This is a genomic window from Iningainema tapete BLCC-T55 (assembly GCF_014698965.1).
In the GTDB taxonomy this organism is placed as follows: domain Bacteria; phylum Cyanobacteriota; class Cyanobacteriia; order Cyanobacteriales; family Nostocaceae; genus Iningainema; species Iningainema tapete.
In genome coordinates this window covers 57,672-115,342 of the sequence record NZ_JACXAE010000027.1, presented here as the reverse complement: position 1 = coordinate 115,342, position 57,671 = coordinate 57,672, and the positions used below count along the sequence as shown (strand labels likewise).

Here is a 57,671-nt window from a genome sequence, read left to right as displayed (position 1 = left end):
ATCTCACTGCACCAGTATTATTCGCGATGGAAGAAAAACCATATCTAGAAGTGCTGATTGAAAGAGAGTTTGCACAAGTTGGTGATTTAGAGCAGGCGTTAGCGTTAATTCACGATAGCCAAGGAATAGGGCGAGCGCGCGAATTAGCAGCAAATCATGCAAAACAAGCCGTGGAGCAGATTATGAACCTTTCGCCTTCTCAAGAACGTTCCTGTTTGATTCAATTGACTGATTATGTACTGAGTAGGCTTTATTAGCGGGGTAGGGGGTAGGGAGTAGGGGTGTAGGGGAGTAGGGGTGCAGGGGAGAATAAGAGTTTATGTTCTCCCAAATTCCCTCACTCACAAACTCACAAACTCACAAAATCTCCCACTCCCTATACCTTTAAGCTATATCGTTTGGTACTTGCTGCCGTGGTAAGCTTTGTTGTAGCAGATTTTGGATTTGGGTGCGAGTGACTTCAACTGCATTAGTAGTTTTGCCAGGTGACTCAAAAAAAACTATACTATCTACTGGATCTAATGCCAGCAGTTGAAACAAAATATGGGTCACAGGTATGGGGGCTGTAATTACTTGAGGGTCAAGCCCAGCAGACGAAATTAGCCCAACATCCTGTATTGTAGGGAAAGCATAAACCACGCGCTTTTCAACTTGTGGATTTGCACGGTGGCTCAATGTAGTTAAAACCCAACCATGCTCCTTGTGTTGGAGAATATAGTACTGGGGATAGCGTAATTTTTGAGCGATCGCGACAAGACCAGGGGCGACTGCTGCGACAATTTGTGGTGTAATACCATCTTGAGGTGCACTGTCAACCAGCAATTGGATTTGTGCTTGTATATCCATAAATAACCTTTTCACGACTAACGGGTATTGGCTGTAACATCAATGAGGGAAGATCTTCTCCAAATTTGGGAATAGTAAATTAAGCAAAATCCACTCGTCATAACTAAATGTTCATGCGTCTAGCTTATACGCAAAACCCACAAATCCAATCACCCAAAGTCTGACAGGTTGTATCTAAGTATGTTAGGGTCTTTTTAAAACTGCACTATGAATTCAGCCGCAACCACAACTATTCAGGGAGTTAATTCTATCGGCGTGGAGGCGATATATCAACTCCTCTTTAAGGAGCTTCATTCCTCAACCAAAGCTTCAAAGCAAAATTGCCACGATGTGGCAACACGAATTGCCGCCGAAGTTTACCGGATCTGCAATGAAAGTAAACGTATTCAAGCCGCCGGTACAGTAGAAAACTCAGCAATCACCTTAGCCAGACATCGGCTGCAACAATGTTTGAAGTACTACGAATTAGGGTCAAATCGGGGCAGGGTAGAATTACATAGTACTCTTAGCGCGATCATCTATCGCTACATCAATCCTCCGCAAAGACAACTGAGCTATCAAGGGCGACTAGTCGTCATCGAAGATTTTCTGCAAAGTTTTTATCTAGAAGCATTAAACGCTTTCCGACGGGAAAACCAACTGGGTGCTAGTTATAGCCCCAAAACACTTTTAGAACTGGCGGAGTATATGGCATTTACCGAACGCTACGCCAAGCGACGGATTCCCCTCCCAGGACGGCAACAGCAGTTGATTATCCTGCGGGCGCAAACTTTTTCCCAACAACAACCCCCAGAAACATGTGTAGATATCGAACAAGCAGCAGAGGGAAGTGGTAATGAAGCAGATGGTTCATGGGAAGACCCAGCAGTACAGCAACTGCGTAGTGCGATGGCGATGCAACCAGAACCAGAACCGCAAGAAGACACATTGCGATCTGTAGTTGTGACTGAATTAATGAGTTACTTAGAAGAACGGCAACAATCAGATTGTGCCGATTACTTCGCTCTACGTCTCCAAGATTTATCAGCACAAGAGATTGAGTCCATTCTCAATTTGACCCCTCGGCAGCGAGATTACTTACAACAGCGGTTTAAATACCATCTAATTCGATTTGCCTTGTTGCACCGTTGGGAATTAGTTCACGAGTGGTTAGAAGCCGATTTGCACATGAATTTGGGCTTGACACCCCAGCAGTGGCAAACTTACACAGAGCAACTTGACGATAAACAGCGATCTTTACTGGAGTTGAAGCAACAGGGGCAACCAGACGAAAAAATTGCCAAAACTTTAGGTCTGTCAATGGCACAATTACAAAAAAGGTGGTTTAAAATTTTGGAACAAGCTTGGGAAATTCGTAACTCCCTAATGTCCGGATCAAGTGCTTCTACTCATGAATAGTGACTCAGAATCCAAGACAAACAATTTACTCATACAGTTTTTAGCAACAAAAGCTAAAGTTTGTGAGCATAAATTGGTAAAGTGTATGGATATTGACGGGGTAAAAAATTCTCTGTGCTAAACCGCTGTTTACAGTGGTGCAGGAGGATTACCCCAAACATCTCTACTGGGAGAAATTCCTACTGTGCAAGAACGTTTCCAAGCCGTCCTTAAACGTCGGCTCAAAGACCACATTCAAACTAAACCACCCTTGTTCCCTTGGGAAACACAATTAGTGGATTATCCCGACTTCGTAGACAACCAGTCAATGACATTGGTTCCAGCTTGGTGTTGGGCAGCACAGCAGTCTCGCCTGCATCTGCCCATACCTCTGCCAGAAAAAATCTTCCAACAATTGTTGGAGAAATGTCAAGCATTGGTGACAACTTCACTGCCTTTAGGGACAAAATTAGTTCAAGTAGTGGAAAACTTTTTCCCTCAAGATTCCCACGCACTGAATGACTTAGCCGGAATGGTGCTAAGAAGTCCCTATCGTTCAGTTGATTCTTTAGAAACAATACCTAATCTTGACGGCAGTTACTCAGATTTACAACCCCATCAACAAATGGCGTTGTCTTTGTTGGCTGCTAAGCAATTGCTAGAAAATTTAACTTTGCCAATTTCCACACTTTACCCAGTGGTAGAAAGGCAATGGTTAACAACTGTAGGTGTTTTAACCCTTTGCGTTGAATATCAGTTTGAGGGTAAATCAAAATTAATAGTCCAGGGTGAGTTACCCACAAAAGGGGTTTTAAAGCTAACGGGAGCAACCTCCCTCGCAATGGCTCAATCTTCAACTCCAGGAAGCTTGAGTGTAGAATTATGCTGCACTCAAAACCAGACATATACCTTGGAAGTTGAGTTACAAGAAATAGACAGTCAACCACTTGTGTTTGTAATTATTCCGACAATGATATAAATAAACATTGTGGTTGTATATGCTACCGCTAGCACTTCTTCATCTATAAACGCCGTTATAAAATGATCATCCTGGTTTTGGCACGTATCCCTCCTTTAATAACAGCGGTTTCGAGGGCGTTTTTAAGAAAGCTGAAATTATCAAAACATTTGCGAGTCAGGTTCACTTGGCTCGCAATGAACTTCTTTGTTGGATACTGCTTTTGAAACGCTTTGAAAAGGCTCAGGGCAGCTATGCAGAGGGCAGCTATGTAACTCCATCAATAAATTGAGTGGAGTTTTCCAGGATAAGTAGGCGTTATCAGTCTACTTGAGTAAAATTACAGACGACAGTATTAGTTTTTGTCGTCTGTACTCAAAATGGAAGATTACTTTGCGGGTGCAGGTGCTAGCGTTGATTAGTGTGAGAAGAGTGACAAATGTGGCGACGGTAACTTGTTGAGACTGGTTTCACGCGAGAGTGTGATTGGAGTTACTACCGTCGCTACAGACAAAATTTCGCCCCGTTACCATGCAGAGCATGGTAATATGTTACGGGGAACTAATCCATCTTCAGCAGAATTTAGTAGCAAAAAAATTTGTTCTTGCCATACATCTTTAGATATATTTTTAGAAAATTTACTATTGAAATAGCTAAAGCAAGCAATTCCAGATAAAACTAGAAAATGCGTCAATTTTAGCATTGTAACTCCAATTCTTTGTAGATAACATGGAAATTAGTTTGTTATAAGCTTCTTAAACTGCATTTGGCGTCAGTTTTTTATGGATATTCAGTTAATCAACATCGGTTTTGGCAACATCGTGTCTGCCAACCGAGTAGTTGCCATTGTCAGTCCAGAGTCGGCTCCGATCAAGAGGATTATCACCGATGCTCGGGATCGAGGTCAACTGGTTGATGCAACTTATGGTCGCCGTACTAGAGCTGTAATTATCACTGATTCTAGTCATGTCATTCTTTCGGCAATTCAACCAGAAACGGTGGCAAACCGCTTTGTCATCTCTCGCGATCATCAAGTTGTGGATAACTGACGGTAAACAAGCAAGCGTACTCCATTTACAAATAATTTATTGCCAAATCCGTTTTTTCATATGAATTAAATAAAATTTCTGTTAATATTGCCACAATCTTTGTTGGTCAGTAGTCGTATAGACACATAAAAGACTAATGGCTAATTGATGACGTCTATTGATTCACGTATTTAAGGATGATGCAAGTTTTATCTACCAAAAATGGTGCTACTACCATAAAAGAACCCTCAGTGGGCAGACTAATTATTTTAACCGGTCCCAGTGGAGTCGGGAAAGGCACTTTAATGCGATCGCTCCTACAGCGTCATCCAGAACTTTACTATTCTATCTCAGTGACAACTCGTCCTCAACGCCCAGGCGAAATTGACGGCAAGGATTATTACTTTATCAGCCGCAGCAAGTTTGAGCAAATGGTAGACCGGGGTGAATTATTAGAGTGGGCAGAATTTGCCGGCAACTACTATGGCACTCCCCGCGAAGCTGTACTCAAGCAAATTAGTTCAGGCAGAACAGTTGTGCTAGAAATTGAACTAAAAGGGGCAAGACAGATTCGTGCCTCATATCCTTGCGCCATCAGCATCTTTATTCTGCCTCCTTCCTTAAATGAATTGGAAAGACGTATCCGTAATCGCGCCCAAGACTCCATGGAAGCAATTACCCGTCGTCTGCGTTGCGCTGGTGAAGAAATCAATGCTGCCCATGAATTTGATCTTCAAATCGTTAATGACGACTTTGAAACAGCTTTAAATTCAATTGAAGCAGCTTTGTTTACTTAATTGTGTAGGGACGAACTACTGTTCATCCCTACCTTTAGGAGCAATTTTCGTAGAGACGTTCCGGCGGAACATCTCTACTGTACAGACGTTCCGCCGGAACGTCTCTACCATGACTACTTCCCAAATACACCCAGAATTAACCCAAGATTGCTAGCGATGAAGTAAGCAACTACTGCACCACCAAGCCCACCAATTAAGAAAGCACTAGCAAAGTTGTTCCAACCTTCACTAGATTTAAAAGAATCGGGAGGATTGGGTACAGTAACAGTAGCAACTGGCTGGTTAGGGTTGCTATTGGCATATAGGGACAATGTGCCTGTGAGAATCACAATCAAACCCAAAGTTGCTAGTAATCCAGCAAAGTTGGCATCAGCTGTATCACGCAGGGGACCAAGTTTTGCAAAAGGACCAAATATCCAGTAACCATGTGCCATGCCTATTTCTATTCCTCTGCGGAAAGTCGTTATTCCTGGACGGTAAGCAGGCAAATTATTAATGTACCACTTGGTTAATCCAGAAGCATTAATTGGCGTTTCTAAGTTACCTCGTTGTGGATTGCGCCATTCAGGAAAAACAACTTCCTGATTTCTTGGATCACTTGAACGGTTTTTTGATGCATCTACTGCTTGTGCTATATCTGCCATATCTTATGTTTCCTCTAAATAAAATGGTGGCATTTTCATATTAATAATAATTGGCGCTATATATTATTTTTACTTGTGAAATTTAAAAAAATTAATTTATTAAAATATGAATAATAAATTATGAATTATGAAATTCTTAAGCTTCATAATTCATAATTCATCCTGCTTAATACTTATGGTAGTGGATGGAAAAGTAGGTCAGGGAAGAAGTAGTTAAATACAATCAACAGCACAGCAGTGAGAATCAAGTTGACAAACAATAAAACTGGTGCCAAGGAAAGGTATCTAAGCAAATAATTTTGCGACGAGTTTTGCGCCATGAATCATTCTCTCCAATCAAATTTATTTTGGTATTACTTCCCGTTGGGAAACATTCTAACGAGGTGAAATGGGAATTTCTTCATCCTTAGCGGTTAATTCCCCAGACAGAAGTTCTTTCACAGCAGCAAGGGGCCAAGTGAAGCCAGAAAGTATAATTGGCAGTGCTTTTGGCAGTTCAATTACCACTTCCTTGATTTCTACATCGCCGCCTTCCTTCTTAATTGCTTGTAGATAAGAGCGACCTACCCAACCAATCCAACCTGCAATATACAGGAACAGAATGCTAGGAATTAAGAAGTCACCAGCACGATCCAGACGACCATCTACAATTAAATGAGGTAGACCTTCCGGACCACAAAGTGCTTGAGAGTAACGTTCAAATCTCTTAATTCCTGATTCAGGGTCAAAGTTAGTATTACGGGCAGTTTCTACTCTTTCCAAAAAGGCAGGAGAATCACTGCACCGTACTAGTCCAGCCCCTTCTGCGGAGGCAGGAGAGGCAAAGTTAAACACTAAACAAATTGCTAAAATCAGAGCAAACAAGCATCGCATGGAATTGTTCCCTTTTATGACGAAACAAAAAATCTCTTGTACAAAACGAAGCGGCTTGTACAACCTTGATTAGTTAAATTCACGATTAAATCAGGTTAAACCAGGATTTTGCCAGGTGTCAATCTGGCAGAATTGCTGATATTTCCTGTGATTTGGTCGTATATGCAAGCATATGGAAATCATACTCTTGGTTGTGTACCGGGTAAAGTTTAAGTCAATAAAAGTTAAAATTTCTCAAACAAGTCCTTATTTGGTGGAACAAGCGCAATGTCAACAGTTTTAGCGATCGAAACTAGTTGTGATGAAACTGCTGTAGCAATTGTTAAAAATCGTCAAGTTTTAAGTAGTATTATTAATTCACAAATTCCAGTTCATCAGCAGTACGGTGGGGTAGTACCAGAAGTAGCATCCCGTCAGCATCTAGAAACAATCAATCAAGCGATCGCCGAAGCATTAGAACAAGCAGAACTAGACTGGGGACAAATTGACGGAATCGCCGCCACCTGTGCGCCTGGACTAGTAGGGGCATTATTAGTAGGGCTAACCGCAGCCAAAACCCTATCAATGGTACATAACAAACCATTCATCGGCGTTCATCACCTCGAAGGTCACATTTACGCGACCTACTTAAGCGAACCAACCCTAGAACCTCCTTTTCTCAGTTTGCTAGTTTCTGGCGGACACACAAGCTTAATTTATGTTAAAGATTGTGGTGTCTACGAAACACTGGGCGAAACTCGAGATGATGCAGCAGGTGAAGCCTTCGATAAAGTGGCACGCTTATTGCATTTAGGATATCCTGGTGGACCAGTAATTGATCGATTAGCACAACAAGGAAATCCACAAGCTTTTACCTTACCATCTGGAAAAGTGTCTCTACCCAACGGCGGATATCATCCCTATGATGCTAGTTTTAGTGGATTAAAAACAGCAGTGTTACGATTAGTGCAGCAGTTAGAGAAAAATGGCTCATCTTTACCTTTGGCAGATCTAGCTGCTAGCTTTCAAGAAACTGTAGTGCAAAGTCTGACAACTAGAGCAATTAGATGCGCCCTTGACTATGGTTTAAACACCATAGCAGTTGGTGGAGGTGTAGCAGCTAACAGTGGACTCAGAAAAAATCTCCAAGCTGCAGCGGCAGAACATCACTTGCAGGTGCTATTTCCCCCCCTGAAATACTGCACTGACAACGCGGCAATGATTGGTTGTGCAGCTTGCGATCATCTCAATCGTGGTCATACATCCTCCCTTACCTTAAGCGTTCAGTCCCGGTTAGGACTAACCCACGTCATGGAGCTTTATCGGTGTTGAGCAATTATGGAGCGGATATGACTAGCAACGGCATCTGGTTGTTCTAACATAGCCAGATGTCCACAATCAGGAATTTCAATGACATTATCACCGCAATATTGAAACAATGGGTGAAACGACGCTAGGTGACGAACATACTTAGGTTCCATCACCTTATCCTCTGCACCAGTCAAGAAATAAACTGGTTGCTGAAGTTGAGAAACTAGCTGAGGTAAACGGTTGATTTCTTCTTCAGTGGTAGAGTCTAATAGTGACCCCAAAGCAGCTTCTGGATCGGCAACCACAAAATCAATCACCCGTTGACGCGCCCAATAACGGTCTAGAGGACGTGCTACACTATCTCGAGTAAATAGCAAATCAATTAAAGGTAGTTGAGACAGCCAGCGTGGACGGACTTGTAAATAGCGCTGACCCTCCGAGCGAAATTGCTCAAAGGCTTCTTTAAGATATATACCACCACCTGAGTTGATACAAATAACACCAGCTACGCGCTCTGGCATCTGGGCGGCTGCCCATAGAGCGATCGTACCGCCCAAGAAATGACCAATTACCCAAGCACTATTAATATTGAGCTGTTGCAGGAGGGCTGTTAAATCCTGAGCATAGGCAGATGGTGTGTAAAGGGAATCAAAAGGATTAGTAAAACTATTACTATAGGAGGATGCCAAATTTACTGGAAGTTGTTCTCGACTATAATCGGTTTTTGCTGCTACTTGAGACTTGCCAAAACCCCTTAAATCGTAAGACAAACACTGGAAATCAACAGATAGGCGAGAAATCACAGGTTGCCAGTATCCACGGCTGTTGAGCCAGCCATGAACAAAGACCAAAGCATGGGGGTAGGAAGTAGGAGCTGTGAGTTCGTATGCGTGTGGAACGCCTAAGATTTCGATGATTGCCATACTTACTATCCTACCCTATGACAATCATCTCCCTAGCAACCTAGTTCCCACTCCTTCAGCAATTTTATGACCCAGATATTCAGGAATTAAACTTTCATTTGGTCCGAGCAAGTAAAGTATGAGGCGTGTACGTCCGCGCCATACCAACAAATTAGCATTGACGACCAAAAGGTCTTCTTGCCAGATGGCGTACATCACTTTATAAAATAATCCGGGTTGGTTATCGGCTTCTACAACCAAAGCTGGAAGATGGAAGACTGGATCGACGTAGAACTCGGTTTGTACTTGCTCTAAGCCAGTATCAAGATTAAATTCTACTGCCAGCATCTCTTCTACCTCAAATCTCCCCGCTAAAGCCTCTCGAATAGCGCGACAGACGTTCTCGGCAGTTTTTTCCGTTAGTGCTTTACTACCGCGAGAAACTAGCAGTTTAATAAACACCAACATCGGTGGTTGAATTTGACCGTATAAACTTATACCATGTATTGTTAGACCATAAGCAGCCAGCACACCAAAAATGTCGCTCAACAAAAAAGACTGGTTACGGTAAGCAAAATGCAAAGCACTCTTGCTACCTTCACCTTTAAGTTCAATTACAGCGTGTCTAGTTTTATAAAGACGGTAAGCCAGTCGCAAATTTTGCAGTTGAATTTCACTACTGACAAATTGCTCATAAAATTGGGGAAACGCTCGATTAAAGCGTTTAAGCAGTTCCAATGTCGAAGATTTTAAACCTGAAGCCATAATTTGGAATTGGGAATGGAGGATTTGGTTAATTTCTACTAGGCTCCACAACAAAATGCTAAAGTTGAAATTGATTGATGTAAGACTAGCGCTTACTGATACATCCTACTGAAGATCCTCATCTCACTCAAAAATCAATGAGTATATGGTGTATCACGATGGATAAGTCAGTAAAATGCTAATCGTCACTCTTTCAGTAAAAACTAACACTGTTACACTACCCGAACCACGTTGGCATGGGTTTTTGGAAAACTTGGTTCAGTACATCTGAAGCCGCAGCGACAAATAGGTCAACCTATGAAGACGAAATGAACGTAGATGCTGCCGCACATTCCAGCAACAGCAGCGATCGGATCATTTTTAGTACGGAACGCGATCTCGACTTGTATGAGTTAGAAGAACTTTGTGATGCAGTCGGTTGGTCACGCCGTCCTCTGAGAAAAGTCAAAAAAGCCCTTGAACACAGTTTTCTCGTAGCTTCCATGTGGCAAGTACGCGGAAACAAAAGACGACTCATTGGTTTTGCTCGTGCTACGTCAGATCACGCTTTTAATGCCACGATCTGGGATGTAGTAGTTCACCCAGAGTTTCAAGGTCAAGGATTGGGCAAGGCATTAATGAAATATGTACTTAAAAAACTTAGGAGTGAAGAAATTAGCAACGTCACTCTTTTTGCCGACCCTCATGTGGTAGACTTTTACCGCACTTTAGGGTTTATGTCCGACCCGGAGGGTATCAAGGGTATGTTTTGGTATCCTCAATAAAAGTAAAAAGTTAAAAGTTAAAAGTAAAAAGAAAGATTTCTGGAGAAGGTTGATCAATGTGAGGTTAAAGGTGTAGTTAAAATAAATTTGTCATTCTTAGCAAGATGTGATAATATATTGAGGTGAGTGGAAAAAAAATCAACCACTCATCAAGAGATATAACGGGATGTAGCGCAGCTTGGTAGCGCGCCTGCTTTGGGAGCAGGATGCCGCAGGTTCAAATCCTGTCATCCCGATTTGGTATGATTATTGTAGAGACGCTCGGGCGGAGCGTCTCTACTGTTGTGTGTTTTTGGCGATCGGCTTGATCCCCCCAACCCCCCTTCCTACGTGGGGTTGGGGGATATTCGTGGGCTATAAATTATAACCGAGAAGCATTGGTAAACATTTTATATAAGAAAATATAGAGTTATTTACTTTTTAAATATAAAAATTAAAACTATATTGTGCTTAAATTATCCCTCGATTAAGGGTTTTATAGGTTAGTAGATGTGCATTTTAATTGCTGATTCTTCCGTATAGAAAAATTTGTACTATCTTCCTGTCATAGCTGCTTTAACGGGTTATCAGACAAATTGAACCATCAGCAGTAGGGGCGAATGGTTGTTCGCATGTAACAAAAAAATAAAAATTAATGTAAATAATAAGACATCTATCTCTAGAGGTATGTGGAACGAATTACAATATGGTGGCGTCATCGAAAGTTAGCAGAGACAATAAAATGTCAGGTGTCACCTTCGTGAAAATAAAATCTTTCATAAGGCAGTTGCAAAAGTTGGAGTAGCGTCTATTTTTTAAACAAGGCGCAACAGCCAAAGTATAGCAACATATACCAGGCATCTACAGTCCCAATCGCTGTTGAAGCGCAAATAGATCATGAAAGCACTGTCAACTAGCGAAGAGGGTAATATAACTAAAACTAGTTAGTTTTGTACAATTCCAACCTTTTACCTGATTTGATTGAAGTATTGATGCTAGGAGCAGTCATGAAATCATTAGTTCGCTGGGGTACAACATTTGGTTTAGTGGGAAGTACTCTGCTGGCAACGGTAATTAGCGGAAACGCCCCAGTGCTAGCATTAACGGAACAACAAATTAAAGAAAAACTCGATTCAGTACCTGTTTATTTAATCACGAATGCTCAAGGTTTACCTCTGAGCCGTCCCCTACAACAACAAGCTAACAACGCGCAACAAAAAGGTGCCGGTTCGGTAACAGGCGTTTACATGAGCCAAAAAGAGGCTCAGGCTTTTATCTCTGAACTGCGCAATGCCAAAGGTCAAGATGCGAAAATGACAGAATTGGTAAAAAGCCTACAAGTGACAGCAGTACCACTAGGTGTAATTTATCAGCAATTACAACAAACCAAAAATCAGCAAAACCGTCTGTTATTTGCCTTCAAACCTGTAGAACAAGAAGTTAAAGGAGCAATGGATTTGCTCAAAGCTAGTGGTCAACAAGTACAGCAATTTAAGAGTGTACCTGTTTTTGCTGTGAGATTTGCACCAGATAAGGGTTACGTACCCATCAAAGCTGGTGCAAGCGAAAAGCAGGAAATGATTCCACTGTTTTTCAGCAAGCAAGATGCTCAAGGTTTATTAACTCAAGTCAAGCAAAAGTTTCCCAAGGCTGATATTCAGGTAGTAGACGTAGACGGAGTGATCAAAACATTACAGGATAAAAACGATAAGTGGCTGGAACAAGTTGTCTTAGTGCCATCCCCAGAATCAAGACAATATATTCAGACACTACCAAAAACAGAGGGAAATAACGCACCCAAGCCAAATGCTCCCGCCCAAAAGAAATAACCTTTCTCAAATATGGCGGATATACAGCCGATCGCAGGACAACAAATATGGCAGTGGCGTAATGCAGCAATCCAAGCCGCACTCGCTGCTGATGTCCCACCTGGTGAGGTAGATTGGCTACTCAAAGAGGTAGCTGGGTTAGACAGTTTAGCACTGCGTTTGCAGTCTTTTCGAGACAAGTCTATTCAGCTAACTCTTCCTCTAGAAGAATTAGAGGCACTGTGGCAAAGGCGATTACATGAACGTTTGCCGGTGCAGTATATCACAGGATTTACACACTGGCGACAATTTAAAATTATCGTATCTCCTGCTGTTTTAATTCCCAGACCAGAAACAGAATCCTTGATTGATTTAGCAGTTGCAGCTTCAGTTGAAAGTAAAAACAATCTACAACTGGGACATTGGGCGGATTTAGGCACTGGTAGTGGTGCGATCGCCATCTCCCTAGCCGATGCATTCAAACAAGCGACAATTCACGCAGTTGATTTTAGTCAGCAAGCACTTTTTATTGCCGCCGCCAACGCCCGCAATTGTGGTTTTGCGGAGCGCATTCACTTTTATCAAGGTTCTTGGTGGGAGCCGTTACAATCATACAAAGGTCAGTTTAGTGGTATGGTGTCAAATCCACCTTATATTCCCACTAATACTGTATCTACATTACAACCAGAAGTAGTCAACCATGAACCCCATCTAGCTTTAGATGGTGGTGCTGATGGATTAAATTGCATTCGCCATTTAATCGCCACTTCCCTAGACTATTTACGCCCTGGTGGTATATGGCTAATTGAAATGATGGCAGGGCAAGCTCCAGCAGTGCAAGAACTGTTAGTACAAGGTGGCTACTGCAATATTCAAATTCATGCTGATTTAGCTGGTATTGAGCGCTTTGCTGTGGCTTATAGGAGATAGGAATTGTAGAGATGTTCCGCCGAAACGTCTGTACAGTCGTCGTAGAGACTTTCCGCCGGAACGTCTGTACAGGAGATAGGAGATTTGTAAATATGATTGTCTCTTTAGATACATTAATAGCTGGCGCACGCGCTGGTAAATTAGTTAGTTTTCCTACCGATACAGTTCCTGCTCTTGCCTCATTGCCCAGTTACGCAAAATTAATTTATACTGCAAAACAGCGTAGTCAGGATAAACCATTAATATTGATGGGAGCTAGTGCAAGTGACCTTTGGTCTTTTGTTACTGGTAGTGAAGAAGAGTATAAGATATGGCAAAAAATAGCTCATAAGTACTGGCCAGGAGCGTTAACGTTAGTATTACCAGCATCGGCACTTGTACCTGATTCAGTACTTTCAATTTCTCAGCAGGATGTAAAAACAATTGGTATCAGAGTACCAAATAGCGCGATCGCTCAAACTATTCTGCAACAAACAGGTCCACTAGCAACAACCAGTGCTAACATATCCGGACAGCCGCCTTTATTAACAATGGCAGAAATTGAGACACAGTTTCCCAATGTTCTCACCCTAGAGGCAGGTGAAGATAAAAACGAAATACCAGCCATAGGTTTACCTTCAACCGTTGCCAAATGGACTGGAAAAAATTGGCAAATTTTGCGACAAGGCGCAGTCAATTTATCGTAAGAGCAAACGTGTATACCAAGATACCCGACTTCTGTTATGAGTCGGGTATCTTGTTTCACTTAGCACCAAGGAACTTCACAATAGGTTTTTATTGTCAATTACAAAGTTGAACGCTGTCTAATTATGAATTGGAGTAACTGGATATATTTAGGAGTAGGGCTAGCACTGGGAATCGGTTTACGCGGATTGTGGGCAAGACAGTCATCTAACTCTTCTCACCTCACGCCTTTGAAGCATGAGAATTTTTCCGATTCACAGCATACGCTGAAGCAAACTCAGCTAGCATACAGAATGGCACATGAAATGAGCCAGTTTAAAGCCGGATTTTTGGCAAGAACTACTCACGTATTGCGATCGCCACTCAATGGTTTGATTGGATTGCATCAGTTGATTTTATCAAATTTATGTGAAAATCCAGAAGAAGAGCGAGAATTTATTGCCCAAGCTCATGAACGAGCGCTGAAGTTACTCAAACTCATTGATGAAATTCTCAACGTTGCCCGGGTCGAACATGGTACAAATAAACTGGATATTCAACCGCGCTCACTTAACGAATTGTTACAGGAAGTTTACGACTTAACGTACATGTTGGCGGAAAACCGTAATTTTCCTTTCAAACTGTTAGCACCTAATCCAGAAACCTATGTTTTGGCAGACTATTACTGGTTAAGGCAAATCCTCGTCAACTTAGTAGAAGTTTCCATTGGGCGGATGGAGGAAGGTAGTATTTATCTCTCTACTAGTGATGATCCCACAACTCATACTACTTTCATCTGGTTGGATGTTCCAACACATGCTGTTTCCAGTAGTGAGCCGATAGATTTAATCAAATCTTCTGATTTAACTAACCATGACATTGCGATCCTTTCATCAGGGATGAAACTACTGCTCAATCAAACTCTGCTAGAAGCAATGAAGGGAAAGCTAGAAATCGTTACTTCTCCTCTCACTAAACCAGCAGAGGCTTTGACAAGACTACAAATATCTATCCCCTTCGTAGTTCCTGAAGCTGGTTTTCTACCGTAGTTGGGATTAAATTAGGTTCATTGTGTAACACCATTGTGGTTGTCGAATTACACTCAAACCCAATTTTTTCGTAAAACCGTTGCTGGTGGGTAGTCATCAGATAAACACGTTCAACCCGATTCACCCGAGGATGACTTAAAACTGTTTCTACCAACTTGCTTCCCAACCCAATACTGCGATACTCTGGGTGAACAACTACATCCCAAATGGTAGCGCGGTAGACACAGTCAGAAGTCGCCCGAGCAAAACCAATCAACCGTTCTCCATCACAGACAGTAATTACCGGATCACTGTTGACTATTGCTGTGCTTAGATCTTCAATACTACGATTTTGCGCCCAAAAAGCAGAGAGGTTAAACAACTGTTGGAGTTGGTAAAGGTCAATTTCCAATTTGCGATCACTAAATTGAAACGGAGTCTGGTTCATTAACTTTCCTACTCTCATAAGTGAATTTTTGTTATCGTTAAGTCATAGCTTACGAAACATTTCTTGTAATAAATCTATATTATTATTTTACAATCTTAACAATCCATCTCCATAATGGATGACTTGGACCTTGTTGGCGTATCCTCATCACCTGTTCTTCCAAACGTTGCTTTTCCTGTTTAGGTATGCCAAATAAGATATTCCGACTTTGCCAAACTAAAACAGCAGCAGTCATCCCAACACAAAAAGATAAACCAAAAGTTGCTAAAGGGTGGTAGTATAAACCGTAACGTACTGCCGCCCAAGTAAAATATTGTCGCAAAAGCCAAATTTCATCACGTAAATTCCATAAGCTGAGCGTTCCTACAGTAAGCCATAAAAAGCAGACAAAAATCCACCTACTCATTACTTGAAACTGATGGAGTCTTTCGACTTGTTGAGCAAAAGATGAGTCAGAGTATTCTATTTGATCCATAGACGGTAGAGAGTAGGGGAGTAGGGGAGTTTGTGAGTAAGGGAGTAACTATTGTTTTGCCTCCTCTGTGTTTACCCCTCTGTGCACCTGTTTACCACTGCGCGTGCGCCACCAAGAGAGTAGGGTGCTAGCGATGAAGATGCTCGAATAAGCTCCCATTGTAAAACCAATAATCAATGCTAGGGAAAAATTGCGTAGTGTTTCTCCCCCAAACAGAAAGATCGCCAATAATGTCAACAACACGGTTAAAGTCGTGTTCAGTGAGCGTGTCAAAGTTTGGTTAACTGCATCATCGACAATATCATTAAAAGAGCGCTCGGCATTACTATTGACTGTTTCGCGAATGCGATCGTAAATCACCACAGTATCGTTAACTGAGAAACCTGTAATGGTAAGCAAGGCAACAATAAAAAGGCTATCTACTTCAGTGCCAAAGAGCAAACCTAAAATTGAGAATGTTCCTACAGTAATTAATACATCGTGAAATAGAGCAATAATCGCAAATACAGCATAGTCTAACTGGAAGCGAAAGCTCATGTAAACAATAATACCAATAAAGGAAACGATTAGAGATGTTAACCCAGATTGGAACAACTCTCGCCCCACAGTAGGACCTACGGTATCAATTTGATTCTTTTGCGGATCAAAGGCACCGATTTTTTCACTGATCGCATCTTGTAACCGAGTACGTTGTTGGGCATCTAAATTTTTAGTCCGAATTAGTACACCATTTTCCTTACCACTTTGCTTATCGGTAATTACTTGGATACTACTATCGCCTAAACCTTGTGCTTTAGCTGCTTCCCGCACAACATTGATATCAATTGGTTGATCACAGTTACCTGGTTTGGTACAATCCCGTTCAAATTGCAAGCGCGTACCACCGACGAAATCGAGGCTGGGGCGCAGGGGTGCGCCGATTTGCTGCCAAGAAATCACCATCGAAATAATGCCAATGATGATGATGGTGGCAGAAATAATCCACCATAGCGATCGCGATTTGTTAATGCTCAGTTTCATTTTGCCACCTCTGCCTTGTTTGAAGCTGGCAAATTACCACAATAAAGCTCTGGCTTCCGTAAAGAAGGAATGGAAATTGCTAAAAACATCAACGTGCGACTACAGGTAATTGCTGTAAACATACTTACTGCCACTCCTAAAGCTAAGGTAAGGGCAAAGCCTTTTACCAAACCAGAACCTAGCCAGAATAGTGCAGCACAAGCAATCCATGTCGTGACGTTACTATCTAAGATACTAGAAAAGGCACGGTAAAAACCCGATTCTACAGAACGATACAAACTTTTGCCTGCACGCAATTCTTCTCTTGTGCGCTCAAAAATTAGTACATTTGCATCAACTGCCATACCGATACTAAGGATAAAACCAGCAATTCCCGGCAGCGTCAAAGTAATGCCTAACAAAGCAAAACTTGCCCAACTCAGAAGAGAATAAATCACTAGTGCCAGATCTGCTATTAGTCCTGGTAGTCTGTAGTAAACCACCATAAATATTAACACTAAAGTTAGACCGCCTACTCCTGCGTAAATGCTACTTTGAACACTGTCTTTACCCAGAGTAGCTCCAACTGTACGGATTTCTCCGATTTCTACAGGTACAGGTAAAGATCCACCGCGTAGTTGTACGCCTAAGTCGTTAGCTTCTTGGGGGGTAAACCTACCTGTGATCACTGCTGCACCACCTGTAATACCATTGGCGGCGAATTCTGGGGGAACAGTAGGAGCACTAATTAGTTCGTTATCGAGAAAAATACCGATACTACGTCCGGTGCCTGCTAGTGTTTTCGTTAGTTGAGCAAAAAGTTCACCACCTTTGTCATCAAAGCGAATCGCCACATTCCAGTTGTTACCTTGAGTGGGTTCGCCGTAGGCATCTTTGAGGTATTTACCTGTGAGTGGTGGATTTGTGCTTTCAAATAATTGCTCGATCGCTTGATTAGTCTTGAGTAGCTCTTGTTGATTTTTCTCAATACCTGCCGCGTCTGATTTTTGTTTCAACTCTTCAAGCTGAGCTTTTAGCTTAAGCTTGGTTGCTTGGTAAGTAAAAACTTGAGTTTCAGTTCCTGGCTTTTGGGTGCGAAACTCTAACTGTGCCGTACCACCTAGCACACGTTCTGCTTGCTGTGGATCGTTCACGCCAGGTAGCTGCACTAAGATTTTATCTGTACCTACTGTTTGGATCACTGGTTCGGAGACACCTAAACCGTTGATTCTACCTTCAACTACTCTTTTAACGGCTTCTAATTCTCTTTCGGTGATTTGCTGAATTTCCGGCGTTGTTTTCACCTGTATTGTCAGTTGTGAACCACCCCGCAAGTCCAGTCCTTGAGGCACGGGAATTTTGACAATCGTGACAATTGCGGCGATTACCAAAACTACAATCAAGATAACAAGCGATCGCTGTCTTTGCATATCATTAAAACTTATGACAAACGCTATGATAGCGCTCTTTTTCTCAGTTAGGAGACAGTTGTCTCCTGTCTCCTAACTGTAACTCTTATACACGCAAAGCCACCATTTTTTCCACCGCTTCAACTATTTGCTCTGGTTGGACAATTGTTAACCTTTCTAAAGAGCCGTTGTATGGTGTGGGGATATCTTGGGAAGAAAGCCGCAGTACTGGGGCATCTAATTCATCAAACAAGCGATCGTTGATTGAGGCGATTAATTCTGCGCCAATGCCGCCAGTTCTCATACACTCTTCCACAATAATAACGCGATGAGTTTTCCGTACTGATGCACCTATAGTATCAAAATCTAGCGGTTTGAGCGAAATCAAGTCTATCACTTCTGGGTCATAACCCGCTTTTTCCAGTGTTTTCACTGCTTGCAGCACATGATGCCGCATCCGAGAATATGTTAAAATTGTCACATCTTTCCCTGGACGCACAACTTCGGCTTTATCCAGTGGTAGTAGATATTCTTTTTCTGGTAAGTCTTCTTTTAAGTTATAAAGCAGGACGTGTTCAAAGAACAATACTGGGTTATCATCCCGAATAGCCGACTTCAGCAATCCTTTAGCATTGTAAGGTGTGGAGCAGGTGACAATTTTCAACCCAGGCACGGCTTGAAAGTAAGCTTCCAGTCGCTGGGAATGTTCTGCGCCTAGCTGTCTTCCTACACCTCCAGGACCACGAATCACCATTGGAATTTTGAAGTTACCACCGCTAGTGTAGCGTAACATACCAGCATTGTTAGCTATTTGGTTGAAGGCAAGGAGCAAAAAGCCCATGTTCATACCTTCCACTATCGGTCTTAACCCAGTCATCGCTGCTCCCACTGCCAAGCCCGTAAAGCTGTTTTCGGCAATGGGGGTGTCTAGTAGTCGGAGTTCGCCGTATTTTTTGTACAAGTCTTTGGTAACTTTGTAGGAACCGCCGTAATGTCCTACATCTTCGCCCAAAACGAATACTGTTGCGTCACGCGCCATTTCTTCATCGACGGCTTCCCGTAAAGCGTTAAAGAATAGTGTTTCTGCCATTAGACCGATCTAGTGGAATTGTTGTTTTAGAATCTTATCGTGCATTTGCTGCTGATATAGTGAGCAAGTACACGCGATCAAGGTAAGTTAAGAACTCTACCCTGCACTCCTACTGAGTTTTGTGTTATTTTTTCAAAACTGCCCTGTTTTCTTCTATCTTAGGTGGTATTTGTTTTGTGTCGAGTACTTTTCACTTTAACAGTACTTGTAGACACTTTTGAATTATTGTCAACTCCAAAAGGAGTGATTTAATTCTAAAGAAATTCTGTAAGTATATCTACTTATATATATTGGTGTGATGTAAAGACTTTAATATGCTTTCCTTTGAACGTTGCCGAATCTTGGTTGTGGACGATTTTCCCGATAATGTATTTCTACTAAAGTCAGCTTTGGAAGAAGAGGGTTACGATGTTGATACTGCTACTAATGGTAATTTAGCATTAACTAAGATTGAGGCATCACCGCCAGATCTAGTGCTGCTAGATGTGATGATGCCGGGAATGAATGGCTATGAAGTGACCCAACGTATCCGCCAAAATGACAAGTTACCCTTTATTCCTATTGTGCTGGTTTCTGCTTGTGAGGAAGCTGGTGTGGAAGAAGGATTCAGTGTGGGAGCCAATGACTTCGTGCGCAAACCCATTAACTTCGACCACTTGTTAGAAAGAATTAAAGTGTTTTGTAACTAAATAGCCAAATAGCTTTAGTTTCCTTCTACTGTTGCATACGGCGTATCAGTTATTTGAGCGATCTGATTGGCAGGATTCACTGGATTATCAGGGGGAAACCTACGTGGTCTTCCTGGTTTGCGTTTATGTCGCTGATTTATTGATTTTTCGCTTGCGGCTGCTAGTTCTTCTGGTGTGCATTTAAACAGCCGCAGTGCGTCTAAATATTTCTTTGGTGTCATTGTTGGTTCAGTGCGGCCTGCTTCCCAATTACGCACACTAGTTTCACTAATTGCAAGCCTGAACGCAACCTCTGCACGGCTAAGCCCCGCACGCTCTCTCAGGACTTGCATATCCATATCCCAATGCTCCCTTTTAAAACTGTGTACGTGTTTCCTAAATCAATTGACGTAAAATCGCCAACTGAGAATAGATACTTAACTATATTATTTTATAATCCATTAATACATATCTGGCAAATAGAGGATATTCCCCAATCAAGTAAAACTTTGCCTCAAGTCCCTACTAAACGATAATCTCACGCCTAGACACTAATTACGACAACAGGTTCAATAACAGATGTAACATGTTTAGGTTTGTGTTACAAAATCTGTAGCCGAAGAAAGCGTCTGTGCGTGAGATTAACCACAAAATCGTCACTGCTAATATTTAGTTTTGTTGATTGTGTCGCTTTGGTAATGAAAAACTACTGTTTAGCGATCCACCGTGCGGCATCTTTAGCATGGTAAGTCAAAATTAAGTCAGCCCCAGCGCGTTTAAAACCAATGAGAGTTTCCATTACCACACGCTGTTCATCAATCCAGCCGTTCAGCGCAGCAGCTTTAACCATAGAATATTCGCCAGAGACATTGTAAGCAGCTACAGGTAAGTTACAAGCTTGCTTTACACGCCAGATAATATCCATGTATGCCAATGCTGGTTTAACCATGAGCATGTCAGCGCCTTCAGCGATATCTAGTTCAATTTCTTTAATCGCTTCAGTGGCGTTACCTGGATCCATTTGGTAAGTGCGGCGATCGCCAAACTGCGGTGCTGAATCTGCGGCATCGCGAAATGGACCGTAGTAAGCCGAGGCATACTTAGCAGCATAAGACAAAATTGGTGTATCTTGGAATCCAGCTTCATCCAAACCGCTCCGAATTGCTTGCACAAATCCATCCATCATCCCTGAAGGCGCGATGATATCCGCACCTGCTTTTGCCTGGGAAACCGCTGTTTTCTTCAGTAATTCCAGAGTAGGATCGTTGAGAACCCTTCCTGTTAAATCACCCACTTGCAAATAACCACAGTGACCGTGACTCGTATACTCACATAAACATGTATCAGCAATCACAATTAAATCTGGTACTGCTTCTTTTACAGCAGTAGCAGCTTTTTGGACAATTCCACAATCATGCCATGCGCCAGTAGCATCTAAATCTTTATCTGCTGGGATGCCAAATAAAATAATTGCTGGAATTCCTAAGTCATAGACTTCTTTTGCTTCTTCAACAATTTTGTCTACCGAAAGTTGAAACACACCCGGCATTGATTTTACCTCATTGGCAATACCCTCTCCTGGTACGCCAAATAGTGGGTAAATTAAATCATTTGCTGTCAAAACCGTTTCACGTACCATGCGGCGTAGTTGTGGGTGAGTACGCAAACGACGAGGACGATGAGTGGGAAACATAAATTTTTGTAACCTAAAATGACATCAACGCAACACAAAACGTCACAAATTAGGAGTAGAAACTCCCGTGGTAGAAACCCGGTTTTTACACTGAGATATTTGGTTGCTAGACCAACAATAGGGTGATAACTTGGTTTCTCTGTGACGCTATGGGGTAATTTTGTATTTTACAGCTATGTTGCCTACGCAGAATCTTAAAAATAAAGGGAATTGCTAATTGCTAATTGTTAATTATTCTTAACCATCAATCATCAACCATTAGCCATTAGCTCTTCCCTGTCAATTAAAAAATCCGGAAAATGAACGGATAACGGAAGGGTTTATCTGGATCGCCCAAAACGCTGAAAATTGCCCAAGCTGTTAATCCCCAATGCAGTAGATAACCTAAACCTGCAAGTGGAACCAATAAACCAAAGCTGATTACCAACAGTACAGCAATAATGATTCCATACAGCCATACATTAAAGTGGAAGTTGATCGCTTCTTTAGCATTTTCCTTCACAACCGGATCGTCAGATGTGAACAAGATGGCAATAGGTAAACCTACAGATACAATCGTAGTACTGAAGAAAATAGCTCCGTGACACAGTGCTGATAATAATTTTCGCTTATCCGTGTCGTACATTATTTTTCCCTCTCGTACAAGTGTGTAATTATATTACGACCCTACCACAAGCATCGTTGCCTTAAGATTAAAACACCCATTCAAATCGGCAAAAGTTAAGTAAAGTTAAGTTAAATTACAAGTAAGTACAGTATGTCAACAGAAATCGAATCTGAATTACAGCAAGCAGTTGTTAGTCGCCGTAACTTTGCGATTATTTCTCACCCTGACGCAGGTAAAACTACTTTAACAGAAAAGTTACTGCTGTACGGAGGGGCAATTCACGAAGCAGGTGCAGTTAAGGCGCGACGGGCGCAGCGCAAAGCTACCTCTGACTGGATGGCAATGGAACAACAAAGAGGTATTTCTATTACTTCTACAGTACTGCAGTTTACGTATAGAAACTGCCAAATTAATTTATTGGATACGCCAGGACACCAAGATTTCAGTGAAGATACTTATAGAACTTTAGCGGCAGCAGATAATGCGGTAATGTTAATTGACGTTGCCAAAGGGTTAGAACCACAAACGCGCAAGTTGTTTGAAGTTTGTAAGCTGCGGGGTATTCCAATTTTTACCTTTGTGAATAAACTTGACCGTCCCGGCAGAGAACCTTTAGAATTATTGGACGAAATTGAGCAAGAATTGGGCTTGCAAACCTTTGCTGTGAATTGGCCTATTGGGATAGGCGATCGCTTTAAAGGTATATTTGATCGCGAACAACAACAAATTCACCTATTTGAACGGAGTGCTCACGGTAGTCGCGCAGCAGCAGATACAGTAGTAGATTTGGGCGATGCCAAAATAGAGGAATTGTTAGAACAAGACCTTTACTACCAACTAAAAAACGATTTAGAACTTTTAGAAGGAGTCGGACCAGAACTAGATTTAGATTTGGTACACTCAGGCAAAATGACGCCTGTTTTCTTTGGCAGTGCGATGACTAACTTTGGTGTAGAACTTTTCTTGCGGTACTTCCTCAACTACGCCCTCAAACCAGGTTCCCATAATAGCACTGTGGGTGATGTTCCTCCCACTTATCCAGATTTTTCTGGTTTTGTCTTCAAACTTCAAGCTAACATGGATCCCAAACATCGCGATCGCGTAGCTTTTGTCCGCGTTTGTACAGGTAAGTTTGAAAAAGACATGACAGTAAGCCATGCACGCACTGGCAAAACTGTTCGTTTATCTCGTCCACAAAAACTTTTTGCCCAAGAACGAGAATCCATTGATGTCGCTTATCCTGGTGATGTAATTGGTTTGAATAATCCTGGGGTTTTTGCTATTGGCGATACAATCTACACTGGGCAAAAGTTGGAATATGAAGGCATCCCCTATTTCTCCCCAGAATTGTTTGCGATCCTCAGAAATCCTAACCCATCTAAATTCAAGCAATTCCAAAAAGGTGTTTCTGAGTTGCGTGAAGAGGGAGCAGTGCAAATCATGTACTCGATAGATGAAGCTAAGCGCGACCCTATCCTGGCTGCTGTAGGTCAACTACAATTTGAGGTAGTACAGTTCCGCTTACAAAATGAGTATGGGGTAGAAACTCTTCTCGAACCAATGCCCTACAGTGTGGCTCGTTGGGTAGAAGGCGGTTGGGAAGCAATTAACAAAATCGGACGTTTGTTTAATACGACAACAGTCAAAGACAGTCTGGGACGTCCGGTGTTACTTTTCCGCAATGAATGGAATTGTCACCAATTGCTCGAAGATCATCCAGAGTTGAAACTGAGTGCGATCGCTCCAGTATTAACTGGACAGCAACTACAAGAAGGTTAAAAAACCCCTCCCTAGCCCTCCCCTTACTAAGGGGAGGGTTGGGTGGGGTTCGCAAACATTTTTGGAATTGTATTAACTGTCAACAAATTTCCAGTTTAAGAGTGAAGCGCTAAGTAAAAACTGAAATCTGGGTACTTTAAACAAGACTGGAGTGCCAAAATTTCTATGCCTTCACATCCCATACCAACATTAAATACAGGTTTAACCGCCCTTAAACAAGGAGACTACCAAACAGCAACAGCAATCCTAGAAGCCGTTGCTCTAGAAACAAGTGGTGCAATTAGGTTACAAGCCCAGATTGGATTAGTTGTGGCTTATGCACGCAGCAAAGATGTCGCAAAGGCTATTACCTTATGTACTCTCCTGTCTCAAAGTGATAGTCCACAAGTGAAACAGTGGGCTGATCAATCTTTGCTGCATCTGACAAAACCTCATAAGACGAAAGTAACAGAATTTGCCCCCTGGGAAAATGAAAATTTAATTACAGATTCTCATCCAGTTAATTTGCGGTGGAGCGAGGAGGGGAATAGCCCCAGGTTGAAACCTGGGGGAGGGGAGCAGGGGAATAATACTAAACCGACAATTCATTGGCGATTGGCAGGGCGAGCTAAGGAGTGGCAACCCCTACAACAACTTAATTTAGTACCTTTATGGCTCTTACAGGCAGGAACTTTCGTTGCTCTATTTTGGGTGATGCGAGAACTGCTGGTTTTGGTGATGAGATTAGTTAACGATATTTTAGTTAAACTACCATTTTTGGAGCCAATACAGCTTTTCTACGCCAATCCTACCAACTTCTTACTCATCGTACTTTTTTTGCTGATGGGTTTGTCGCCTTGGATTCTTGATGGGCTGTTAAAAGCTTTTTACGATCAGCGAAAACTAACGAAGGAAGTATTAAATACACGTAGTCAAGAGGCGGCGCGGGTGATACAACGCTATTGCCAACAGCGCGGCTGGCGACAGCCGAAATTAAAGGTTTTGCCTCTCGCCTCTCCCATCGCATTTACTTATGGTAATTTACCCAGGAATGCTCGGATTGTAGTCAGTCAAGGTCTTTTAGATCAACTGGCAGAGGACGAAATTGCGGCAATATATGCTCACGAACTGGGGCATATAACTAACTGGGATTTTGTGGTGTTGTCTTTAGTGTTGTTGGTGACGATTCCAATTTATCGGCAATACCAGCAATTTTCTCTGTGGGGAGACAAAAGATCACAGTCTCTTGGGCGACGTTTGATGCAATTGTTAGCTAGCTGTGCCTATGGAGTTTGGTGTTTGTTGACTGGTACTGCTTTACCTAACTCTCAACTACGAGTGTACTATTGCGATCGCCGATCTTCCGAAATTACTGGTAATCCCAATGGTCTTGTTCGTGCTATCCTCAAAATTACCATTGGCATTGCTAGTGATATCCAAAAAGAAGAAAAAACTAGCTACCCTCTGGAAAGCTTGAATATTGTTTCACCAGTAAGTTATCAACAGAGTATCTGTGGTGGTAGTATTGCTCGTTATACTACTTTTGAATCGTTCTTGATGTGGGATTGTCTTAATCCCTATCGCTGGTGGTTAACGCTTAATAACAGTCATCCTCTTATAGGCTTACGCCTACAACGTCTCTCATCGATTGCCCGTTACTGGCATATAGAGCCGGAACTAAATTTGCTTTCTTCACAGTCTTTAATCCAAAGGCATCAATCTTTTTTCTTACAAATTGCTCCCTTTGTTGGTATTCCTTTGGGTTTTGTGTTCGCTGTTTTCATTTGGCTGGCTTGGCAATTGGCTTTTCAACTCAAGTTTTTGAACTTGAAGTGGATCTACGACAATTGGTCTTTCATTACAGGTTGTCTATTAATTGGCTTTAGCATCGGCATTTTGATTAGAGTTAATTATTTTTTCCCTCCAATCAAACCTGCCTCTGCGCAAACTGATGAACGCTTACCGGATTTACTAGCTAACCCTACACTTCTCCCGATCGATAGCATTGGTGTGCGCATTGTGGGCAAACTCATCGGTCGCCAAGGTACTGGCAACTGTTTGGGACAAGACCTAATTATACAATCCAACACTAGTTTAGTGAAGTTACATCATATACCATTTCTTTTCCAAAAAGTCAATCCTCAAGATTTGATTGGTCGGCAAGTCATCGTTACTGGCTGGTTACGAAGAGGCGCAACGCCTTGGATCGACATTCAAACTTTACAAACTCAGAGCGGAAAAACTATTCATAGTCCTCATCCCATTTGGTCTACGGTTGTGGCTGTTGCTTGCCTTGCTTGGGGTGCGTATATTTTGCTGAAAGGGTGATGGGAATCTGTACAGACGCTCCGGCGAATCTGTACAGACGCTCCGGCGAATCTGTACGAGTTTGTAAATAAATGTTGCAAAAGTCAAATTTATCTGTTACATTATTTAACATAACTTGTAGAACTAAAATAATCGGCATTTAAACTGATTTGGTGATCTGGCTGCTTGACACTAACCAAGACCCTTATATCCTTCCAACACAGCAGTAAATTAACCAGCCTTTGGCTGGTTTTTATTTACAAAATGTAAATAGAAGAGTATTTTATGTTACGATGCCATTATGTAAATTCGGAAAATGTATGCCTTGAACTAGCTAGGTAGAAGATACCGTGATAATGTAAGAAATGGTATTTTATTTTTCGGAAAAAAGAGTATTGAAGGCATCTGCGGTGGTAAGCACTCTTTCTATAAAATTTAAAATTCTTAGAATAAAGGTGTTATTGGCGTTGTGAGCGCTTTCGTATCAAACAAGCTTGAACCTGGTGAAAAACTGTATTGTATAGGTTAACAGTTTGGAGTAAAAAAATTGGTTAGTGGCATTTTGGGTGAGTAGTATCTATCCAACGCCAAAACCAAGCTACTCTTTTTTGCCTGGTTATAAATCGTTCAACCGTTGGAGGTTTAGTTCATGTCCGTTCGCCTGTACATAGGCAATTTGCCCAAAGAAGAAATAGATCGTCAAGACCTGCAAGCAGTTTTTGCCGCAGAAGGCGATGCTGTTACCACTAAACTGATTAAAGACCGAAAAACTGGTAAGTGCCGTGGGTTTGGTTTTATCACAGTCAACAATGATGAACAAGCAGACCAAATTATTGAAAAATATAATGGTCAGATGTTCAAAGATTCTCCAATTAAAATCGAGAAAGCTTTACCTCGTACTAAAGGTGACGAGGGAGAGGAGCCGCAAAGTTCTACTCCTAAACCTGTGCCTAACACCGCAAACCACGCTGTTCCAAGTCCAAATAAAGAAAGCAATCGTCGCGAGAAAAGCCAGAAGAAGTCTCGTCGAGGTGGTCCTGCGCGTGAAAGTAGCAGCAGCACCGCGAATGACTCAGATGCTATTCGTCCCGATCCACGCTGGGCAACTGAATTGGAAAAGTTGAAGCAAATGCTAACTGCACAAACAACAAACTAGTCAAAGGTGTCAAATTAAAAATTAAAAATCAAATTGCTGTTTGATTTTTAATTTTTAATCTCAAGTTATTGGTGGATTTAGATCAGGGGAATCTGCAGCCATTGTTGTAAATGCGATCGCAACTCTAGAGTAAAGTGCGATCGCCTGCCAAACTTGTCTGTACGAATTGGCTTACGTTCTTGATCGAGCGTCCAGCCATAGTCGCTACTTAGACGCAGTTTGTCTTGCCAATCAGAAAGTGAAACTAAAAGTTGAGGTGCAGGGCTGTTATCTACTCCTTGGACGCGAAAGACGTAGTTAAATGTATTCTGTTGACCAGGAGAAACTGTAGAAGGTTGACCGCATTCTACCAATAGTTTATTGCGCACATGCTCTACTAAACCTGGTGTTTCCACATCTTCTAAAGTCCGAACTGCCAGAGTTAAAGCAAAATAAAACTCTTCCACCGGAATCAATTCTAATTGCATAAGTTTATTTTAGTATTAATAGGGTATTAATCACCCTTATACCTCTTAAGTAGGTTTTTTCGGGTTTTGCGTCAGAATAACAACTACCAGTAGAGGTAGGTGATTAATTAAAAACTGTACATTTTTTTTAATCTTTGTCTTTATATTTCTTAACTAAAACTATTGTTACTCGAATTTTCGTATAGATATCTACACTATTTTTGTCACAAAGCACACGAAAATCGTCTAAAGGGATGATGTAGTATATTTACCCAATCAATAATTTCAGTACATAGTTATTTATTCATTAAAAAATTGAAATTAAAAGACCAAGCCTTGAAAACATTAATATCTGTGTATAAAAAATATACTGTATGAGCAGTTATATAGACAGATAAAAGCAGTATTGGAATTTTAAAGTACAGTTATAAATAAAACTCTATATAAGTAGGATCAACGAAAAGAATTAACTTTAATTATAGATATCATAAGCAAAAAATATAGCAATTTATGTATAAAGAAATTAAATAGAATCACGTAAAGAAAACAATACTTCTGGTAGTAGATGTATAAAATTGTTTGACATATTAAATTAAAATAAATATTACTTAAGATTTCTGCGTGACTGAGGTACAAAAGCATAGCCCCAACCACGGCTAGCTAAAACCTCGTTAATATAAAACACGAACAAACTATGAACTCTAGAACTGAACGACGCATCGCCCTAATTTCAGTCCACGGGGACCCATCGATTGAAATTGGTAAAGAAGAAGCTGGAGGGCAAAATGTTTATGTACGCCAAGTGGGTGAAGCACTGGCGAGACTGGGATGGCAAGTTGATATGTTTACGCGCAAAATAAGTGCAGAGCAAGAAACAATTGTTCAACATAGCGAAAACTGTCGAACCATCCGATTAGAAGCTGGTGCTGTTGAGTTTGTACCGCGAGATAATTTGTTTGGATATCTGCCAGAATTTGTTGATAATTTTTTGGAATTCCAAACACAAAATGGCTATGTATATCCTTTAGTACATACAAACTACTGGCTCTCTAGCTGGGTAGGTATGCAGTTGAAAGAAATTCAAGGGAGCAAGCAGGTTCATACATACCACTCTCTAGGAGCAGTTAAGTACAATACGATTGATGTGATTCCCTTGATTGCAAGTACACGATTAGCAGTAGAGAAACAACTGCTAGAGACAGCAGAACGTGTTGTAGCGACAAGTCCACAAGAGAAAGAACACATGCGTACCCTTGTTTCGACCAAAGGTAACATTGACATCATCCCCTGTGGCACAGATATACGCCGATTTGGCGGAGTTAACAGACAGGCAGGAAGATCTAAGTTAGGCATAGACCCTGATACTAAAGTAGTACTATATGTTGGGCGTTTCGACCCACGTAAAGGAATCGAAACTCTAGTTCGCGCTCTCAGTAAGTCACAATTCCGTAACTCAGGTAATCTCAAACTAATTATCGGTGGTGGTAGTCGTCCTGGTCATAGCGACGGATTGGAGCGCGATCGCATTGAAAGTATAGTTGCTGAATTAGGATTGAGTGACATTACAATCTTCCCCGGACGTTTAAGTCAAGAAATCTTGCCCTATTACTACGCCGCTGCCGATGTTTGTGTTGTTCCTAGTCACTACGAACCTTTCGGACTAGTGGCGATCGAAGCAATGGCGAGTTATACACCAGTGGTAGCTAGCGATGTTGGTGGACTCCAATTTACAGTTGTACCAGAAGAAACTGGTTTATTAGCACCACCACAAGATGAAACTGCCTTTGCTGCGGCAATTGATCGGATTCTTGCTCATCCAGAATGGCGCGATAGTTTGGGTAAGGCTGCGAGAACTCGTGTAGAAACCAAGTTTAGTTGGGATGGTGTAGCAGTTCAGTTAAGTAAACTTTATACTCAATTGCAAGAAACACCTGTAGCAATCACATCTTTAGAAGAAGTAGTTTTGGTAAGTTAGACCGATTCTAGTTAGCCATCGGATTCGATAGTTAATAGTCGAGATAGAAACACATTCACTCTCGACTATCAACTTTTGACTATGTAGATCCCCGACAACTTCTGCGAAGTCGGGGATCTATGCCGTATTTATACTTAATCAATGTAAATTTTTCAACTTAATGAAATTTCTGTAAAAAAGAACACATTTGATCGCCAAGAGCAGAAGTTGTGTTTTAACCTATAAATAAGCAGTCGATGACATTACATCATCGGCAACCCAAGAAAAAATATTCATAAATTAGTGTTTATAGGAAATACCATGATTTCTGTACGCAGATCGATTAATTACAGCAAATCACTAATAGTTTTGGGATTAGCGACAATCTCATTATTTCTCGCACCAACTTCTGCCAAAGCTTTCACCCTAGTCAATAAAACAGGCTTTACCGATACAGATTTTAACCAACTGGTTGATAAAGGAGAATTTAAAGAATTATTTGTCAGCGAAGGTAGGATTGGCGATCGCGGCGGCAGTGCTACCTATGAGTTAAGCATCAACAATGATGTTAAACTAGGAGGCTTACCTGTAGAGCAAAGACAGTTTAATTGGGTTAATGGTCAAGCAGTAGATTTTAGCTTGCAATACACAGGCAGCGTCGTTAATTACATTGTAGGCGGTCAGACTTTGAGCAGTACTGCTTTTAGTGGTCCTGTAAGTGAAATTTTCCTGCGTACCTTTGCCATGAATGATAGCACTGCAACATTAAGTAACTTAGTGTTTGATGGTGTAGGAATCGAAAATTTGTCCTCTTCTGCTACAGGAAGTAACCAAGACGTAGATTATTTCCAAATTAGCAACATATCCACTCCGTTTCTCCTTACAGGTAAAACAACATTAAGCTGGACCGGTGCAACTCCACCTAAAAATTCGCAACTAGCATATCAAATTAAGGTTGGCAATACTCCCAGCCAGAGTGTACCTGAACCTGGAACAGTAGGTGCTATACTCTTGGTAACAATTGCTGGAGTGGTTCGGAGGAAATTAGCCGCAGGCAAAGCGTAACCTAAGTTAAAATACAACGATTGCCAGATCACAGGAACTATCGTTGTGCAACCAGTTGACTTCACAACGCTTACAGCTAGTTGTAGCGAATTGCGTACTTTGATGATACCGTCTCGTTTAGAGCAGGTATATCAGCGCGATCGCCACACTATTGCCATTGCCCTACGCACCATGAAGCAGCGCAGTTGGCTAGAAATTTCATGGCATATCCAAGCAGCCCGGATTTGTATAGGTAATCCACCACCAAGAACCCCAGACACCTTCACCTTTAGCCAACAATTGGTACACCAGTTAGGTGGTTTAGCTCTGGTGGCGATAGAAGCAATCGCTCCGTGGGAACGCGCAATTGATTTGCAATTTGCGCGTCGCCCCGGAGAAAGCGCTTTGTATCACCTGTATGTCGAAATTATGGGCAAGTACAGCAACGTTATTCTTGCCAATGCCAGCAATATAATTATCACAGCCGCTCATCAAGTCAACCAGCAACAAACTAGTGTTCGTCCCATACTCACCGGACAACCTTATGAAAAACCACCCAGTCTCACGGGTGCTATTCCTAGTTTGAGCGAATCTCAACAGCGCTGGCAAGAACGGCTCAGTTTAGTACCAGGAGCAATTAAGCGTCAGGTATTCAAAAGCTATCGCGGCATCTCTTCTTCTTTGATAGAATCAATGCTAATTGCAGCTTCTTTAGATCCAGAAAGCACAACGGATATCACAGCTGAAGATTGGCAAAGATTATTTCAGCGTTGGACGGAATGGCTACAAGCTTTGGAAACTCAAAATTTTCATCCCGGCTGGACAAGTAACGGATATACTGTACTTGGTTGGGGTACTGTTAAACCGGTGCAAAACATTCAAGAATTACTCAACCAGTATTACACAGACCAACTCAATCAACAGGTTTTTGCTCAACTAAGGCATCAGTTGAGTCAGAAACTCAACAATATTTTGGAAAAATTGCGCCAAAAGGCTAATACCTTTCTCACACGCTTACAGCAATCAGATCGAGCCGATGAATATCGGCAAAAAGCTGATTTGCTCATGGCGCACCTGCAACAGTGGCGGGTGGGTATGAAGGAAATTATACTAAATGATTTTGAAACAGGCGCAAATGTGGCGATCGCTTTAGAACCAGATAAAAATGCTGTACAAAATGCCCAAAATCTCTATAAACAAAATCAAAAACTCAAACGCGCTCGCACTGCCGTAGAACCCCTATTAGCATCAGTACAAGCAGAAATTGCTTATTTGGAACAAGTAGAAGCAGCCATAGCGCAAATAGACAGCTATCAGTCAAGCGAAGATTTGCAGACTCTAGAAGAAATTCGTGAAGAACTTGTTCAACAACGATATTTAGAAGATCCTGAATACAAAAGTCGCAGTGCCACCGAAACTAGCAGCAACTTTCATCGTTACCGCACTCCCAGTGGTTTTGAAGTTTTAATCGGGCGCAACAACCGCCAGAACGATCAACTGACGTTTCGTGTTGCTGGGGATTATGACTTGTGGTTTCATGCCCAAGAAATTCCCGGTAGCCATGTACTACTGCGTTTAGAACCAGGGGCTGCACCAGAGTCAGCCGATTTGCAGTATACTGCTAACCTTGCAGCTTACTACAGTCGAGGTCGTCAGAGCGACCAAGTGCCAGTAGTTTACACTCAACCGAAACACGTCTACAAACCCAAAGGTGCTAAACCAGGCATTGCGATTTACAAGCAGGAACGCATTATTTGGGGAAAACCCCATGTGTTGTAGAGACGCCCCGGTGGGGCGTCTTTCGGTGGAATCTGAATTTTTTGCCAAGAAGCAACTTCATGTTGATTAAGGTAACAAGTTTTTTTGATCAAACTTTCTTAAAAATGTGTGTAGGCTGTTACAATATTGTTAAGAAAGATTGCCCTTGCGCTTTGGGAACCGCAATTTGGGTTTAACTCAAACAGAAAAGACAACGTAAAGAGAAATATTTTGCAGACCGGCTTTAACTAGCTGGTCTTTTTTTTAAGATCCCCAACTTCTTAGAGAAGTCGGGGATCTTTGCGTAATTTCCACAGCTATTTTTAACAAGTTTACGCAATCCTTTGTACATTTCATTTTGATTCGATTGGACAAAGTTTGAAGATATTAGACTTTACTCAGGTCTTTTGAAAATTATATATAAAACAGTACTACTTTAATGTTCATAGTACGTGTTTATACTAAATTAACAGAGACAAAAGATATCTTTTCTAAGCTTTTATCCTAAGAATTTGATGTAATTAACTCTGGTTAATTAGTAAAAACAAAGTTTTAGATAAGACTGGCAAAAAAGACTACACAACTACCAGATAAAGATGCGAAGGTAGCAATAGGAAAAAACAAAGGAGAACAAGCGATGTCTACTTTACTAAAAAGCTTATTAACAGGTGCATTATTAACAGTTGTAGCAATTACCAATGCAAGTCAAGCAACAGCCGCGACAATAACAGGTACTCTCACTGCCGACAATCATTACGGACTCTATACAGGTAACAAAGACGGTAGTCTACTCAACTTTATCGGTCGCAACGAGAAAGGACCAAATGGTTCCACTGGTGGATATAATTGGTCTGCTGCGGAAACATGGAAGTTTGATATCAACCCAGGCGACTACATTTACACTGTAGTTTGGGATGATGCAGCGGTAGCAGAATCTTGGATTGGTGAATTTACATTACCAGATGGCAGCAAACTGCTTTCCAATCCCAAAGATTGGGAATACGTCATCTCTAATGGTAAAAATCCAGGTGATTATGGCGATGTTCCCCTGTTGTCAGAATTGCAAACAGAAATCAAGAATGCGAATTGGATTGCATCCACGGCAGTTGGATTCAACGGCATCCAACCTTGGGGTACAATTCAAGGGGTATCTGCTAATGCTCAATTCTTAAACGTCTCTAATCCTAACAGCCAAAATTACACCATTTTCAGAACTCAAGCTCCAGCACTCGCCGCTTCTGTTCCTGAACCTGCTTCTGCTCTTGGTTTACTAGCCTTCGGTGCTATAGCTACTGGATCGGTTATGAAACGCAAATTCAAAACAATACCTTAATTTCTAGCTAAAAAAGCAAAAAACCCGGTAACGCAATTACCGGGTTTTTTAGCTTAGAAACTAAAGGTAGTTCTTAAAGCACCAATCACAACAGCATCGTTGTTCTCATTATGATCTGGTGCTGTGAGCCAGATGACTCCTGGAGTGATGGTGATATTATCTGTAACTTTGTACTGATAAAATGCCTCAACATGATATGAGGTATCCCTGTCTCTACCCAGTGCATTAATGGTTGAACCTGTCACCTTTGGCTCCATGCCCACAATAATACCACCTAAGTTACCTTTTTTACCTAAGTCAGGAAATCCCAAAGTAACTGCCCAGTTCCAAATCTCCGCCTTACCACGGTTAAAAAGTCCTTCCTCTGCAGTTAAATTGCGAGTGTTGGTGTATCCAACCCAACCACCTAAAACAAAATTATCACTGATACCAATTGATGCTTGTAGACCGTAAGAATTACTGATGGTAGCAACGTCCGATTCGTCTTCAACTGTGCCAGGATCTTCTAATTGTTGAGCAGCAATAGAGCGCAGCGATGAACCTAAGTTTGCTCGATTGCTCCCAGTGCCTAATACCTGTTTGTAGGCATTGATGTATGTAAAACCGAAAGTTATGCGATCGCTTGGTTTAAAGGTAAGCTGTGCTAAGGCACCATAGGGACCATTAAACAAACCCGAACCTAGTGACGGATCATTATTAGAACTTGCCAAATACCCCAATGACAGTGCCAATTTATCACCAAACTCTTGGGTGATTCCCAATCCCGCACCATCCATTTGGTAATAAATTGGGTTGCGCGTACCGAAAGTGGAGATTGCACCAAATGAGCCGTCTCCATCAAAGATATTTACTGTATCAGTAAGATCGTCGGCTGCACCTGCATTGGCAATAGCAATCACCTGTGTACTTTTGGTCAAGGGGAATTCGTAATATAGCGCATCAATAGCAGCATTAGTGATACCATCATCACCAGCAAAGAACAAGTTACCCTCGGTCGTGTTGATGTTAGGGCTAAGAATATTATTAGCTTGGATTCTTGTAAATAGAGTATCTTTTCCTGTGAAGCTGGTGACAAACTCTACACGCGCTCTTGCACCAAAAGTTGTATTCTTTTCTTGAATTTCCTCATCGTTGACTATGTCACCCGCCAATACATCGCTAAAGACTGCGACTATTTCCCCTTGAAACTTAGTTGTGGTTGAAAATTGGTTCGCTTGCAATTCAGCAGCTTTTGCTTCTACTACATCTACACGTTGTCGCACTACCGCTAATTCAGAGGCAAATTGTTCTTGTAATCTTTGTAATGTGTCTAAATCTTCTTTTCTCACCAAATCACTTGTGGCTGTGGCTATTAATTCATTGACACGATCGAGACAAGCATTCACACCAGCCGCAAACTCATATCTTGTCAATGCCCGATTACCTCGGTAAGTACCGTTTGGGTAGCCAGCGATACAGCCATAGCGCTCTACCAGTGACTGCAACGCTTGAAATGCCCAATCTGTTGGTTGCACGTCTGATAATTGAGACACTGAGTTCACTTGCGCCATTGGCTGATGAGTATTATTGTCAACATTATCTATTTGACTCAATTGCAGCAATGGTTCAGTCATTTCTGGTGCGGGAGTTTCTCCTGCAACCGCAGCAGCACTGACGACTAGCATTGTGCCGAAAATTACTGGGCTAGCCACCCAAGTTTGCCAAAGTGTATTCATCTTTCTTTCCTCACACTCATAATTGTCCGCACCCACACTGTGCTTGTATAAAAGAAACTTTATTAAAAAGTATTCTCAGTTAATTTATCAGGACTAAGCAAATTATTCCAGAAAAATTTCATAACTCAGTAACGAGAATGAGAATAATTATTATATTGGAGGTAATATAGTTACTATTGTCAAGCTATATGATTTTACATTACTAGGAGGAACAAGAACTGTGAGTACTACTCACACAGAAAGTAGAACAGGCAAAAGAACGACCTTCTTGCCTCTAATCGCTTTACTACTGTTATCAATTGGTACTGGATGTAACGAATCTAATACTGAACGAATAACAACAGAACAATCACCAAAAGCACAGGAAGCGGCTTCTACTCCATCTTCCCAGCCAAGAAAAACCAAAGTGGTAGCAACGTTTTTACCGATATATTGGTTTACGAAAGCGGTAACAGGCGATACAGCAAATGTAGAAATTTTAGTACCACCAGGAACGGAGGTACATGAGTATCAGGCTAAACCAGAGAATGTGAAGGCGATCGCTACTGCTAATGTGGTAGTGAAAAATGGTTTGGGTTTAGAAGAGTTTCTCGAAGACACTGTAAAAAATGCTCAAAATTCTAAGTTGATTGAAATAGATGCCAGCAAGGGTATTCAAACTGTCAAAGAAATTTCACCTGTAGAGAAAGCAGGGAAAAAAGACGAAGAACACGATCACGAACATGGAGAGGGGAATCCTCACATTTGGTTAGATCCGGTTTTAGCAAAACAGCAAGTTACGAATATTCGTGATGGATTGGTAGCAGCATATCCGGCAAATAAAGCTACATATGAAGCAAACGCGGCGGCTTATATCAAGCAATTGGAAAGTTTAGACAGTGAATTTCGGCAAACTTTAGAGAAAACTCCTAACTGTACCTTTGTTACCTTTCATGATGCTTATCCGTATTTAGCTCAGCGGTACAAATTGAAGCAGGTTGCTGTAGTGGAAATACCAGAAGATCAACTTGCACCAGCAGATGTACAAAATGCAGTCAAAGCAGTGAAGAAGTACAAGGTTAAAGCTTTGTTTGGTGAACCAGGAGTAGATAACAAATTGTTGACAAGTCTTTCGTCTGATTTGAAACTAACTTTGCGTACTCTCGATTCTTTGGAAACTGGTGATACCAATCCACAACAATATTTTAAAGCTATGAGAGCTAATTTGCAAACCTTATCATCAGCTTGTAAGTAGCTCATGGCTAATAGCTAATGTTTCAAGCACAATTAGCAGTTAGCAATTAGTTTAAGTACAGACTATTAACTCCTATCAATGACTAATAAAATTCCTGTTTTAAAAGTAGACGGATTGACTGTATACCAAGGCAGTTATCTTGCAGTTCGAGATGTTTCGTTTGAATTGTTTCCGGGAACAAATGTAGCTATAGTTGGTCCTAATGGTGCGGGAAAAAGTACGCTAGTACTAGCAATTTTAGATTTAATTCCGCACAATATAGGAAAGGTGGAAATATTTGGTCGTCCCATCAAACGTTTGGGGCATTTACGTCAACAAATCGGGTACATGCCACAAAATTTTATCTTTGATCGCAGTTTTCCCATTTGTGTTAGTGAACTAGTCGGGTTGGGATGGGTTACCCCCCAAGCTCCCCTTATGAAGAGGGGTTTGGGGGGTGGGGGTGATCACAAGGAAAAGTCAGCCGCTATAGCGAAAGCTTTGCAGCGAACCGATGCCTACCATCTGCGACATCAAGCGATTGGAACTCTTAGTGGTGGTCAACTGAAGCGGGTTTTGCTGGCATACTGTTTGGTAATGCCAAGAAAACTTTTAGTACTAGATGAAGCGTTTGCTGGAGTTGATGTGCAAGGTATGGCAGATTTTTATACCTTGCTCAATCAACTTAAACAGGAGGAGGGTTGGACAGTTTTGCAAGTCTCCCATGATATTGATATGGTGAGCCGCCATTGCGATCGCGTCATTTGTCTCAACCAAACCATAGTTTGCACAGGAGTTCCAGAATTTGCCCTTTCACCGCAAAACCTTCTAGCCACCTATGGTCCTAGCTTCAGTCGCTATCAACACCACCATTAGGGGATGTATGAATTTTCTCCCCCACTCCCAAACTCCTCCACTCCCAAACTCCCCTACTCCCTTTCTTCCCGACTCCCCTACTCCCCCTCTTCTTCCAAATGTTCAGCTACAGCTTGGTAAAGATGCAAAACATGGCTATCATGAAGGCTATAGAAGACATTACGCCCTTGCTTGCGGTAACTTACCAAGCGCATTGCCCGTAAGTTTCGTAGCTGATGGGAAACAGCAGATTCACTCATTTCGAGCACTGCTGCCAAATCGCCGACACAAAGTTCTTTTTTGGCTAAAAGGGAGAGAATACGCAGGCGATTAGCGTCTCCTAAGAAGCTAAAAAATTCTGCCATGCGTTGGGCTTTATCGCTGTTGATGACGTTTTCTAAAAGGGATTGCACTTGGACTTCATTTATATCATGTTCATAATTATACTGATTAATTTTAGTTTTGTGACTAGATTGAGTTATATTACAAGCAACACTATTTTCAATTGACATATTATTTTGTGGACTTTGCTGTTATTACAAAACGAGAGCGAAAACTTATATATTCCAAGTATACTTTAAACAACTATATTAAAAATGACACTTAATCTCAGTAATGATTACCAAGTTATCAGGTTGGCTGTCACAACGGCTAATGACTTGGTGACGTTGCTACAGTTTCCTTTTATGCAACGTGCGCTCCTTGGTGCTTTGTTAATGGGGGTGCTTGGTGGTTTACTCGGCAGCTTTGTTACTTTGAGATCGCTATCATTTTTCAGTCATGCTGTTGGTCATGCAGCATTGGTGGGAGTAGCATTAGGTGTGCTGCTGCAAGTGAATCCGACTTGGATGTTGTTGCCTTTTACTTTAGTTTTTGGTTTGGTTGTCCTTTACTTAATCGATCAAACAGATTTAGCCAGTGATAGTGTTCTAAGCATCGTCCTATCAGGGGCGCTAGCGGTAGGTGTAATTCTTAGTAGCCTAATTCAAGGATATCGCGGTAACTTGATGGGCGTATTGTTTGGCGATATTCTCGCTATTGACCAAACTGATTTGATTTTAACACTGGCTTTGCTGGTGGGCAGCAGCATATTTTTATTGTCAACTATGCGGCAGCAAATTTTGTTAACCCTTAACCCGGCTGTGGCACAAGTTCAAGGTATTCCAGTACAGTTGTATCGCTACAGTTTTGTGGTGTTACTGTCACTTGCCGTTGCTGTGGCAATTAAAGCTGTTGGCGTTTTACTAGTCAACGCCTTTTTGGTGATACCTGCCTCAACAGCCAAATTGATGAGCTACCATTTTAGCCGCTTCTTGATCATGTCAGTGGCGATCGGTTCGGTGAGCAGTGTTTCCGGCATAATAGTATCAGGTCTTTTCAACTTCGCTTCTGGTCCAAGTATTGTTCTTGTCCAGTTCTTAGTTTTTCTCGCTGTTTTCAGTTGGGTGAAGTTGAAGCTGAGGGCAGCATAAAATTTTTTTCTCAGGTACTTGCCAAATCATTTTTTAGTTGCTAACATTAGTAATCGTGGGAATAACCACATATCCCCGCCGGGATAGCTCAGTTGGTAGAGCAGAGGACTGAAAATCCTCGTGTCACCAGTTCAAATCTGGTTCCTGGCATTTAAAAAAGATTAAGCATAAACTCATAAAACCCTTGCTATGCAATGATTACAGGTTACATCTAAGCGTGAAAATTAGTAATCAAGAGGAAAACCGTGACTATGATTTGACTATGAAAGCCGTAGAGGAGAAAATTTCATAGTCAATTTCAGAAGAAATTGGTAAAAAATTTTAGGTATCTTTACTTAAGTTGACTATGATTTGACTATGATAGTTATAGAGCAGAGGAAATCATATTCATATAAGTAATGAACATAGAACAAAAAGCATCCAAAGGTTCAGTTGGCGTAGAATCTTTTCAAGGAAGGCTAAGATTACGCTTACCACGTCAACTTTATGAAGGTAAGCAAAAATATCTAACCTTAAGAATGGCAGATACACTAGAGAATTGGAAACTAGCTGAGGTTAAGGCAAAACAGATTGAGAAAGATATAACTTATGAGCAGTTTGACTATACGCTAGCTAGATACAAGTCTCAAAGCCATTTAACTTTAATTAAACCTACGTTAAAGAGTCAGGAAGAAAGTACCTTAAATGACTTATGGGATATATACACTGTGTACAAAGCTAAAACCTTGAGTGTAACCACCATTAACAAGGATTTTAAGAAAACCAAAAATCACATTGCTAGTTTGCCTACACAAAAACTTTCAGATGCAGTCATAATTAGAAACTTTTTACTCAATAAATTAACTCCTAATGCTGCTAAACGTGTCCTAACTCAGTTAAAAGCTTGTTGTGATTGGGCAATTGACTCTAAGTTAATTACTGATAACCCTTTTGTTGATATGGCTCAGAAAGTGACAGCAGCTGTTAAAGATGAAGAGGATACTATCAACACATTTAATAGAATTGAGGAAGAGCAAATTATTGCTGCATTCAGGCAAAATCGTTATTACAGCCACTATACAAATTATGTTAAGTTTCTTTTCATGACTGGGTGTCGTACCAGCGAGGCAATTGGATTAACTTGGGGTCACATCAATACTAATCTTACATTAATTACCTTCTCCGAGGCAGTAGTAGAAGGGCATCGTAAAGACACCAAGACGAAAAGAAGCCGCAAGTTTCCCATCAACAATTCATTAAGAGAGTTGTTGCTTTCCATTAAACCCAAAGACTATCATCCTGAGTTACCCGTTTTTAAATCACCCAAAGGTGGTTTAATTGATGCTCACAACTTCCTGAATCGTGCTTGGAAAACTATCTTGTCTGAACTAGATATTCCATATCGCCCTCAGTACAATACCAGGCATACATTTATTACAAATTGCTTAGAAGCTGGTGTGAGTGTTGTACAGGTTGCCAAATGGGTAGGAAATTCACCAGAGATAATTATGAAACATTATGCAGGTACAATTAGGCAGGTTCAAGTACCAGAATTTAAAGACTGACTATGTGAGCTATGCCAGGTAATAATTGTAAACAAAAGGAAACTACAATAGCTATTACTTATGAAAAAACTGGTGAATGGCAGTTTTTCACGTTTCCAACATGGGAAGAAGCAAGACTTGCTGTTAATGCAGCTAGAAGAGAAGGTAAGGCAGCAGTTTTCTATGACGGTGCTACTCTTGCTGAACCTCCAGAATCATCTATGCCTCCAGAACCACCTAAGGATTGACTATGATTTGACTATGAATATAAATGAATATGAATGAATCAACTTGATTAGTAGACATTTCAGGCATTATGGCACAGGAGAGAAAAATGAATTGACTTTGTAACCAGTTTCCAGCTTAACAGTGGTTTCTAGACAATGCGAGACAAACATCTAGACAAGTGCTTACCTCGTGGTGAAAGTGAAGCGTAATGGTACTGCTGCTTGTTTACACTGAATTATTACATAAATTGAAAAATGGGAACTGCTACACCACTAACTACTGATATTGCCCAAGGTTCAATTCCTGTCATAAGAAATCAGTGCAGTACACTTCACTTTTAAAATAACATAATATTCGAGACTCGAGCGATCACCTCTAGCTACTGTGCTATCCTAAAACCAAGCCCTTGTGGAAGAAGGACAAGAACTTATTGTCATTGAATCAAAAGGACAGGTGATTGCAGCAGTTATCAGCTATGACGATTTAAAGCGTTTGGAAGCGTGAGAAAATGCAGGAGATGTCGCGGATTTTCGACGTGCAATAACTGAGAGTAATGGCGAGTCTTATTCAGTCGAAGAAGTTATTACTCACTACAACGAACTTCATGGCACAGATTTCACAGTAGAGAATATTCTGGGTGTATGAAAATCTCTAAGATTATCCTAACAGCAACTTTACTATTTCTTGGTTATCATGTAAATGAAGTTAAAGCAGTTCCTGCAGCGAATGAGTGGGGACAAGGCGTAGATTTTGATTCTTACTGTTCACAAAAGTATCCAAATAGTAAAGCTGTTTTAGTAGCCAACAATGCCATAGGCTGGAGATGTAAAGTAGAACAGGATTTACGTTCTTTTGATGTTGCTGATGCTTGCCTGAAAGTCTATGGCGTTCGTAATCCACACGGTTATGGTAAGTACTCAAATCCTTACTCTTGGTTTTGTGGTAAACCCAAGAAGTCAGCAGAATATGTGAAGAAGTAAGGTTCTCCAGATACCCGACAACTCCCACGAAGTCGGGTATCTTGTTTCGAGTGCTCGCCTAATCATCAATTCTATTTATCGTTTTGAGAAGAAAGAATATTTGCTTTTATCTTTGCGCTGGCTTTATTGTTGATATCAAGACAGAAGGAAAACAAATTTTTAATAAGTCGAGAAGAGGTACAACATGAAGTCAGCAAAACAAGTAGGAAACAATCAAGCTCAGCAAAAACCCAATTGTGTACAAGTAAAACAACCAGTTGAGACAGAAGAAAAAATGACTGCTGGACAACGCCTTGCTGATGCGTTAGCATCTAAAGTTGGTTCTTGGTCATTTCTGATTGGACAAACTGGTATTTTGGCAGGTTGGGTTAGTCTAAACTTGATGCCTGGAGTACCGCACTGGGATGAGTCACCATTCATTCTGCTGAACTTAGTATTTTCTTTCGCTTCAGCTTACACTGCACCTATTGTATTAATGAGTCAGAATCGTCAATCTGATATCGATCGCCGCAAAGCTGAAAATAATCATCACATTAATCTCAAAGCTGGGCAAAATATCGAACTACTCCACGAAAAACTTGATGTTTTACAATCCCGGCAAATTGAACAGTTAACTCAAATCGTGATCGAACAGCAACGCTCTCTCCATGAGTTGAAAACTAACTTATTACCATCTTCCTTACCACAACAACAGCAACAAAGTCAAGTAACAGTACCTGCTGCTACTCAAGAGCGGCAATATCTAACTCAAATTAAAATCACTGATGCTGATGGCAAGTATCTTAACAAGTATTCAGTATATTTCCCCTTCAAATCTGAGCAGCAAGTTGGACTAAATAGACAAGAAAATAGTAAGGTTGTTCGTTAAAATTAGCGAGCGCTTCACAAATATCGCTTAAAAGATTGCTCCAGTCAAAGTTGTACCGATTGGAGCTTTCCTGTATGTGATGTAGCAATCCAATCAGGGTTAATTGCCCCCCAAGGCATTGGGGGGTTGGGGGGTTCTAATTACGCTTTCAATGCAAAAATCTTTTCAATTACATCTTCTACCACCTTATCTGGTGTAGAAGCACCAGAAGTAATTCCCACGACTATTTTACCCTCCGGCAACCAGTTTTCTGTAATTTCTAAATTACCATTTAATTGCCGATGTTCAAGGGCATTGATTGACTTAATTCGCTCCACGCTATCAATATGATATGAAGGAATTCCTTTCTCAACTGCAATTTGTTGTAATTGCGTAGTATTTGATGAATTAAATCCACCAATTACTACCATTAAATCTAGCTGCTTTTGCACTAACTCTAACATGGCATCTTGCCTTTCTTGAGTAGCGTCACAAATAGTATTGAAGGTTTGAAAATGCTGATTCAACTCAGTTGGTCCATATTTCTGCAACATGGTATGCTCAAATAGCTTACCAATCTGCTCTGTTTCGCCTTTGAGCATGGTTGTTTGGTTAGCGATGCCAATTCGCTCCAAATCTTTGTCGGGGTCAAATCCAGCGCTGATTGCCTTGGCAAATTTTGCGAGAAATTCGTCACGATTCCCACCATTAAGGATGTAATCAGCAACGTATTTTGCTTCTTGTAAATTTAGCACAATTAGATATTTGCCAGCAAAAGAACTGGTAGCGACTGTTTCTTCGTGCTTATATTTACCATGAATTATTGAAGTGTAATCGCCTTTTTTATGCTTTTCAACTGTGTTCCAAACTTTAGATACCCAAGGACAAGTTGTATCGACAATTTTGCAACCTTTGTCGTTAAGGATCTGCATTTCTTGAACACTTGCGCCAAAGGCTGGTAATATAACGACATCACCAGATTCAACAACAGCAAAATCTTTTTTGCCTGCTTCAACTGGGATAAATCCTACTTGCATTTCTAGCATCCGCTGATTTACAGAAGGATTGTGAATAATCTCATTGGTAATCCAAATGCGTTCAGTAGGGAAGTGCTTGCGTGTTTCATACGCCATTGCAACTGCACGCTCAACACCCCAACAAAAACCAAAGGCTTGTGCCAGCCAGATTGTAACATCTCCTTGGGTCAGGGTATAGTTATTGTTGCGAATTTGCTGAATTAAGTTGCTTTGATACTCAGACTGTAATTGGGTAGCGACTTCTACTTGGTGTCCAAATCCCTTACGATGGTAGTTATCTGAATGTTGGAGCGATCGCTTAAAAGCTTTAGTATCCATGAGTTTTTCCTGCAAAAATTCCCATTTTTCATTTTCTCCCGTAGAGACGCGAAATTTCGCGTTTCTAGATTATTTCGCGTTTCTATTTTCTAGTTCCATTTGACTATACAACTGCAAAGCCGAACTCCAAACTAGATAACCTTGAGAACTCAAGTGTAAACCATCGGTGCTAAGCTCAGGGCGGATTTCACCTTCTCGATTAGTAAACAGGGGATGCAAGTTTAAATATTTGACGCCTTCAAGTGCGGCTATTTGTTGTAATTGCTGATTCAAACGGCGAATACGACTATTTGGCACAGCCAATAGTTTCTCTTTTCCTTCCCAAGTTGCTTTGTTTCCTGCATGAGGCAAAATCGACTGGATGACAATTTGAGTGTTTGGATGCATCCTGCATAAAGAACGCATAATTTGCCGCTGATTGTCTAAAAGTATCTCATCGCTTACCCCTCTAGTGAGGTCATTAATGCCAATCATCACAAAAATTGTTTCTGGATTGGTACGCTCAAATAAGTTTAATCTTTTTAATAGTCCCGCACTGGTTTCTCCAGATATTCCCTGATTTAACCAACTTCTGCCTTCAGGTAATAACTCTATAGGAAACCATAGACTCAGAGAATCGCCTGCCAGTATAGTTAAATGTTGTGGACGTTTAACAGTGGCAACTTTGGCTTCAACTTTCAGGATTTCTACCCACTGCCGATAGCTAAGTTTGTGACGCTGACCTAACTGGGGTGTTACTGTTTGTTGGCTAGGAGACATTGTACCTAAAAAAGCGGTCATCTCTTGCTTTCGCCATAACAGGATGACCGCTAATATTAGTATGCAATTGGTGATTAGGGAGAAAAATATCCAAGTAGGAATGGTTTTTGCAGGAGTAGACACGCTGACAAGGTTAATTTAATTTCACAGATTAGATTTTAAAACGTCAGCGCTCAAAAATGGCAATTGTACAGACGCACCGGTGGGTGGAGACGCCCAACCGGGGCGTCTCTACTTGATGGAAATGCGCTCTCCAAATTCTTCGTTGTATCCTTCTTCTCCGTGTTCGTTAATATCCATACCTTGTAATTCTGCTTCTTCCTTGAGTCGTAAACCAACGGTGGCGTCAAGAATTTTGAGAATTATAAAGGTACCAACTCCGGCGAAAATGTAGGCTACAACGATCGCGATAATTTGGGTAACTAATTGACTAGCGTTACCATACAATAACCCATCTGCACCTGCGGCATTGACTGCTTTGGTAGCAAATATACCTGTGAGAATAGCGCCTATTGTACCACCTACACCATGTACGGGAAATGTATCTAAGGCATCATCAATTTGTATTTTGTGTTTGAAGCTGACGGCGTAGAAGCATACAACAGCGGTAATCGCACCAATTAAGATGGCAGCTACAGGCGTGACAAATCCCGCTGCTGGGGTAATACCCACTAATCCGGCAACTGCTCCTGTGGCTGCACCAACTGCTGTTGGTTTACCGCGCAGTACTTTTTCGAGGATTAGCCACATCAAAGCCCCTGCTGCTGCGCCAGTATTTGTATTTACAAAGGCGGCTGTTGCTAGCCCACCAGAAGCTAAAGCACTACCAGCGTTGAAGCCGAACCAGCCAAACCACAACAAGCCTGCACCAAGTAAGATGAAGGGAACGTTGTGTGGAGGGCTGAGACGATCTGGGTAAGTCTTTCTTGGTTTTAAGACGATCGCTGCTACCAAAGCAGAAATCCCAGAGCTAATATGTACCACTGTACCACCAGCAAAGTCAAGTGCTCCTATACCACCGTACAAGCCCAAAAATCCGCCTTTAGCCCATACCATATGAGCTAGAGGTGAGTAAATAAAAGTTGACCACAGCAGTACAAATAAAGTGTATGCTGTAAAACTCATCCGCTCTGCGATCGCTCCGGAAATTAAAGCTGGGGTGATAATGGCAAACATGGCTTGGTAAATCATGAATGCCTGGTGCGGAATGGTTGGGGCATAGGAAACTATATCGCTATAGTTAGCATCGTTTCGCTTGAGTACATCCTCATAGGGGAAATGGGGTAGATAAGCTGATGTGTCCAACTTTACCTTGGAAGGGTCAATCAAAGCCCAATCCAAACTCCCAATTACCTTACCTAAAGCCGAAAGATTTGGTGCAAAGGCAAGGCTATATCCCCAGAGAATCCAGGTAACACCCACAATTGCCATTAGCACGAAGCTCATCATTAGGGTATTGAGGATGTTGCGCGAGCGCACAAATCCTCCGTAGAAAAACGCTAGCCCTGGTGTCATCAGCAAAACCAGCGCTGATGCCAGCAGCATAAACCCTGTATCTGCTGCTGTTTGAGCATTTGTTACTGCAGCGTTGACATCAACTGGTGCAGCCACGGCACTACCTACGAGTGGTACAGCCAGAAGCAGTAGGGCTGCTGCCCCAATCGTCACAACTTTCTTCAGCACTTCTTTTTTCCTTGCGCACCAACAATTTTGTGTTTAGTGAATAGATTTGAGCAACTTTTGATACTTTAGACGAGAGACGCGCCATGGCACGTCTCTACAATAATTACGGAGTACTAGGCAAATCGCCTTGATGTGAAATTCCTCTAGCGCTAGTTACTTCAGAAAATCCGGTGGCATCAGTTTCTGTGACAAATCCACTGTAAGCTTCCATGCCGTGTTCGCCGATATCTAAGCCTTCGAGTTCTTCTTGTGCAGAAACTCTAATGCCCAAGGTAGCCTTAAGTACTTGCCAGAAGATTGTACTGAGAAGAACAGTTATACCACCAACTGAGAGGACGCCAATCAGTTGAGTGATGAAAGAACCTAAACCACCACCAAAAAATAATCCATGTGGTCCTACTGGCTTACCTGCTAAATCAACCATCCAAGGATATCCACCAGGTCCTACTGCAAAAAGACCTACTGCTAGAGTACCCCAAATGCCACAGACTAAGTGAACTGATATAGCTCCCACTGGATCGTCAATTCTGATTTTGTCAAAGAAGGTGACAGCGAAAACTACCAAAACTCCCGCAACCAATCCAATAATGAAAGCACTAAATAGATTGATGTAAGCACAAGCTGCTGTAACCCCAACTAAACCAGCTAAAATGCCGTTGATAATCATCGACAAATCTGGTTTGCCTAAGTACACCCAAGCTGTAATCATCGCCGCAATTCCACCGACAGCACCAGCCAAGTTAGTTGTCAAAGCAATGTGAGTAATCGCACTAGGATCGGCAGCCATTACTGAACCAGGGTTGAAACCAAACCAGCCCAGCCACAAAATTAAACAGCCTAAGGTGGCAATACTCATATTGTGACCGGGAATGGCAAAGACTTGCCCATCTTGATATTTTCCAATACGTGGTCCTAATAATGCTGCACCCATCAACGCCGCCCAGCCACCAACTGAGTGAACTACCGTAGAACCAGCAAAATCCCAAAAACCTCTGTCTGCTAACCAACCACCACCCCAAATCCAGTGTCCGGTAATGGCGTAGGCAATACCTACAAGCAAGACGCTGAAGATTAAAAAGTCAACAAATTTAATTCGTTCTGCTACTGCTCCAGATACAATCGTAGCGGCTGTTCCGGCAAACACCAATTGGAAAAGAAACTTAGCAGCAAGGGGAACTCCAGCCCAATTGAGCGATCCGAATACACCTTTGTAAGCATCTCCAGTGGCGGGGCTGTTATCTGCTCCTTGAAGGAAAAATCCACTTAATCCAATAAAGTCATTACCATCGCCAAACATTAAGCCAAATCCAATTGCCCAAAAGGCAATGGTAGCTAGCGCAAACACAATCAAGTTTTTCGCTAGGACGTTAACGGCATTTTTTTGCCGACACAAGCCGGTTTCTAACATACAAAAACCAGCATTCATGAAGAATACCAAAAAGGCGGCGATCGCTACCCACAGTGTATCAAGTGCCACCTTTAGATCTGCTGTTGTTGGTCCTGATGAAGCTGGAGTTTGGGCAACTGCTGCATAACCCCACGCTAATACAATTAAACAAGCTAAAGGTATGCACGCTTGCCAACTTGGCGATAACCGTTTAATTCCTACTCCTAGAAGCTGATAAATTGAGTTCTTTTGTGTTGTTGCTAATAATTTTGGTACTCGCCTTCTACTATTCTTTTTCTGCCTAATTTTTTTCATCCTTTCTATCATCCTTAACCCTAAAATTACGTAAATGGACAGCTAGCAGTTTTCACTCAATATTTACCAATCAATTAGAATTGTTATAGCTTTCCAGATATTAGTGTTTTCTTAGACCATTTTAATATTTTCTTAATATTTTATTATTTATGCAGTTTTTGCGCAAGTCAAGTTTACTTTATTGACTCTTTAACGATTCAGCTTTTTATCCATAAATATTAAGGTGTTGTTAATTTATTTTCCCAAAAATTAACTAGTGAAGTATCAAAAAATATTGACAAAATGCTCACTCTAATTTCTGTAACTTAAACTACAGTTTTACACTTTATTCGGCTTGCAGATGTTTTAAATATTGCTCATAGCCTATTTGCTCTAGTTTTGTTTGCTTTGCCATTACCGATTCAGTTAGAGTTTGTCTATACTGTTGCACTTTTTGTTGTAATTCTGGTTGCTGGGTAGCAAGAATTTGTACCGCTAATAATCCAGCATTTTTCGCATTACCTATAGCGACAGTTGCCACTGGTATCCCTGCTGGCATTTGTACTATTGAATACAAAGAGTCAATTCCTTGTAAATGACGGCTGGCTACGGGAACACCAATCACAGGTAAAATAGTCAAAGATGCTACCATTCCCGGTAGATGAGCAGCACCACCTGCACCAGCGATAATCACTTTAAGCCCACGCTCAAGAGCCGACTGGGCATAATCTACCATCCGTTGTGGAGTACGATGAGCGCTCACAATCGCTACCTCAAAAGCAACACCAAATTCTTCACAAATAGCGATCGCACCTTGCATAGTAGGTAAATCGGAATCGCTGCCCATAATAATACCAACAAGAGGTTGAGCCATAAGAAAATTATGAATTATAAATTATGAATTATGAATATTATCAATGCTCGCGTACCCGGTTACAAAGATTTACAGATGCTCTTCATCGATAGTCAGAGCAACATATCACAAATCTTACCAATGGGTACAGTTTTTCAACGAGTTGAGCCACCAGACTTACAAGTATTAGATGTTGCAGGCGATTGGATTTCTTTAGGTGGTGTGGATTTACAAATTAATGGCGCATTGGGATTACCCTTTCCCGAATTAGACGAGAATAATTCTCACAAGTTGGAGCAAATTTGTCAGTTTTTGTGGAATGCGGGAGTAGATGCTTTTTTACCAACCTTAGTGACAACATCAGTAGAAAATATTCAGCGATCGCTTGCAGTCATAGCTGATTATATGGGCAAACAGGAGACAAGAGTTGTAGAGAGGCGATATATCGCCTCTCTCCAGAAGACAGGAGACTCCCGCTCATCAATTTTGGGAGTACATCTAGAAGGACCATTTTTAAATTACCAAAAACGAGGCGCACACCCAGCAGAGTATCTGCTACCACTAACTATTGATGAAGTAAAGCGAGTATTGGGTGATTATGCAACGGTAGTCAAAGTCATTACTTTAGCGCCAGAGTTAGATCCAACTGATGAAGTGATTCCTTACTTGCAGTCTTTAGGCATTACTATTAGTTTAGGACATTCGCAAGCCACAGCCGCCCAAGCGCAACGTGCCTTTTCCTTGGGTGCAACGATGGTAACACATGCCTTCAATGCCATGCCTTCATTACACCACCGTGAACCAGGATTATTAGGCGCAGCAATTACCCATCCTCATGTTATGTGTGGTTTCATCGCTGATGGACAACACGTTTCACCAATCATGTTAGATTTGCTGCTCCGCGCAAGTGGTTACGAACAAGGGCTTTTCCTGGTTAGTGATGCGCTATCACCTCTAGGGTTAGGCGATGGAGTTTATCCTTGGGATAGTCGAGTGATTGAAGTGAACAACGGTACAGCAACATTACCGGATGGAACTTTAGCGGGAACAACAATACCATTATTGGTAGGAGTGCAAAATTTAGTCAAGTGGGGAATATGTGAGGTAGAGGTTGCGATCGCACTAGCTACTGTTGCACCTAGAAGTGTGATCGGTTTACCGGGAATTATACCTCATCAACCCGCCCACCTACTACGTTGGCACTATGATAACACCACCAAACAACTAACGTGGCAAAGAATTTATTAACCCACATCCCCGCATCCCCTTACTCTTCTCTTGGCGTGCTTGGCGTCTTCGCGGTTCCTACACATGGTAATGTTAACGATTGGGAAATGTCAAAATTTAGTATTATGAACGTAGCTGACGATAAAACAATTGTTAAAGATTATTTCAACTCTACAGGCTTTGACCGTTGGAGACGCATTTACGGAGATGGTGAAGTTAACAAAGTTCAGCTAGATATCCGTAATGGGCATCAACAAACGGTGGATACAGTACTAAGCTGGCTCAAAGCTGATAGCAATCTTGCTGGATTGTCAATTTGTGATGCTGGGTGTGGTGTGGGTAGTTTGAGTATACCCTTAGCGGAAGCTGGAGCAAAAGTCTATGCCAGCGATATTTCTGAGAAAATGGTAGAAGAGGCAAAACAAAGAGTGCAAACTGTGGGAGCAGAAAATCCTACTTTTGCTGTACAGGATTTAGAAAACTTAAGTGGTAGCTATCATACCGTTATTTGCCTGGATGTCCTCATTCACTACCCCCAGGATAAAGCGGCGGAGATGATTTCTCACCTTGGCTCTTTGGCACAGTCGCGCATAATTCTTAGTTTTGCGCCCAAAACCTTTGCCCTGAGCTTGCTGAAGAAGATAGGTAGTTTTTTTCCAGGCGCAAGTAAAACGACTCGCGCTTACCTGCACCGTGAGGCTGATGTGGTGAAAATTCTGGAAAGTAACGGCTTTAGTGTACAACGCCAGAATATGACTAAAACCCGCTTCTATTTTTCGAGAATACTGGAAGCAACACGTAAGTAAGGTTAGGATCGCTATCATTGATCAAATATAACGGTGGTATGATGAAGACTGCTGAAAAATTGGCTGCGGGTTGGCTGCTGACACTCGGATTCATGTTTATGACGATATCAGTGTGTGGGGTGATTGATAAAAATTCAATGGAACAGCCTATGCCGTCCTATGGCATAGATAAGCCTCAAGATATGTTCAATAATGATGCTTATGAATTATACGATCTTAATGCTAAGCAAGGTCTGATTTTTGGCGTCCCAACTTTAGTACTAGGCGGATGGTTAACATTGTCATTATACCGTCGCAGTCAGCAGGAGAAAAAGGCACTGAATCAAGAAATGAGCGATCGCCTACAATCTACTTTTTATCGGATGATTCAAGAGAATAATGGGAGGATCACTCTTTTGAGCTTTGCCATGCACTCCGAGCTACCGGCAAAAACTGCAAGACTTTATCTTGATGACAGAGCCAGAGAATTTAATGCTAACTTTAAAGTAAATGAAGACGGGGCAGTATCCTACCATTTTGATGTTTGATGTCTTGTAGAGCGCGAATGGTACTCTATGACGCAAATTTTTTTGAGTATAGCAGCCATCTTAGGCGGTTTGTCTGTTGCGGGCGGAGCTTTTGCATCCCATGCCTTAAGGGAGAAAATCAGCGATCGCTCTTTGGAAATTTTTGAAACTGGTGCTAGATACCAAATGTACCACGCTTTAGCACTTTTGCTTGTGGCACTACTACTCAGTCGTAACCCATCTCCACCACCTACCCTGGTAGCGACTGGATGGTTGTTTATCATTGGTATTACCTTGTTCTCAGGTAGCTTGTATGCGCTGAGCTTAACTGGTGTTAAGACTTTGGGAGCAATTGCGCCACTTGGGGGTGCAGCATTTATTGCCGGTTGGGGTACTTTAGCTGTTGCTGCTTGGAGTTTGAAGTGATGTTCTAAATTCCGTGTAGAGACGCGAAATTTCGCGTCTTTACAATTGGTGTGTTTGCATTTTTATCGGCTGCTGATAAATTTATGAATTATTCAGCAATTTCTCAGCAAAAAAGCTTAAGATTGATAGCTATTGGGAACAAACACCTTTAATATGTGCCGTTTACTTGCCTACCTGGGTTCACCAGTATCTCTCGAACCTTTACTATATCAGCCAGAACACTCACTGATTGTCCAAAGTTATCAACCCAAGGAAATGTTGTCTGGAGTAGTCAATGCTGATGGCTTTGGCATTGGTTGGTACGATTTGCAAAAAGATAGCGAACCATTTACCTACAGAAATACCTTGCCGATTTGGAATGACGTTAATTTACCAAGTTTAAGCCGTTACGTTGCATCAAGTTGTATACTAGGTTACGTTCGCAGTGCTACACCGGGGCAAGCATTAGATTTTAGTAACTGTCAACCCTTCAAATATGAACGTCTGTTATTCATTCACAATGGTCGCATAGACAACTTTCATCAAACAGTATACAGAACAAAACGGACAAAGTTAAGCGATGAGCTATACCAGTATATTAGAGGAACTACAGATTCAGAACATATTTTTGCCTCACTGTTGAACCAATGGTTAGCTAATCCTGGTAAAAGTTTAGAGCAGGCATTACACACAACATTGTTAATGGTGGCAGAATTAGCAGAAACTCATCAAACCTACATGTCAGCCAATGTGGTGATTAGTGATGGCACGAGCCTAATAGCTTCTCGATTTAGCACAAAATCACCTGCTCCTTCTCTTTACTGGAGCGTGAATGAGCCAAGTTTTCCCCAATCCGTAATTATTGCATCCGAACCTTTATTTGCTGGTAATTGGACATCTTTCCCACAAAATAGCATCATCAGTGTAGGAGCTGATTGTGATATCAGAATTGAGCAAATCTAATTTAAAAGCAGAAATTTATTGCGCTTTGCGCCAGTGTCGTCAACAGACACTGGCTTTATTTGAGGGAATTGATGAAGCTACCTTCTGTCGTCAGGCTCATCCTGATTTTAGTCCAGTAGGTTGGCATTTGGGACATATAGCTTACACAGAATCCTTGTGGTTACTTGAACGTTGTGCTGATTTACCTTGTTTGTTTCCTCAATATCGTAAGTTATTTGCAGCCGATGGTTTACCAAAAAATCAGCGTGTCAAATTACCAAATTTAGAAGAAATCCGCTATTACCTAGATACAGTTAGAGACAAAGTTTTGTTCTATTTGGAAGAAGCGAATCTAGAGCAACTGGAAAAACTCTTACGCTTCTTATTACAACATGAAAGCCAACACAGCGAGATTATTACTTTTATTTTGGAATTGGGGAGACAGGAGTCAGAAGTCAGGAGTCAGGAGTCAGGAGTCAGGAGTCAGGAGTTATTTATTCTCCCTCACTCCCCCATTCCCCCACTCCCCTGCGAAATGATTGAAATCCCCGCAGGAGAATTTGAGATGGGTGATGACTCAATTGATGCTTTGGATAACGAGCGTCCCAAATATAAAGTATATTTAGATACGTACTACATTGACCCTTATCCTGTGACTTGTGGGCAGTATCAAGCATTCATGGAGGCTGGAGGATATCAAAATCATTTATTATGGTCAGAAGCAGGTTGGGAATGGTTGCAAAATGAAAAGGTGAGGCAACCTCTGTATTGGTACGATCATCCAGGATGGAATAATCACCCTGTTTGTGGTGTCAGTTATTATGAAGCAGAAGCATACGCACGATTTGTTGGTAAGCGATTACCTACAGAAGCCGAGTGGGAAAAAGCTGCTAGTTGGGATGCACAAGCTATGCATCGACGCATCTATCCTTGGGGTGATAGCAAACCAACTCGCAATCATTGTAATATTTCTCTACATAACAAAATAGGGAAGACAACTCCTGTAGATGCTTATCCTGCCGGAAAAAGTCCCTATGGTTTATATGATGCGCTAGGAAATGTATGGGAGTGGACTGCTTGTTGGTTTGATGGATATTCTGGTTTCCAAAGTTACCCTTACATTGGGTATTCACAAGTCTATTTTGACAACCAGCACCGCGTTTTAAAAGGTGGTAGCTGGGCAACTGGTATTTGGACACTACGTTGTAGTTTTCGCAACTGGTATTATCCTAGTGTGCGCCAAATTTTGGCGGGGTTTCGTTGTGCCTGTGGTTAATAGGATGGAAACGCTCTGGGGGAGCGTCTCTACGAAATCTACCAGATTTAATTAAAAAATCAAACAAGTAACCATACTGTTGGATTAATCTAGCTCAAGCGTGATGTGATGAGTCAAAGCTTTGTGTTCCACTGACTCAGGTAGAGGTTTGTGATTTTTAAGTAACCGATTCCAAGTAAACGGAGGTTCGATGACAATTTCTCAAACTGTTAGCAGTATCAACGAAAGGATTGAAAAACGCTTACAAATACAGCACTTACTGGCAACAAACCAAATATCCCTTTCTGTTGATTGTGACGTGATCAAGGGATTAACTCACACTCCCAAAACTATACCACCTCGTTACTTCTATGACGATCGCGGTTCCTTACTATTTGAGGAAATTTGTGAGTTACCAGAATATTACCTTACTCGAACTGAGACAGCAATTTTGCAACAGTATGCTGGAGAAATTGCGCAAATTACAGGTGCATGTGAAATAGTAGAACTTGGTAGTGGTAGTTCTACTAAAACCCGTATATTACTGGATGCGTACTATCAACAAGGCTACCTCCTGCGCTATTTACCCATAGATGTGAGCGCAGGTATGTTGGAAAGTAGTGCTAGGCAGCTACTAGTAGATTATCCCTCACTCCATATTCATGGGCTGGCAGGAACCTATGAATTGGCTTTAGGGCAACTCCAACCATCCCAATTACCCAGTCGGATGATTTGTTTTATTGGTAGCACTTTGGGTAATTTAAATCCTCAAGAGTGTGATGCGTTTTTGTCCCAAATTACAGCAGCTCTCCAGGTAGGAGAGTATTTTTTATTGGGGATAGATTTGCAAAAGCCAAAAGATATTTTGGCAGCAGCTTATAACGATAGTCAGGGAGTGACGGCGGCTTTCAACTTGAATATGTTAGAGCATCTGAATCACTCTTTTGAAGGCAATTTTGACACCACACAATTTACTCACTGGGCTTTTTATAACGAAACAGAACGTCAAATCGAAATGCATTTGCGTAGTGTGCGATCGCAAACTGTTGAACTACGCGCTCTCAACCTTACCATTGATTTTGCTTCCGATGAAACCATCTTCACCGAAATTTCTCGCAAGTTCGACTTAGAAACCATCCAACATCAATTGAAAGCAAAAGGTTTAGTACCACAAAAGGTATGCACTGACGCTAATCAGTGGTTTGGTGTCATACTCTGTCAACTACAAGCTTAACCATAAAGTAGGGCAGATGCCCTACTAACTCAAAACTTCCACCTCATGTGCAATGGATGTAGGTTGAGGAATTGGCAATCCGTCTTTCTGCATCCCCTCAATATGAAATTCAATTGCTTCTGCAATCAGCGCCTTGACGAACTCTATAGTTTCACCCACAGCTACACAACCAGGTAAATCAGGGACATAAGCGCCGTAGCTAGTTTCCCCTTTTTCAATTACAACTGCATAACCCATTACTCTTCCTCCAATTTTGCTTGTCTCCAAATATTTTTTAGTGTACCAATTAGTACATCAACATTTGGTTTCCAGACACTGTGACAGTATTAGGTTTATCGAGATGTTTGAACTGGCGATGATTACCTCGTTATTCTATCAAGAATACTATGAACGTAGCATTTGTTGCCGATAGGCTCCTGGTGATTGCCCCATCCACTGCTTAAATGCTTTACTGAAGGAAGCTTCTGATTCATATCCGACCAAGCTAGCTACTTCATTGAGAGTCATGTGTTCCAGTCGCAAGATTTGACTGGCTCTTTGCATTCGCCAACGAGTTAAATATTTGCTGGGTGGTTCTCCGACTAGTTCACGGAATTGGGTGAAAAACGTCGTTCGCGATATTCCAACTTGTTCCGCGAGTTCTTCCACTGTCCATGATCGATCAGGATAACGATGAATGAGGTTCAGTGCAGAGCCAATGACGGGATCAGTCAATGCTTTTAACCAGCAGCGATCGCCACACTCGCGATTGGCAATGTAAGCTCGCACCGCCTGAACCAGCAGAATGCTTGCCAAATGATTGATCACTGTTTGAGCACCCGGACGAGTGGTTGCCATTTCAGATGCCATAAACTGCAATGTTGTATCTAACCACTCCACTGTCCGCCCTTCTTCTCCTTTAACAATTAGCAGAGGGGGCAACGCAGACAGGAGCGGATTTTCTCGCAAAGGGGTAAAACAGAATCGACCATACATCACGGTTGTCGATAACCCCGCTCCACCAATATGTAAAACATTGGAAATATAATCTGTTTGAGACTGAAGCAAACGATCAAACTCAATCATTGGATGATTCGAGTGTTCCTGTAGCGGTTTTAAAGGAGAATCACGTAACGCATGACGCTGTCCTTTTGGTAAAAAGACTACATCACCACCGACCAACGGCATTGGTGTCTCTATTCCCTCAACCTCAAGCCAACCACTACCCCTTACCACCACTAGGAAAACAGCGCCATTAAAAGCAGACATCTGTATTCCCCAAGGTGTTGACAACTCTACGCGATAGCAAGCTGTGCTTTCTAAATGAACGGTTCTAAACACCTCGCTCAAGGCATCCATATAAAATTACCGTGCAATTTGAACGATTGAACAAAAAAATTGAACTTATTACCATTGCTCGTTCAATTTTATCGAACTATAACACTAAATATACGATTTAGGACACACACTGATGGCTCACCTACTTCACCTTGATTCCAGCCCTCGCTCATTTTCTGGAGTTCCGGGTTCATATCAATCGGTAACTCGAATGCTGACGCAGGAGTTTGTGACGGCATGGAAAGCAACGCATTTCGATGGAACCGTGACGTATCGAGACTTGGGACATCACCCTGTTCCACCTGTTGATGAGCAATGGATTGCAGCGGCTTACACTCCATCAGAACAACGAACGCCTGAGTTAGTTAGTGCCCTCCAAACCTCAGATAAGTTAGTAGATGAATTTCTGATGGCTGACGTTTGTGTCTTTGGAATTCCAATGTATAACTTCAGCGTACCCTCAACGTTCAAAGCCTACATCGATCAAATTGTGCGGGTGGGTCGTACTTTTGCTATTGATGCCAATGGATTTAGAGGACTCGCTTCTGGTCGGCAAATCATTGTCATTACAGCACGAGGCGGAAATTTCCGTCCTGGAACTTTGTTTGCTGCTTATGACCACCAAGAACCCTATCTGAGAACAGTGTTTGAGTTTATGGGCATTACCGATATTCGGTTCATTCATGCTGATCGCTTGAATCCCATTACCAACGATGAAACAACGCAAACTCAATCAATTGCGGAAGCACGGGCGGCAATTAAAGAAGTAGCTGTATTGGGTCGTTAGTAGTTGAACGGAGAGAAAAATGGATAATCGTGTCACAACGATCATTGTGCGTTTTCCAGTAAAATCTGAAAAAAAAGAGGAATTCCAAATCGAGCTTGGCAAGCTATTAGAAAGATTGCGCCAAGAAGAAACCTTTGTTGAAGCACGAATCCATCACGATTTGGACAATCCCAACATCATTGTTTTCTACGAAACCTACAGCGAAAGCCGCGAGAGCTTCCTGAAGCGTGT

The 57,671-nt window shown here is 41.6% G+C and carries 58 protein-coding genes, 2 tRNA genes and 1 pseudogene (2 of these 61 cut by a window edge); 37 read left to right on the top strand and 24 right to left on the bottom strand.

Annotated elements, in window-relative coordinates; all coding sequences use genetic code 11:
- Positions 1-257 carry the 3' end of a solanesyl diphosphate synthase gene (gene sds, locus ICL16_RS06240; protein ID WP_190825995.1) on the top strand. It extends 715 nt beyond the left edge of the window, so only the last 257 of its 972 coding nucleotides appear in the window; its start codon lies beyond the left edge, outside the window; its stop codon occupies positions 255-257.
- Between the two features lie 127 nt (positions 258-384).
- On the opposite strand, the gene ICL16_RS06235 is transcribed toward sds, so the two are convergent.
- The gene (locus ICL16_RS06235) at positions 385-846 is read right to left on the bottom strand and encodes a hypothetical protein (protein WP_190825994.1); all 462 of its coding nucleotides are present in this window, start codon (positions 844-846) and stop codon (positions 385-387) included.
- A gap of 207 nt (positions 847-1,053) precedes the next feature.
- On the opposite strand from ICL16_RS06235, the gene hetZ reads away from it, so the two are divergent.
- The 4 genes and pseudogenes from hetZ (at position 1,054) to gmk (ending at position 5,006) form a co-directional block, all read left to right on the top strand.
- Complete coding sequence (gene hetZ / locus ICL16_RS06230) at positions 1,054-2,244, top strand: heterocyst differentiation protein HetZ (RefSeq protein WP_190825993.1); 1,191 nt, start codon at positions 1,054-1,056, stop codon at positions 2,242-2,244.
- Positions 2,237-3,202, top strand: a pseudogene (locus tag ICL16_RS06225) (PatU). Before hetZ ends, ICL16_RS06225 begins: the two are co-directional and overlap by 8 nt.
- A 761-nt stretch (positions 3,203-3,963) precedes the next feature.
- Positions 3,964-4,230 carry an extracellular matrix/biofilm regulator RemA gene (remA, locus tag ICL16_RS06220; RefSeq protein WP_190825992.1) on the top strand — a complete coding sequence of 89 codons (267 nt, stop codon included), beginning with the start codon at positions 3,964-3,966 and terminating at the stop codon, positions 4,228-4,230.
- Between the two features lie 176 nt (positions 4,231-4,406).
- Positions 4,407-5,006 carry a guanylate kinase gene (gene gmk / locus ICL16_RS06215; protein ID WP_190825991.1) on the top strand — a complete coding sequence of 200 codons (600 nt, stop codon included), beginning with the start codon at positions 4,407-4,409 and terminating at the stop codon, positions 5,004-5,006.
- Positions 5,007-5,119: 113 nt separating this feature from the next.
- Here the strand turns inward: gmk and ICL16_RS06210 are convergent, their stop codons facing one another.
- From ICL16_RS06210 to ICL16_RS06200, 3 genes are all read right to left on the bottom strand, one after another.
- A complete protein-coding gene (locus tag ICL16_RS06210; protein WP_190826048.1) occupies positions 5,120-5,641 on the bottom strand; it encodes a photosystem I reaction center subunit XI in 522 nt (173 codons plus the stop codon).
- A 182-nt stretch (positions 5,642-5,823) separates the two neighbouring features.
- Positions 5,824-5,970, bottom strand: coding sequence for a Photosystem I reaction center subunit IX (locus ICL16_RS06205; protein ID WP_190825990.1), 147 nt, complete (start codon positions 5,968-5,970; stop codon positions 5,824-5,826).
- Between the two features lie 55 nt (positions 5,971-6,025).
- The gene (locus tag ICL16_RS06200; protein ID WP_190825989.1) at positions 6,026-6,523 is read right to left on the bottom strand and encodes a Photosystem I reaction center subunit III; all 498 of its coding nucleotides are present in this window, start codon (positions 6,521-6,523) and stop codon (positions 6,026-6,028) included.
- Positions 6,524-6,790: 267 nt separating this feature from the next.
- On the opposite strand from ICL16_RS06200, the gene tsaD reads away from it, so the two are divergent.
- Complete coding sequence (tsaD, locus tag ICL16_RS06195) at positions 6,791-7,834, top strand: tRNA (adenosine(37)-N6)-threonylcarbamoyltransferase complex transferase subunit TsaD (protein WP_190825988.1); 1,044 nt, start codon at positions 6,791-6,793, stop codon at positions 7,832-7,834.
- Here the strand turns inward: tsaD and ICL16_RS06190 are convergent.
- Positions 7,822-8,736, bottom strand: coding sequence for an alpha/beta fold hydrolase (locus ICL16_RS06190; protein WP_190825987.1), 915 nt, complete (start codon positions 8,734-8,736; stop codon positions 7,822-7,824). The two genes, tsaD and ICL16_RS06190, sit on opposite strands and share 13 nt — an antisense overlap.
- A 24-nt stretch (positions 8,737-8,760) precedes the next feature.
- Positions 8,761-9,480, bottom strand: a complete 720-nt coding sequence (locus ICL16_RS06185) for an ACT domain-containing protein (RefSeq protein WP_190825986.1) — start codon at positions 9,478-9,480, stop codon at positions 8,761-8,763.
- Positions 9,481-9,716: 236 nt separating this feature from the next.
- Between ICL16_RS06185 and ICL16_RS06180 the strand changes: the two genes are divergently transcribed.
- The 6 genes from ICL16_RS06180 (at position 9,717) to ICL16_RS06155 (ending at position 14,673) form a co-directional block, all read left to right on the top strand.
- Entirely contained in the window at positions 9,717-10,244 is a 528-nt protein-coding gene (locus tag ICL16_RS06180; protein ID WP_190825985.1) for a GNAT family N-acetyltransferase, read from the top strand.
- Positions 10,245-10,406: 162 nt separating this feature from the next.
- Positions 10,407-10,480, top strand: a tRNA-Pro gene (locus ICL16_RS06175).
- 750 nt (positions 10,481-11,230) lie between these two features.
- Complete coding sequence (locus ICL16_RS06170) at positions 11,231-12,052, top strand: Tic22 family protein (protein ID WP_190825984.1); 822 nt, start codon at positions 11,231-11,233, stop codon at positions 12,050-12,052.
- A gap of 12 nt (positions 12,053-12,064) precedes the next feature.
- Positions 12,065-12,961, top strand: coding sequence for a peptide chain release factor N(5)-glutamine methyltransferase (prmC, locus tag ICL16_RS06165; protein WP_190825983.1), 897 nt, complete (start codon positions 12,065-12,067; stop codon positions 12,959-12,961).
- A gap of 92 nt (positions 12,962-13,053) precedes the next feature.
- A complete protein-coding gene (locus ICL16_RS06160; RefSeq protein ID WP_190825982.1) occupies positions 13,054-13,647 on the top strand; it encodes an L-threonylcarbamoyladenylate synthase in 594 nt (197 codons plus the stop codon).
- A 123-nt stretch (positions 13,648-13,770) separates the two neighbouring features.
- Complete coding sequence (locus ICL16_RS06155; RefSeq protein WP_190825981.1) at positions 13,771-14,673, top strand: sensor histidine kinase; 903 nt, start codon at positions 13,771-13,773, stop codon at positions 14,671-14,673.
- Here the strand turns inward: ICL16_RS06155 and ICL16_RS06150 are convergent.
- The 5 genes from ICL16_RS06150 to ICL16_RS06130 all read right to left on the bottom strand — a co-directional run bounded on the left by ICL16_RS06150 (position 14,633) and on the right by ICL16_RS06130 (position 19,073).
- A complete protein-coding gene (locus tag ICL16_RS06150; protein WP_190825980.1) occupies positions 14,633-15,100 on the bottom strand; it encodes a GNAT family N-acetyltransferase in 468 nt (155 codons plus the stop codon). The genes ICL16_RS06155 and ICL16_RS06150 overlap by 41 nt on opposite strands.
- An 82-nt stretch (positions 15,101-15,182) precedes the next feature.
- Entirely contained in the window at positions 15,183-15,575 is a 393-nt protein-coding gene (locus ICL16_RS06145; protein ID WP_190825979.1) for a hypothetical protein, read from the bottom strand.
- A gap of 48 nt (positions 15,576-15,623) precedes the next feature.
- Entirely contained in the window at positions 15,624-16,595 is a 972-nt protein-coding gene (gene secF, locus ICL16_RS06140; protein WP_190825978.1) for a protein translocase subunit SecF, read from the bottom strand.
- Entirely contained in the window at positions 16,592-18,004 is a 1,413-nt protein-coding gene (gene secD / locus ICL16_RS06135) for a protein translocase subunit SecD (RefSeq protein WP_190825977.1), read from the bottom strand. The genes secF and secD overlap by 4 nt, the downstream gene beginning before the upstream one ends.
- An 85-nt stretch (positions 18,005-18,089) precedes the next feature.
- Positions 18,090-19,073 (bottom strand): alpha-ketoacid dehydrogenase subunit beta, encoded by a 984-nt coding sequence (locus tag ICL16_RS06130; protein ID WP_190825976.1) that lies wholly within the window; start codon positions 19,071-19,073, stop codon positions 18,090-18,092.
- A gap of 314 nt (positions 19,074-19,387) precedes the next feature.
- Between ICL16_RS06130 and ICL16_RS06125 the strand changes: the two genes are divergently transcribed.
- A complete protein-coding gene (locus ICL16_RS06125) occupies positions 19,388-19,762 on the top strand; it encodes a response regulator (RefSeq protein WP_190825975.1) in 375 nt (124 codons plus the stop codon).
- 14 nt (positions 19,763-19,776) lie between these two features.
- Here ICL16_RS06125 and ICL16_RS06120 read toward each other — a convergent pair whose 3' ends face one another.
- From ICL16_RS06120 to ICL16_RS06110, 3 genes are all read right to left on the bottom strand, one after another.
- A complete protein-coding gene (locus tag ICL16_RS06120; protein ID WP_190825974.1) occupies positions 19,777-20,100 on the bottom strand; it encodes a helix-turn-helix domain-containing protein in 324 nt (107 codons plus the stop codon).
- Between the two features lie 347 nt (positions 20,101-20,447).
- A complete protein-coding gene (gene hemB, locus ICL16_RS06115; RefSeq protein ID WP_190825973.1) occupies positions 20,448-21,434 on the bottom strand; it encodes a porphobilinogen synthase in 987 nt (328 codons plus the stop codon).
- A gap of 283 nt (positions 21,435-21,717) precedes the next feature.
- Positions 21,718-22,059, bottom strand: coding sequence for a DUF4870 domain-containing protein (locus tag ICL16_RS06110; protein ID WP_190825972.1), 342 nt, complete (start codon positions 22,057-22,059; stop codon positions 21,718-21,720).
- A gap of 132 nt (positions 22,060-22,191) precedes the next feature.
- On the opposite strand from ICL16_RS06110, the gene prfC reads away from it, so the two are divergent.
- The 3 genes from prfC (at position 22,192) to ICL16_RS06095 (ending at position 27,262) form a co-directional block, all read left to right on the top strand.
- Complete coding sequence (gene prfC / locus ICL16_RS06105) at positions 22,192-23,820, top strand: peptide chain release factor 3 (protein WP_190825971.1); 1,629 nt, start codon at positions 22,192-22,194, stop codon at positions 23,818-23,820.
- Between the two features lie 165 nt (positions 23,821-23,985).
- Positions 23,986-26,127 (top strand): M48 family metallopeptidase, encoded by a 2,142-nt coding sequence (locus ICL16_RS06100; protein ID WP_190825970.1) that lies wholly within the window; start codon positions 23,986-23,988, stop codon positions 26,125-26,127.
- A 628-nt stretch (positions 26,128-26,755) separates the two neighbouring features.
- A complete protein-coding gene (locus ICL16_RS06095) occupies positions 26,756-27,262 on the top strand; it encodes an RNA recognition motif domain-containing protein (protein WP_190825969.1) in 507 nt (168 codons plus the stop codon).
- A 77-nt stretch (positions 27,263-27,339) separates the two neighbouring features.
- Here ICL16_RS06095 and ICL16_RS06090 read toward each other — a convergent pair whose 3' ends face one another.
- Positions 27,340-27,729 carry a hypothetical protein gene (locus tag ICL16_RS06090; protein ID WP_190825968.1) on the bottom strand — a complete coding sequence of 130 codons (390 nt, stop codon included), beginning with the start codon at positions 27,727-27,729 and terminating at the stop codon, positions 27,340-27,342.
- 673 nt (positions 27,730-28,402) lie between these two features.
- Between ICL16_RS06090 and ICL16_RS06085 the strand changes: the two genes are divergently transcribed.
- The 4 genes from ICL16_RS06085 (at position 28,403) to ICL16_RS06070 (ending at position 33,797) form a co-directional block, all read left to right on the top strand.
- Positions 28,403-29,683 carry a glycosyltransferase family 4 protein gene (locus ICL16_RS06085; RefSeq protein ID WP_190825967.1) on the top strand — a complete coding sequence of 427 codons (1,281 nt, stop codon included), beginning with the start codon at positions 28,403-28,405 and terminating at the stop codon, positions 29,681-29,683.
- A 300-nt stretch (positions 29,684-29,983) separates the two neighbouring features.
- A complete protein-coding gene (locus ICL16_RS06080) occupies positions 29,984-30,727 on the top strand; it encodes a choice-of-anchor W domain-containing protein (protein WP_190825966.1) in 744 nt (247 codons plus the stop codon).
- Between the two features lie 45 nt (positions 30,728-30,772).
- Positions 30,773-32,485 (top strand): NFACT RNA binding domain-containing protein, encoded by a 1,713-nt coding sequence (locus tag ICL16_RS06075; protein ID WP_190825965.1) that lies wholly within the window; start codon positions 30,773-30,775, stop codon positions 32,483-32,485.
- 616 nt (positions 32,486-33,101) lie between these two features.
- Positions 33,102-33,797, top strand: a complete 696-nt coding sequence (locus tag ICL16_RS06070) for a PEP-CTERM sorting domain-containing protein (protein WP_190825964.1) — start codon at positions 33,102-33,104, stop codon at positions 33,795-33,797.
- A gap of 53 nt (positions 33,798-33,850) precedes the next feature.
- Here the strand turns inward: ICL16_RS06070 and ICL16_RS06065 are convergent, their stop codons facing one another.
- On the bottom strand, positions 33,851-35,512 hold the full coding sequence (locus ICL16_RS06065) for an iron uptake porin (protein WP_190825963.1): 1,662 nt from the start codon (positions 35,510-35,512) through the stop codon (positions 33,851-33,853).
- A gap of 268 nt (positions 35,513-35,780) precedes the next feature.
- Between ICL16_RS06065 and ICL16_RS06060 the strand changes: the two genes are divergently transcribed.
- The gene (locus ICL16_RS06060; protein ID WP_420485256.1) at positions 35,781-36,746 is read left to right on the top strand and encodes a metal ABC transporter solute-binding protein, Zn/Mn family; all 966 of its coding nucleotides are present in this window, start codon (positions 35,781-35,783) and stop codon (positions 36,744-36,746) included.
- A gap of 78 nt (positions 36,747-36,824) precedes the next feature.
- Complete coding sequence (locus ICL16_RS06055) at positions 36,825-37,601, top strand: metal ABC transporter ATP-binding protein (protein ID WP_190825961.1); 777 nt, start codon at positions 36,825-36,827, stop codon at positions 37,599-37,601.
- A 77-nt stretch (positions 37,602-37,678) separates the two neighbouring features.
- On the opposite strand, the gene ICL16_RS06050 is transcribed toward ICL16_RS06055, so the two are convergent.
- A complete protein-coding gene (locus ICL16_RS06050; protein WP_190825960.1) occupies positions 37,679-38,092 on the bottom strand; it encodes an ArsR/SmtB family transcription factor in 414 nt (137 codons plus the stop codon).
- Positions 38,093-38,176: 84 nt separating this feature from the next.
- Between ICL16_RS06050 and ICL16_RS06045 the strand changes: the two genes are divergently transcribed.
- The 6 genes from ICL16_RS06045 (at position 38,177) to ICL16_RS06015 (ending at position 42,651) form a co-directional block, all read left to right on the top strand.
- Positions 38,177-39,052 carry a metal ABC transporter permease gene (locus tag ICL16_RS06045; RefSeq protein ID WP_190825959.1) on the top strand — a complete coding sequence of 292 codons (876 nt, stop codon included), beginning with the start codon at positions 38,177-38,179 and terminating at the stop codon, positions 39,050-39,052.
- Positions 39,053-39,129: 77 nt separating this feature from the next.
- A tRNA-Phe gene (locus tag ICL16_RS06040) sits at positions 39,130-39,202 on the top strand.
- Positions 39,203-39,450: 248 nt separating this feature from the next.
- Positions 39,451-40,596: a tyrosine-type recombinase/integrase gene (locus ICL16_RS06035; protein ID WP_190825958.1), complete on the top strand. Its 1,146-nt coding sequence runs from the start codon at positions 39,451-39,453 to the stop codon at positions 40,594-40,596.
- An 11-nt stretch (positions 40,597-40,607) separates the two neighbouring features.
- Positions 40,608-40,823 carry a hypothetical protein gene (locus tag ICL16_RS06030; protein WP_190825957.1) on the top strand — a complete coding sequence of 72 codons (216 nt, stop codon included), beginning with the start codon at positions 40,608-40,610 and terminating at the stop codon, positions 40,821-40,823.
- Between the two features lie 621 nt (positions 40,824-41,444).
- Positions 41,445-41,783, top strand: a complete 339-nt coding sequence (locus ICL16_RS06020) for a hypothetical protein (protein ID WP_190825956.1) — start codon at positions 41,445-41,447, stop codon at positions 41,781-41,783.
- Positions 41,784-41,967: 184 nt separating this feature from the next.
- Positions 41,968-42,651 carry a DUF1003 domain-containing protein gene (locus tag ICL16_RS06015; RefSeq protein WP_190825955.1) on the top strand — a complete coding sequence of 228 codons (684 nt, stop codon included), beginning with the start codon at positions 41,968-41,970 and terminating at the stop codon, positions 42,649-42,651.
- A 140-nt stretch (positions 42,652-42,791) separates the two neighbouring features.
- Here ICL16_RS06015 and ICL16_RS06010 read toward each other — a convergent pair whose 3' ends face one another.
- The 5 genes from ICL16_RS06010 to purE all read right to left on the bottom strand — a co-directional run bounded on the left by ICL16_RS06010 (position 42,792) and on the right by purE (position 48,982).
- Positions 42,792-43,985: a 4-hydroxy-3-methylbut-2-enyl diphosphate reductase gene (locus ICL16_RS06010; RefSeq protein ID WP_190825954.1), complete on the bottom strand. Its 1,194-nt coding sequence runs from the start codon at positions 43,983-43,985 to the stop codon at positions 42,792-42,794.
- A gap of 69 nt (positions 43,986-44,054) precedes the next feature.
- Positions 44,055-44,867: a GDSL-type esterase/lipase family protein gene (locus ICL16_RS06005; RefSeq protein ID WP_190825953.1), complete on the bottom strand. Its 813-nt coding sequence runs from the start codon at positions 44,865-44,867 to the stop codon at positions 44,055-44,057.
- Between the two features lie 108 nt (positions 44,868-44,975).
- Positions 44,976-46,427, bottom strand: a complete 1,452-nt coding sequence (locus ICL16_RS06000; protein WP_190825952.1) for an ammonium transporter — start codon at positions 46,425-46,427, stop codon at positions 44,976-44,978.
- 103 nt (positions 46,428-46,530) lie between these two features.
- A complete protein-coding gene (locus tag ICL16_RS05995; RefSeq protein WP_238360617.1) occupies positions 46,531-48,129 on the bottom strand; it encodes an ammonium transporter in 1,599 nt (532 codons plus the stop codon).
- Between the two features lie 325 nt (positions 48,130-48,454).
- Entirely contained in the window at positions 48,455-48,982 is a 528-nt protein-coding gene (gene purE / locus ICL16_RS05990; RefSeq protein WP_190825950.1) for a 5-(carboxyamino)imidazole ribonucleotide mutase, read from the bottom strand.
- Between the two features lie 30 nt (positions 48,983-49,012).
- On the opposite strand from purE, the gene nagA reads away from it, so the two are divergent.
- The 7 genes from nagA (at position 49,013) to egtD (ending at position 55,336) form a co-directional block, all read left to right on the top strand.
- Complete coding sequence (gene nagA, locus ICL16_RS05985; RefSeq protein ID WP_190825949.1) at positions 49,013-50,209, top strand: N-acetylglucosamine-6-phosphate deacetylase; 1,197 nt, start codon at positions 49,013-49,015, stop codon at positions 50,207-50,209.
- Positions 50,210-50,313: 104 nt separating this feature from the next.
- Positions 50,314-50,994 (top strand): magnesium protoporphyrin IX methyltransferase, encoded by a 681-nt coding sequence (gene bchM / locus ICL16_RS05980; RefSeq protein ID WP_190826047.1) that lies wholly within the window; start codon positions 50,314-50,316, stop codon positions 50,992-50,994.
- A gap of 41 nt (positions 50,995-51,035) precedes the next feature.
- Positions 51,036-51,521 carry a hypothetical protein gene (locus tag ICL16_RS05975; RefSeq protein WP_190826046.1) on the top strand — a complete coding sequence of 162 codons (486 nt, stop codon included), beginning with the start codon at positions 51,036-51,038 and terminating at the stop codon, positions 51,519-51,521.
- Positions 51,522-51,548: 27 nt separating this feature from the next.
- Complete coding sequence (locus tag ICL16_RS05970) at positions 51,549-51,926, top strand: DUF423 domain-containing protein (RefSeq protein WP_190825948.1); 378 nt, start codon at positions 51,549-51,551, stop codon at positions 51,924-51,926.
- A 153-nt stretch (positions 51,927-52,079) separates the two neighbouring features.
- Complete coding sequence (gene egtC, locus ICL16_RS05965; protein ID WP_190825947.1) at positions 52,080-52,868, top strand: ergothioneine biosynthesis protein EgtC; 789 nt, start codon at positions 52,080-52,082, stop codon at positions 52,866-52,868.
- Positions 52,843-54,123, top strand: a complete 1,281-nt coding sequence (gene egtB, locus ICL16_RS05960) for an ergothioneine biosynthesis protein EgtB (RefSeq protein ID WP_190825946.1) — start codon at positions 52,843-52,845, stop codon at positions 54,121-54,123. Before egtC ends, egtB begins: the two co-directional genes overlap by 26 nt.
- Before the next feature lie 190 nt (positions 54,124-54,313).
- Positions 54,314-55,336, top strand: a complete 1,023-nt coding sequence (gene egtD / locus ICL16_RS05955) for an L-histidine N(alpha)-methyltransferase (protein WP_190825945.1) — start codon at positions 54,314-54,316, stop codon at positions 55,334-55,336.
- Positions 55,337-55,360: 24 nt separating this feature from the next.
- On the opposite strand, the gene ICL16_RS05950 is transcribed toward egtD, so the two are convergent.
- Both ICL16_RS05950 and ICL16_RS05945 read right to left on the bottom strand, forming a co-directional pair.
- The gene (locus tag ICL16_RS05950) at positions 55,361-55,573 is read right to left on the bottom strand and encodes a type II toxin-antitoxin system HicB family antitoxin (protein ID WP_190825944.1); all 213 of its coding nucleotides are present in this window, start codon (positions 55,571-55,573) and stop codon (positions 55,361-55,363) included.
- Between the two features lie 147 nt (positions 55,574-55,720).
- Positions 55,721-56,674, bottom strand: a complete 954-nt coding sequence (locus tag ICL16_RS05945; RefSeq protein ID WP_190825943.1) for an AraC family transcriptional regulator — start codon at positions 56,672-56,674, stop codon at positions 55,721-55,723.
- Between the two features lie 112 nt (positions 56,675-56,786).
- On the opposite strand from ICL16_RS05945, the gene ICL16_RS05940 reads away from it, so the two are divergent.
- Together ICL16_RS05940 and ICL16_RS05935 are read left to right on the top strand one after the other, a co-directional pair.
- A complete protein-coding gene (locus ICL16_RS05940) occupies positions 56,787-57,440 on the top strand; it encodes an FMN-dependent NADH-azoreductase (protein ID WP_190825942.1) in 654 nt (217 codons plus the stop codon).
- A gap of 19 nt (positions 57,441-57,459) precedes the next feature.
- A protein-coding gene (locus tag ICL16_RS05935) for a putative quinol monooxygenase (RefSeq protein WP_190825941.1) crosses the window boundary here: on the top strand, positions 57,460-57,671 show its 5' portion. The gene runs 103 nt beyond the window's last position; 212 of the gene's 315 nt are visible here — the first part of the coding sequence; the start codon lies at positions 57,460-57,462; the stop codon falls past the right edge of the window.

Coding starts and splice junctions, on each gene's coding strand:
- ICL16_RS06170 (WP_190825984.1), top strand. CDS start 11,231: ATGAAATCATTAGTTCGCTGGGGTACAACATTTGGTTTAGTGGGAAGT.
- egtD (WP_190825945.1), top strand. CDS start 54,314: ATGACAATTTCTCAAACTGTTAGCAGTATCAACGAAAGGATTGAAAAA.
- ICL16_RS06085 (WP_190825967.1), top strand. CDS start 28,403: ATGAACTCTAGAACTGAACGACGCATCGCCCTAATTTCAGTCCACGGG.
- ICL16_RS06070 (WP_190825964.1), top strand. CDS start 33,102: ATGTCTACTTTACTAAAAAGCTTATTAACAGGTGCATTATTAACAGTT.
- purE (WP_190825950.1), bottom strand. CDS start 48,982: ATGGCTCAACCTCTTGTTGGTATTATTATGGGCAGCGATTCCGATTTA.
- nagA (WP_190825949.1), top strand. CDS start 49,013: ATGAATATTATCAATGCTCGCGTACCCGGTTACAAAGATTTACAGATG.
- remA (WP_190825992.1), top strand. CDS start 3,964: ATGGATATTCAGTTAATCAACATCGGTTTTGGCAACATCGTGTCTGCC.
- secD (WP_190825977.1), bottom strand. CDS start 18,004: ATGCAAAGACAGCGATCGCTTGTTATCTTGATTGTAGTTTTGGTAATC.
- ICL16_RS05950 (WP_190825944.1), bottom strand. CDS start 55,573: ATGGGTTATGCAGTTGTAATTGAAAAAGGGGAAACTAGCTACGGCGCT.
- prmC (WP_190825983.1), top strand. CDS start 12,065: ATGGCGGATATACAGCCGATCGCAGGACAACAAATATGGCAGTGGCGT.
- ICL16_RS06150 (WP_190825980.1), bottom strand. CDS start 15,100: ATGAACCAGACTCCGTTTCAATTTAGTGATCGCAAATTGGAAATTGAC.
- ICL16_RS05940 (WP_190825942.1), top strand. CDS start 56,787: ATGGCTCACCTACTTCACCTTGATTCCAGCCCTCGCTCATTTTCTGGA.
- ICL16_RS06020 (WP_190825956.1), top strand. CDS start 41,445: ATGAAAATCTCTAAGATTATCCTAACAGCAACTTTACTATTTCTTGGT.
- ICL16_RS06080 (WP_190825966.1), top strand. CDS start 29,984: ATGATTTCTGTACGCAGATCGATTAATTACAGCAAATCACTAATAGTT.
- ICL16_RS05970 (WP_190825948.1), top strand. CDS start 51,549: ATGACGCAAATTTTTTTGAGTATAGCAGCCATCTTAGGCGGTTTGTCT.
- prfC (WP_190825971.1), top strand. CDS start 22,192: ATGTCAACAGAAATCGAATCTGAATTACAGCAAGCAGTTGTTAGTCGC.
- ICL16_RS06130 (WP_190825976.1), bottom strand. CDS start 19,073: ATGGCAGAAACACTATTCTTTAACGCTTTACGGGAAGCCGTCGATGAA.
- ICL16_RS06120 (WP_190825974.1), bottom strand. CDS start 20,100: ATGGATATGCAAGTCCTGAGAGAGCGTGCGGGGCTTAGCCGTGCAGAG.
- bchM (WP_190826047.1), top strand. CDS start 50,314: ATGAACGTAGCTGACGATAAAACAATTGTTAAAGATTATTTCAACTCT.
- ICL16_RS06010 (WP_190825954.1), bottom strand. CDS start 43,985: ATGGATACTAAAGCTTTTAAGCGATCGCTCCAACATTCAGATAACTAC.
- gmk (WP_190825991.1), top strand. CDS start 4,407: ATGATGCAAGTTTTATCTACCAAAAATGGTGCTACTACCATAAAAGAA.
- ICL16_RS06160 (WP_190825982.1), top strand. CDS start 13,054: ATGATTGTCTCTTTAGATACATTAATAGCTGGCGCACGCGCTGGTAAA.
- ICL16_RS05945 (WP_190825943.1), bottom strand. CDS start 56,674: ATGGATGCCTTGAGCGAGGTGTTTAGAACCGTTCATTTAGAAAGCACA.
- ICL16_RS06155 (WP_190825981.1), top strand. CDS start 13,771: ATGAATTGGAGTAACTGGATATATTTAGGAGTAGGGCTAGCACTGGGA.
- ICL16_RS06095 (WP_190825969.1), top strand. CDS start 26,756: ATGTCCGTTCGCCTGTACATAGGCAATTTGCCCAAAGAAGAAATAGAT.
- hemB (WP_190825973.1), bottom strand. CDS start 21,434: ATGTTTCCCACTCATCGTCCTCGTCGTTTGCGTACTCACCCACAACTA.
- ICL16_RS06145 (WP_190825979.1), bottom strand. CDS start 15,575: ATGGATCAAATAGAATACTCTGACTCATCTTTTGCTCAACAAGTCGAA.
- egtC (WP_190825947.1), top strand. CDS start 52,080: ATGTGCCGTTTACTTGCCTACCTGGGTTCACCAGTATCTCTCGAACCT.
- ICL16_RS06100 (WP_190825970.1), top strand. CDS start 23,986: ATGCCTTCACATCCCATACCAACATTAAATACAGGTTTAACCGCCCTT.
- ICL16_RS06200 (WP_190825989.1), bottom strand. CDS start 6,523: ATGCGATGCTTGTTTGCTCTGATTTTAGCAATTTGTTTAGTGTTTAAC.
- hetZ (WP_190825993.1), top strand. CDS start 1,054: ATGAATTCAGCCGCAACCACAACTATTCAGGGAGTTAATTCTATCGGC.
- ICL16_RS06110 (WP_190825972.1), bottom strand. CDS start 22,059: ATGTACGACACGGATAAGCGAAAATTATTATCAGCACTGTGTCACGGA.
- ICL16_RS05975 (WP_190826046.1), top strand. CDS start 51,036: ATGAAGACTGCTGAAAAATTGGCTGCGGGTTGGCTGCTGACACTCGGA.
- ICL16_RS05995 (WP_238360617.1), bottom strand. CDS start 48,129: ATGAAAAAAATTAGGCAGAAAAAGAATAGTAGAAGGCGAGTACCAAAA.
- ICL16_RS06125 (WP_190825975.1), top strand. CDS start 19,388: ATGCTTTCCTTTGAACGTTGCCGAATCTTGGTTGTGGACGATTTTCCC.
- ICL16_RS06045 (WP_190825959.1), top strand. CDS start 38,177: ATGACACTTAATCTCAGTAATGATTACCAAGTTATCAGGTTGGCTGTC.
- ICL16_RS06235 (WP_190825994.1), bottom strand. CDS start 846: ATGGATATACAAGCACAAATCCAATTGCTGGTTGACAGTGCACCTCAA.
- ICL16_RS06035 (WP_190825958.1), top strand. CDS start 39,451: ATGAACATAGAACAAAAAGCATCCAAAGGTTCAGTTGGCGTAGAATCT.
- ICL16_RS06015 (WP_190825955.1), top strand. CDS start 41,968: ATGAAGTCAGCAAAACAAGTAGGAAACAATCAAGCTCAGCAAAAACCC.
- ICL16_RS06180 (WP_190825985.1), top strand. CDS start 9,717: ATGGGTTTTTGGAAAACTTGGTTCAGTACATCTGAAGCCGCAGCGACA.
- ICL16_RS06050 (WP_190825960.1), bottom strand. CDS start 38,092: ATGTCAATTGAAAATAGTGTTGCTTGTAATATAACTCAATCTAGTCAC.
- ICL16_RS06185 (WP_190825986.1), bottom strand. CDS start 9,480: ATGGCTTCAGGTTTAAAATCTTCGACATTGGAACTGCTTAAACGCTTT.
- ICL16_RS06205 (WP_190825990.1), bottom strand. CDS start 5,970: ATGGCGCAAAACTCGTCGCAAAATTATTTGCTTAGATACCTTTCCTTG.
- ICL16_RS06065 (WP_190825963.1), bottom strand. CDS start 35,512: ATGAATACACTTTGGCAAACTTGGGTGGCTAGCCCAGTAATTTTCGGC.
- ICL16_RS06055 (WP_190825961.1), top strand. CDS start 36,825: ATGACTAATAAAATTCCTGTTTTAAAAGTAGACGGATTGACTGTATAC.
- ICL16_RS06190 (WP_190825987.1), bottom strand. CDS start 8,736: ATGGCAATCATCGAAATCTTAGGCGTTCCACACGCATACGAACTCACA.
- ICL16_RS06030 (WP_190825957.1), top strand. CDS start 40,608: ATGCCAGGTAATAATTGTAAACAAAAGGAAACTACAATAGCTATTACT.
- secF (WP_190825978.1), bottom strand. CDS start 16,595: ATGAAACTGAGCATTAACAAATCGCGATCGCTATGGTGGATTATTTCT.
- tsaD (WP_190825988.1), top strand. CDS start 6,791: ATGTCAACAGTTTTAGCGATCGAAACTAGTTGTGATGAAACTGCTGTA.
- ICL16_RS06090 (WP_190825968.1), bottom strand. CDS start 27,729: ATGCAATTAGAATTGATTCCGGTGGAAGAGTTTTATTTTGCTTTAACT.